This window comes from Thioclava sp. F28-4, assembly GCF_002020045.1.
In the GTDB taxonomy this organism is placed as follows: Bacteria; Pseudomonadota; Alphaproteobacteria; order Rhodobacterales; family Rhodobacteraceae; genus Thioclava; species Thioclava sediminum.
Genome location: NZ_MPZQ01000007.1, coordinates 166,219 through 221,163, shown reverse-complemented (window position 1 = coordinate 221,163; position 54,945 = coordinate 166,219). Strand labels below are relative to the sequence as shown.

The 54,945-nt window shown below is 64.3% G+C and carries 57 protein-coding genes and 1 tRNA gene (2 of these 58 cut by a window edge); 17 read left to right on the top strand and 41 right to left on the bottom strand.

The genetic code is table 11. The features are described 5' to 3' along the window. A protein-coding gene (locus tag BMI87_RS16025) for a HugZ family protein (protein ID WP_078522618.1) crosses the window boundary here: on the top strand, positions 1–440 show its 3' portion. The gene continues 58 nt to the left of window position 1, outside the view; only the last 440 of its 498 coding nucleotides appear in the window; the start codon falls outside the window, past its left edge; it ends in the stop codon at positions 438–440. Positions 441–521: 81 nt separating this feature from the next. Here BMI87_RS16025 and BMI87_RS16020 read toward each other — a convergent pair whose 3' ends face one another. Continuing rightward, positions 522–2,813, bottom strand: a complete 2,292-nt coding sequence (locus BMI87_RS16020; RefSeq protein WP_078522617.1) for a glycosyl hydrolase family 28-related protein — start codon at positions 2,811–2,813, stop codon at positions 522–524. A 253-nt stretch (positions 2,814–3,066) separates the two neighbouring features. On the opposite strand from BMI87_RS16020, the gene BMI87_RS16015 reads away from it, so the two are divergent. Continuing rightward, on the top strand, positions 3,067–3,921 hold the full coding sequence (locus BMI87_RS16015) for a CHAD domain-containing protein (protein WP_078522616.1): 855 nt from the start codon (positions 3,067–3,069) through the stop codon (positions 3,919–3,921). Here BMI87_RS16015 and BMI87_RS16010 read toward each other — a convergent pair. After that, positions 3,918–5,564 (bottom strand): lysine--tRNA ligase, encoded by a 1,647-nt coding sequence (locus BMI87_RS16010; protein WP_078522615.1) that lies wholly within the window; start codon positions 5,562–5,564, stop codon positions 3,918–3,920. The two genes, BMI87_RS16015 and BMI87_RS16010, sit on opposite strands and share 4 nt — an antisense overlap. 105 nt (positions 5,565–5,669) lie before the next feature. On the opposite strand from BMI87_RS16010, the gene BMI87_RS16005 reads away from it, so the two are divergent. Beyond that, a complete protein-coding gene (locus BMI87_RS16005; protein WP_078522614.1) occupies positions 5,670–6,092 on the top strand; it encodes a tellurite resistance TerB family protein in 423 nt (140 codons plus the stop codon). 64 nt (positions 6,093–6,156) lie between these two features. On the opposite strand, the gene dacB is transcribed toward BMI87_RS16005, so the two are convergent. Genes dacB through BMI87_RS15970 form a run of 7 tightly spaced genes read right to left on the bottom strand, consistent with a single transcriptional unit; the run spans position 6,157 to position 12,991 of the window. Further along, positions 6,157–7,584: a D-alanyl-D-alanine carboxypeptidase/D-alanyl-D-alanine-endopeptidase gene (gene dacB, locus BMI87_RS16000; RefSeq protein WP_078522613.1), complete on the bottom strand. Its 1,428-nt coding sequence runs from the start codon at positions 7,582–7,584 to the stop codon at positions 6,157–6,159. A gap of 51 nt (positions 7,585–7,635) precedes the next feature. Next, entirely contained in the window at positions 7,636–8,253 is a 618-nt protein-coding gene (locus tag BMI87_RS15995) for a nicotinate-nucleotide adenylyltransferase (protein ID WP_078522612.1), read from the bottom strand. Positions 8,254–8,303: 50 nt separating this feature from the next. After that, positions 8,304–9,506 (bottom strand): diguanylate cyclase, encoded by a 1,203-nt coding sequence (locus BMI87_RS15990; protein ID WP_078522611.1) that lies wholly within the window; start codon positions 9,504–9,506, stop codon positions 8,304–8,306. Next, positions 9,506–10,117, bottom strand: coding sequence for a heme NO-binding domain-containing protein (locus BMI87_RS15985; protein ID WP_078522610.1), 612 nt, complete (start codon positions 10,115–10,117; stop codon positions 9,506–9,508). The genes BMI87_RS15990 and BMI87_RS15985 overlap by 1 nt, the downstream gene beginning before the upstream one ends. A 60-nt stretch (positions 10,118–10,177) precedes the next feature. Then, positions 10,178–11,911: a DUF4153 domain-containing protein gene (locus tag BMI87_RS15980; RefSeq protein ID WP_078522609.1), complete on the bottom strand. Its 1,734-nt coding sequence runs from the start codon at positions 11,909–11,911 to the stop codon at positions 10,178–10,180. A 51-nt stretch (positions 11,912–11,962) separates the two neighbouring features. Further along, the gene (locus BMI87_RS15975; RefSeq protein ID WP_078522608.1) at positions 11,963–12,667 is read right to left on the bottom strand and encodes an HAD family hydrolase; all 705 of its coding nucleotides are present in this window, start codon (positions 12,665–12,667) and stop codon (positions 11,963–11,965) included. Between the two features lie 45 nt (positions 12,668–12,712). Further along, positions 12,713–12,991 carry a DUF3572 domain-containing protein gene (locus BMI87_RS15970; protein ID WP_078522607.1) on the bottom strand — a complete coding sequence of 93 codons (279 nt, stop codon included), beginning with the start codon at positions 12,989–12,991 and terminating at the stop codon, positions 12,713–12,715. Positions 12,992–13,134: 143 nt separating this feature from the next. On the opposite strand from BMI87_RS15970, the gene BMI87_RS15965 reads away from it, so the two are divergent. After that, positions 13,135–14,529 carry a diguanylate cyclase gene (locus tag BMI87_RS15965; RefSeq protein WP_078522606.1) on the top strand — a complete coding sequence of 465 codons (1,395 nt, stop codon included), beginning with the start codon at positions 13,135–13,137 and terminating at the stop codon, positions 14,527–14,529. 110 nt (positions 14,530–14,639) lie between these two features. Here BMI87_RS15965 and BMI87_RS15960 read toward each other — a convergent pair whose 3' ends face one another. The 4 genes from BMI87_RS15960 to BMI87_RS15945 all read right to left on the bottom strand — a co-directional run bounded on the left by BMI87_RS15960 (position 14,640) and on the right by BMI87_RS15945 (position 17,100). Next, positions 14,640–15,146, bottom strand: coding sequence for a periplasmic heavy metal sensor (locus BMI87_RS15960; protein WP_078522605.1), 507 nt, complete (start codon positions 15,144–15,146; stop codon positions 14,640–14,642). Beyond that, on the bottom strand, positions 15,146–15,568 hold the full coding sequence (locus BMI87_RS15955) for a dihydroorotate dehydrogenase (RefSeq protein ID WP_146681630.1): 423 nt from the start codon (positions 15,566–15,568) through the stop codon (positions 15,146–15,148). Before BMI87_RS15955 ends, BMI87_RS15960 begins: the two co-directional genes overlap by 1 nt. After that, positions 15,561–16,145, bottom strand: coding sequence for an RNA polymerase sigma factor (locus BMI87_RS15950; RefSeq protein ID WP_078522603.1), 585 nt, complete (start codon positions 16,143–16,145; stop codon positions 15,561–15,563). Before BMI87_RS15950 ends, BMI87_RS15955 begins: the two co-directional genes overlap by 8 nt. Positions 16,146–16,239: 94 nt before the next feature. Beyond that, positions 16,240–17,100 (bottom strand): EF-hand domain-containing protein, encoded by an 861-nt coding sequence (locus BMI87_RS15945; RefSeq protein WP_078522602.1) that lies wholly within the window; start codon positions 17,098–17,100, stop codon positions 16,240–16,242. Between the two features lie 188 nt (positions 17,101–17,288). On the opposite strand from BMI87_RS15945, the gene BMI87_RS15940 reads away from it, so the two are divergent. Both BMI87_RS15940 and BMI87_RS15935 read left to right on the top strand, forming a co-directional pair. Further along, positions 17,289–17,690, top strand: coding sequence for a DUF983 domain-containing protein (locus BMI87_RS15940; protein WP_078522601.1), 402 nt, complete (start codon positions 17,289–17,291; stop codon positions 17,688–17,690). Further along, positions 17,683–18,390 (top strand): NUDIX hydrolase, encoded by a 708-nt coding sequence (locus BMI87_RS15935; protein ID WP_078522600.1) that lies wholly within the window; start codon positions 17,683–17,685, stop codon positions 18,388–18,390. The genes BMI87_RS15940 and BMI87_RS15935 overlap by 8 nt, the downstream gene beginning before the upstream one ends. Here BMI87_RS15935 and BMI87_RS15930 read toward each other — a convergent pair. From BMI87_RS15930 to msrB, 5 genes are all read right to left on the bottom strand, one after another. After that, a complete protein-coding gene (locus BMI87_RS15930) occupies positions 18,387–19,289 on the bottom strand; it encodes a DMT family transporter (protein ID WP_246832719.1) in 903 nt (300 codons plus the stop codon). The two genes, BMI87_RS15935 and BMI87_RS15930, sit on opposite strands and share 4 nt — an antisense overlap. After that, positions 19,286–19,801, bottom strand: a complete 516-nt coding sequence (locus BMI87_RS15925; protein ID WP_146681629.1) for a lipocalin family protein — start codon at positions 19,799–19,801, stop codon at positions 19,286–19,288. Before BMI87_RS15925 ends, BMI87_RS15930 begins: the two co-directional genes overlap by 4 nt. Then, positions 19,789–20,139, bottom strand: coding sequence for a hypothetical protein (locus BMI87_RS15920; RefSeq protein ID WP_078522598.1), 351 nt, complete (start codon positions 20,137–20,139; stop codon positions 19,789–19,791). Before BMI87_RS15920 ends, BMI87_RS15925 begins: the two co-directional genes overlap by 13 nt. Then, positions 20,139–21,185, bottom strand: a complete 1,047-nt coding sequence (locus tag BMI87_RS15915) for an aldo/keto reductase (RefSeq protein WP_078522597.1) — start codon at positions 21,183–21,185, stop codon at positions 20,139–20,141. Before BMI87_RS15915 ends, BMI87_RS15920 begins: the two co-directional genes overlap by 1 nt. 83 nt (positions 21,186–21,268) lie before the next feature. Next, positions 21,269–21,709, bottom strand: coding sequence for a peptide-methionine (R)-S-oxide reductase MsrB (msrB, locus tag BMI87_RS15910; protein WP_078522596.1), 441 nt, complete (start codon positions 21,707–21,709; stop codon positions 21,269–21,271). 120 nt (positions 21,710–21,829) lie between these two features. On the opposite strand from msrB, the gene BMI87_RS15905 reads away from it, so the two are divergent. Together BMI87_RS15905 and BMI87_RS15900 are read left to right on the top strand one after the other, a co-directional pair. After that, entirely contained in the window at positions 21,830–23,452 is a 1,623-nt protein-coding gene (locus tag BMI87_RS15905; RefSeq protein WP_078522595.1) for an acyl-CoA dehydrogenase family protein, read from the top strand. Positions 23,453–23,505: 53 nt separating this feature from the next. Further along, a complete protein-coding gene (locus BMI87_RS15900; protein ID WP_078522594.1) occupies positions 23,506–23,994 on the top strand; it encodes a cupin domain-containing protein in 489 nt (162 codons plus the stop codon). 16 nt (positions 23,995–24,010) lie between these two features. Here the strand turns inward: BMI87_RS15900 and ychF are convergent, their stop codons facing one another. Further along, positions 24,011–25,108 carry a redox-regulated ATPase YchF gene (gene ychF / locus BMI87_RS15895; RefSeq protein ID WP_078522593.1) on the bottom strand — a complete coding sequence of 366 codons (1,098 nt, stop codon included), beginning with the start codon at positions 25,106–25,108 and terminating at the stop codon, positions 24,011–24,013. A gap of 115 nt (positions 25,109–25,223) precedes the next feature. Between ychF and BMI87_RS15890 the strand changes: the two genes are divergently transcribed. Beyond that, on the top strand, positions 25,224–25,640 hold the full coding sequence (locus BMI87_RS15890) for a VOC family protein (protein ID WP_078522592.1): 417 nt from the start codon (positions 25,224–25,226) through the stop codon (positions 25,638–25,640). 104 nt (positions 25,641–25,744) lie between these two features. Beyond that, the gene (gene trpA, locus BMI87_RS15885) at positions 25,745–26,536 is read left to right on the top strand and encodes a tryptophan synthase subunit alpha (RefSeq protein ID WP_078522591.1); all 792 of its coding nucleotides are present in this window, start codon (positions 25,745–25,747) and stop codon (positions 26,534–26,536) included. Between the two features lie 26 nt (positions 26,537–26,562). On the opposite strand, the gene BMI87_RS15880 is transcribed toward trpA, so the two are convergent. After that, complete coding sequence (locus BMI87_RS15880) at positions 26,563–27,357, bottom strand: ABC transporter permease (protein WP_078522590.1); 795 nt, start codon at positions 27,355–27,357, stop codon at positions 26,563–26,565. A gap of 220 nt (positions 27,358–27,577) precedes the next feature. Between BMI87_RS15880 and BMI87_RS15875 the strand changes: the two genes are divergently transcribed. Continuing rightward, a complete protein-coding gene (locus tag BMI87_RS15875; RefSeq protein ID WP_078522589.1) occupies positions 27,578–28,180 on the top strand; it encodes a GcrA family cell cycle regulator in 603 nt (200 codons plus the stop codon). 70 nt (positions 28,181–28,250) lie between these two features. Here the strand turns inward: BMI87_RS15875 and BMI87_RS15870 are convergent, their stop codons facing one another. After that, positions 28,251–29,516 (bottom strand): OmpP1/FadL family transporter, encoded by a 1,266-nt coding sequence (locus BMI87_RS15870; protein WP_078522588.1) that lies wholly within the window; start codon positions 29,514–29,516, stop codon positions 28,251–28,253. 235 nt (positions 29,517–29,751) lie between these two features. On the opposite strand from BMI87_RS15870, the gene rimO reads away from it, so the two are divergent. Both rimO and BMI87_RS15860 read left to right on the top strand, forming a co-directional pair. After that, a complete protein-coding gene (gene rimO / locus BMI87_RS15865) occupies positions 29,752–31,137 on the top strand; it encodes a 30S ribosomal protein S12 methylthiotransferase RimO (RefSeq protein ID WP_078522587.1) in 1,386 nt (461 codons plus the stop codon). After that, positions 31,134–31,604: a CAP domain-containing protein gene (locus BMI87_RS15860; protein WP_078522586.1), complete on the top strand. Its 471-nt coding sequence runs from the start codon at positions 31,134–31,136 to the stop codon at positions 31,602–31,604. Before rimO ends, BMI87_RS15860 begins: the two co-directional genes overlap by 4 nt. Before the next feature lie 3 nt (positions 31,605–31,607). On the opposite strand, the gene BMI87_RS15855 is transcribed toward BMI87_RS15860, so the two are convergent. The 3 genes from BMI87_RS15855 to BMI87_RS15845 all read right to left on the bottom strand — a co-directional run bounded on the left by BMI87_RS15855 (position 31,608) and on the right by BMI87_RS15845 (position 33,643). Further along, positions 31,608–32,369, bottom strand: coding sequence for an ion channel (locus BMI87_RS15855; RefSeq protein ID WP_078522585.1), 762 nt, complete (start codon positions 32,367–32,369; stop codon positions 31,608–31,610). Positions 32,370–32,481: 112 nt separating this feature from the next. Then, a complete protein-coding gene (locus tag BMI87_RS15850; protein WP_078522584.1) occupies positions 32,482–33,033 on the bottom strand; it encodes a hypothetical protein in 552 nt (183 codons plus the stop codon). A gap of 277 nt (positions 33,034–33,310) precedes the next feature. Then, a complete protein-coding gene (locus BMI87_RS15845) occupies positions 33,311–33,643 on the bottom strand; it encodes a hypothetical protein (RefSeq protein ID WP_078522583.1) in 333 nt (110 codons plus the stop codon). Positions 33,644–33,925: 282 nt separating this feature from the next. Here BMI87_RS15845 and ettA point away from each other — a divergent pair, with 282 nt between their 5' ends. Continuing rightward, positions 33,926–35,581 carry an energy-dependent translational throttle protein EttA gene (ettA, locus tag BMI87_RS15840; protein ID WP_078522582.1) on the top strand — a complete coding sequence of 552 codons (1,656 nt, stop codon included), beginning with the start codon at positions 33,926–33,928 and terminating at the stop codon, positions 35,579–35,581. Here ettA and BMI87_RS15835 read toward each other — a convergent pair whose 3' ends face one another. Then, positions 35,582–36,388 (bottom strand): putative phage abortive infection protein, encoded by an 807-nt coding sequence (locus tag BMI87_RS15835; protein WP_078522581.1) that lies wholly within the window; start codon positions 36,386–36,388, stop codon positions 35,582–35,584. A 190-nt stretch (positions 36,389–36,578) separates the two neighbouring features. Between BMI87_RS15835 and BMI87_RS15830 the strand changes: the two genes are divergently transcribed. Next, positions 36,579–37,388, top strand: a complete 810-nt coding sequence (locus tag BMI87_RS15830) for a division plane positioning ATPase MipZ (RefSeq protein WP_078522580.1) — start codon at positions 36,579–36,581, stop codon at positions 37,386–37,388. A 370-nt stretch (positions 37,389–37,758) separates the two neighbouring features. On the opposite strand, the gene BMI87_RS15825 is transcribed toward BMI87_RS15830, so the two are convergent. The 15 genes from BMI87_RS15825 to BMI87_RS15755 all read right to left on the bottom strand — a co-directional run bounded on the left by BMI87_RS15825 (position 37,759) and on the right by BMI87_RS15755 (position 52,689). Next, positions 37,759–38,505, bottom strand: a complete 747-nt coding sequence (locus tag BMI87_RS15825) for a VPLPA-CTERM sorting domain-containing protein (protein ID WP_078522579.1) — start codon at positions 38,503–38,505, stop codon at positions 37,759–37,761. 193 nt (positions 38,506–38,698) lie between these two features. After that, positions 38,699–40,588: an acyl-CoA synthetase gene (locus tag BMI87_RS15820; protein ID WP_078522578.1), complete on the bottom strand. Its 1,890-nt coding sequence runs from the start codon at positions 40,586–40,588 to the stop codon at positions 38,699–38,701. Positions 40,589–40,758: 170 nt separating this feature from the next. Beyond that, complete coding sequence (locus BMI87_RS15815; protein ID WP_078522577.1) at positions 40,759–42,540, bottom strand: ABC transporter transmembrane domain-containing protein; 1,782 nt, start codon at positions 42,538–42,540, stop codon at positions 40,759–40,761. Between the two features lie 128 nt (positions 42,541–42,668). Continuing rightward, positions 42,669–42,750 (bottom strand) — tRNA-Leu (locus BMI87_RS15810). A 51-nt stretch (positions 42,751–42,801) separates the two neighbouring features. Beyond that, positions 42,802–43,578: an enoyl-CoA hydratase-related protein gene (locus BMI87_RS15805; protein ID WP_078522576.1), complete on the bottom strand. Its 777-nt coding sequence runs from the start codon at positions 43,576–43,578 to the stop codon at positions 42,802–42,804. Between the two features lie 102 nt (positions 43,579–43,680). Continuing rightward, complete coding sequence (locus BMI87_RS15800; protein ID WP_078522575.1) at positions 43,681–44,856, bottom strand: acetyl-CoA C-acyltransferase; 1,176 nt, start codon at positions 44,854–44,856, stop codon at positions 43,681–43,683. An 8-nt stretch (positions 44,857–44,864) separates the two neighbouring features. Continuing rightward, entirely contained in the window at positions 44,865–46,157 is a 1,293-nt protein-coding gene (locus BMI87_RS15795) for an ArgE/DapE family deacylase (RefSeq protein WP_078522574.1), read from the bottom strand. Between the two features lie 8 nt (positions 46,158–46,165). After that, complete coding sequence (locus BMI87_RS15790; protein WP_246832718.1) at positions 46,166–46,819, bottom strand: 3-oxoacid CoA-transferase subunit B; 654 nt, start codon at positions 46,817–46,819, stop codon at positions 46,166–46,168. Further along, positions 46,806–47,498 carry a CoA transferase subunit A gene (locus BMI87_RS15785; protein WP_078522572.1) on the bottom strand — a complete coding sequence of 231 codons (693 nt, stop codon included), beginning with the start codon at positions 47,496–47,498 and terminating at the stop codon, positions 46,806–46,808. The genes BMI87_RS15790 and BMI87_RS15785 overlap by 14 nt, the downstream gene beginning before the upstream one ends. Beyond that, positions 47,495–48,853: an aspartate aminotransferase family protein gene (locus BMI87_RS15780; RefSeq protein ID WP_078522571.1), complete on the bottom strand. Its 1,359-nt coding sequence runs from the start codon at positions 48,851–48,853 to the stop codon at positions 47,495–47,497. Before BMI87_RS15780 ends, BMI87_RS15785 begins: the two co-directional genes overlap by 4 nt. Further along, a complete protein-coding gene (locus BMI87_RS15775; protein WP_078522570.1) occupies positions 48,850–49,620 on the bottom strand; it encodes an amino acid ABC transporter ATP-binding protein in 771 nt (256 codons plus the stop codon). Before BMI87_RS15775 ends, BMI87_RS15780 begins: the two co-directional genes overlap by 4 nt. Before the next feature lie 16 nt (positions 49,621–49,636). Beyond that, positions 49,637–50,293 (bottom strand): amino acid ABC transporter permease, encoded by a 657-nt coding sequence (locus BMI87_RS15770; RefSeq protein ID WP_078522569.1) that lies wholly within the window; start codon positions 50,291–50,293, stop codon positions 49,637–49,639. Positions 50,294–50,358: 65 nt separating this feature from the next. After that, positions 50,359–51,006 carry an amino acid ABC transporter permease gene (locus tag BMI87_RS15765; RefSeq protein WP_078522568.1) on the bottom strand — a complete coding sequence of 216 codons (648 nt, stop codon included), beginning with the start codon at positions 51,004–51,006 and terminating at the stop codon, positions 50,359–50,361. A 10-nt stretch (positions 51,007–51,016) separates the two neighbouring features. After that, positions 51,017–51,808, bottom strand: a complete 792-nt coding sequence (locus BMI87_RS15760; protein WP_168175225.1) for a creatininase family protein — start codon at positions 51,806–51,808, stop codon at positions 51,017–51,019. Positions 51,809–51,903: 95 nt separating this feature from the next. Further along, entirely contained in the window at positions 51,904–52,689 is a 786-nt protein-coding gene (locus BMI87_RS15755; RefSeq protein WP_078522566.1) for an ABC transporter substrate-binding protein, read from the bottom strand. A gap of 155 nt (positions 52,690–52,844) precedes the next feature. On the opposite strand from BMI87_RS15755, the gene BMI87_RS15750 reads away from it, so the two are divergent. Further along, the gene (locus BMI87_RS15750; protein WP_078522565.1) at positions 52,845–53,801 is read left to right on the top strand and encodes a LysR family transcriptional regulator; all 957 of its coding nucleotides are present in this window, start codon (positions 52,845–52,847) and stop codon (positions 53,799–53,801) included. A gap of 9 nt (positions 53,802–53,810) precedes the next feature. Here BMI87_RS15750 and BMI87_RS15745 read toward each other — a convergent pair whose 3' ends face one another. Then, a complete protein-coding gene (locus BMI87_RS15745; protein WP_078522564.1) occupies positions 53,811–54,395 on the bottom strand; it encodes a cupin domain-containing protein in 585 nt (194 codons plus the stop codon). A gap of 158 nt (positions 54,396–54,553) precedes the next feature. Between BMI87_RS15745 and BMI87_RS15740 the strand changes: the two genes are divergently transcribed. After that, a protein-coding gene (locus BMI87_RS15740; RefSeq protein WP_078522563.1) for a 4-aminobutyrate--2-oxoglutarate transaminase crosses the window boundary here: on the top strand, positions 54,554–54,945 show its beginning. The gene runs 883 nt beyond the window's last position; the window shows 392 of its 1,275 coding nt (coding positions 1–392); the start codon lies at positions 54,554–54,556; the stop codon falls past the right edge of the window.

The following is a 54,945-nucleotide window of genomic DNA, read 5'->3' as shown; positions in this document are numbered from 1 at the left end:
CCTTGGCGCAAACCCTGATCCGCGAAGCCCGGTTCGGCGCGCTTGGCACGCTCGACCCGGATACGGGCGCGCCGGCCGTAACCCGCGTCGCCCTCGGCCCCGGCCCTAAGGGAGAGCTGTTAACCTTCGTTTCCAGCCTCGCGGCGCATACGACAGCCCTGCTCCGGGACCGCCGGGCCGGGTTGCTGCTTGGCGAGCCCGGCGCGAAAGGCGATCCGCTCACCCATCCCCGCCTCTCGTTGCAGGTCGAGGCGCATGCCATTCACCGCGACGATCCCGCCTTCCCGGCGATGCGCGACCGCTGGCTCTCCGATCATCCGAAATCGAAGCTCTATATCGACCTGCCCGATTTCTTTTTCTTCGATCTCCGCGCGACCTCGGCCAGCCTCAATGGCGGCTTCGGGCGCGCCTTTCGCCTGACATCTGCCGACCTGACATAGAAACGGCGCGCGAGACCTTCGTCCCACGCGCCGTCCCGCCAATCCGTCCGCCCCGGCCCGGACCGGCTCCGCTCACATCGTTCAGATCGGGTTATCCATCCGCAGCGTGACCTGCAGCCGACCCTTCGCCGCCTCCGGCCAGTTCACCGTGATCTGGTTCTTGGCCGCGCCCTGCTCCACCGCGACATAGGGCATCGCGTCGATCCGCGCCCCCGAGCCGTCGCGAACCATGCCCTCGGCGATCAGGCTCTGCACGTTGCGCGCCCAGCCCCCGAAGGGCAGGTATTCGCTCGCATCCACCGTCCAGACCGATTGCGCCGTGGACTGGTTCGCCTCGACCATCACCGGGTTCTGCGAGATGTCATTGATCGCGTTGAACATATTCGCCTCGAACACCACGTTGCGCACCCGCGAGCGGTCGATATCCGCGAAGCTCGTGTCGATCTTCTCGATCCGGTCGACACTGCCGTTGAGCGATTTGAACACGTTATTCGTCACGCTCAGACCCTGAATGAAATGCCCCGGCCCATAGGGCTTGATCGACAGCCACGTGAACCACGGCGCGACATTGATGCATACGCAGGTATTGCCCGTCACCGTCAGCCCGCCAAAGCTGTATTCACTCGCGAAATCCGGCTCGGCGTCATGCTCGTTGGTCCATTCGATCATCGAGTTGTCGATGTAATTTCCGGTCACCGCCGACTGGACATTGGTCTGAGTGAAGACCAGTCCCGCCACGCGCACGCCATTGCTTTCCTCGTCGCCCTGAAACCAGTGATTGCCGACGATCAGGTGCCCCGAGCCATTCAACACGAAACTCGTCCCGAAACGCACGAAGCGCGAGTCGCGGATCTTGCTGTCATTGGCATTGACGTTGAGCACCATCGACTTGCGATCCTGCGCGGGCACCAGCATCTCGTCCGACAGGAACTGACAGCCGTCGATCAGAAGATCCTGACACCCCCGCCCGATCGAGGTGATCGCGCGATCCTTGGGCCGCACCACATAGCTGTCGCGGATCTGGAACATCTGCCCGTCGGGCGCCAGCATCACGCAGCTCGCCGCCCCATTACAGAGAAACTCCACATTGGCGATGTTGAACCGGTCGAGCTTCTCCATCCCGGAAAAATCCAGCACATATTGATGGCGCGTGAACGTGTAGGTGCGCGTACCCGATCCACCGTAAAGCGGCTGCGAAAGATACAGCGTCTGCGCGCCGACATTCTTCGACTTCACATAGACCTCGCGCCCGACCCCGGTGCCGGTGATCCGCGCGCCAACGGGGATGTTGGCGATATTGGCGACCGAGGTCAGCTGCATCGACTGGCTCACCGAATAGCTCGCCTGCGACGTCACCACCTCATCGTCCCAGGCAGAGCCCGCGATCACGTTGATCTGCCCGTTCTGCAGAACCCGGCGGTTGGAAAAGCTCGTAAGGTCCGGCGCGATCTCCTCGATGCGGATCGGTTCGGTCACCTCGACGCGGCGCCCTTTCAGGTCGAGCACGTTGTGATCGGTATAGCCGAACAGCGCCTGCAGCGCCTTCTTGAAGCCCGCCAGCTCATCGCCGAAAGCCGCCGCATAGGTCGGAAAGTCGAAGGACGACATCAGCGCCAGTTTCGCTGCGACCGGCATCACCAGCGTGCCCACGAATTCGACCGGCGACGAGATCGAAATCGTGCTGCCCAGGTAATAAACGCCCTCCGAGACGAAAACCTTGCGCCCGTTCGCCGCCTGATCGGCCGCGTTGAACGCCGCGACATTGTCGGTCGTCCCGTCGCCCACCGCGCCGTAATCGCGCACATCCACCCAGCCCATCAGGTCACGCAGGAAAGCCTCGGTCACATCCTCGATCTCGATATCGTCGATGCGCACCACGCCGCCATTCGCGCCGGTCAGGTCCAGCCCGAAATACCCGTAGACCGCATCCAGCCCCCACGGCATATCGACACCGTCGCGCGAGCCGGTCCCGACGATCGCCGAAACCTCGACCACCGCGCCATAGCTTTGCAACGCGACCGTTGGCCCGACCTCGACCACGCCGCTCACATGGGCACCCGCCCCCGTCACCGCATAGCCCGCGACGCGCACCTCCGGCAGGTTGCCGCTGACCGCCTTCACCCGCGCCCGGATGCGCAGATAGGTGCCCGGCAGGATCGGTGTGTCGCCCATGTAGCGCAGTTTCTGCACCGTCTGCGTCTTGAGCATCTCCAGACAACCGCCGAAATCCGCATCCGCCGGAACCAGCACGGCATTGCCCGCGCTCTCATAGGTCGTAGAGCCCGGCGTGCCATCCTCGCTCGACCATTGATCCAACCCTTCGGCGAATTCGGGCGGGGTCAGCACCAGCCCTTTGGTAATCGCGACGTTCATCTGCAATCCTCTTGTCCATTTTCCCACCCGCGCGCCCCTTGCCGTGCCAATTGCGCGCCGCGACCGACCGAAAGCGCCCGCGCTTCGGCCCGAACAGAGCTAGAAGGAAAGGTTAAAGAAGACCTGAGAGGGCCGTTCGCAGCCTCCGGTCACGGCCTGCGCTCCCGCTGCCCCTCCCGCTTCGCAGGTGACAGCGTCATGCGCCTGACATATCCTCGCGCCACATCGGGTGTGCAGCCAAGAGGAGCCGCAGATGGTTTACGCCATATCCCCCGACGACAAGACCCCGACGAAAGCCCTGCGCCGCATCGCGCGCAGCGAGCTCGGAACGGCCGTTAAACTGGCCGACAAGCCCGACCCTTCGGTCCATGCGCTGCGCAAAGCGATCAAGAAGACCCGCGGCCTGATCCGCCTCTTCGCACCGCATTTCTCCGATTTTCACAAGGAGAACGACGCCTTGGCCGAAGCCGCCCGCGGCATTTCCAGCCTGCGCGACGACGAGGTGATGCGCGCCTCGCTTATCCGGCTCGGGCGCGAAGGGCCTGATCTCGACGGTGCGTCTGCCGCTCGCGCCATGCTCGACGCGCTGCCCGCGACCCCGCCCCCAAAGGAAGGCGACATCTCGACATTCGCGAAACGCGTCACGGAAATCCGCAAACGCGCGAAGGATTGGGACGTCACCGAAAAGGGCTGGCCCGCCTATGAGGCCGGATTGTACGAGACGCTAAAAGACTGCCGCAAGCGCTTGAAAACCGCTCAGGAATCACGCGCAGGCTTAGACCTGCACCATTGGCGGACGCGGGTGAAGCAGCATTGGTATCACACCCGCCTGCTCGCCCCGATCTGGCCCGAGATGCTGCATCCGCGCGAAGACGCGCTCGACACTTTGGGGGAGTTGATCGGCGACCATCACGACCTGCATGTGCTCGAGATGAAAGTGCCAGAGCATCTCGACCCCGAAAGGGCCGAGGCTTTGCTTGCACTGATCCGCACCGAATCCGCCCGACTGGAGGCCGAAGCCTTCACCCTCGGCGCCAGGATATTCGCCGAGCCCCCCGAGCCGCTTTGCGACCGCTGGGGGGCTTGGTTCGATCTCTGGAAAGCTTAGTCGACCAGTTCGCCCGCCAGCGCCCGCTCGATCAGCGCGACGGTCTCATCGACACCGTAAAGCGCGATGAACCCGCCGAAGCGCGGTCCTTGGCTCTGGCCCAACAGCACCTCGTAGAGCGCCTTGAACCAATCGCGCAGGTTCGCGAATTCGTGGTTCTTGCCGACCGCGAAAACGACCGTCTGCAGGAACTCGTCGCTATGGAAATCGGCCTCCGGCAGCGGCTCTTCGTTGCCTGCCGCCGCGTTCTTGCGCGCGATCTGATCGAGCGCCGCCTCTTCCGATTTCAGCGCCTTGGCAAGATCTTCCAGCGCGGCACGTTCGGAGGCGTCGGGCGCACGGAAGACCAGCGTCGGCTTCACGAAATCCTCGAAATACTTCAGCGCGAAGCCTGCCGCCTGATCGAGATCGGGATTGCCTTCCGGGCTCGCCTCGGGCGCGTAGCGCTTGATGAAGCCCCACAGCCCTTCCTTCTCGGTCGCGCCCGCGACGCTCGCGAGGTTCAACAGCATCGCGAAAGGCACCACCATCCGGCTCTCGGGCGGGTTGCCGCCGTGGATGTGCCAGACCGGGTTGTTCACCTGCTGCTCGATCGGCTGATCGGGATAGGCGCGCAGCTGCTGGTGATATTCGTCCACCGCCTTCGGGATCACGTCGAAATGCATCCGCTTCGCGGTCTTCGGCTTGAGATACATGAAGTAGCTCAAGGATTCCGTCGCCGCATAGGTCAGCCACTCGTCGATCGACAGGCCATTGCCCTTCGACTTCGAGATCTTCTCACCATTCGCATCGAGGAACAGCTCGTAGGTGAAGTGCTCCGGCGCACGCCCACCCAGCACGCGGCAGATGCCGTCATAGATCGGCGTGTTGGTCGAGTGGTCCTTGCCATACATCTCGAAATCGACGCCGAGCGCGGCCCAACGCATCCCGAAATCGGGTTTCCACTGCAGCTTCACATTGCCGCCGGTGACCGGCAGCGTCCATTCGCGCCCATCCTCGTCGTCGAAGGTCACGGTGCCGTCGCGCGCATTGACCTCCTTCATCGGAACGTAGAGCACGCGGCCCGTCTCGGGATGGATCGGCAGGAAGCACGAATAGGTCTGCTGACGCTCTTCGCGCAGCGACTTCAGCATGATTTCCATGATCTGATCGTATTCGTAAGCCGATTTGATCAGCATTTCGTCGAACCGGCCCGACGTGTAGTAATCGGTCGCGCTCGCGAATTCATACTCGAACCCGAACGTGTCGAGGAAACGGCGCAGCATCGCGTTGTTGTGGTTGCCGAAGCTGTCGAACTCGCCGAACGGATCGGGGACCGAGGTCAGCGGCTTCTGCTCATGCAGACGCAGCATGTCCTGATTGGGCACGTTGCTCGGCACCTTCCGCATCCCGTCCATATCGTCCGAGAAGCACAGAAGCTTCGTCGGGATATCCGAGATCACCTCGAAAGCGCGGCGGATCATCGTGGTGCGCGCAACTTCGCCAAACGTGCCGATATGCGGCAGACCCGAGGGACCGTAGCCCGTCTCGAACAGGACGTAACCCTTTTCCGGGTCCCGTTTCTCGTAACGCTTGAGCACCCGGCGGGCTTCCTCGAAGGGCCAGGCCTTGGATTTCATCGCAGCGTCACGCAAGCTCGTCATTGCATACCTCATGAAGGCGCCCCGTGCGCCCAGTCGCGCCTGACCTATTGAAGCGGACGGGGACAGTCAATAATTAGCACTCGAACACTATCAAGGAGCTCCCACGTGCCCGACGTTCTCGCCTCGCTTTCGCCCCAAGACGCGCTCGTCGCCGTGATGGTCGCGATTTCCGCCGCCGATGAGGACGTGCCGACCTCCGAACTCGTCGCAATCGAGCGGATAGTGAACCACATGCCGATCTTCGCGGGCTACGATTTCGACCGCGTCTCGCGGGTCTCCCGCTCTGTCTTCACGCTGTTCGAAGAAGAAGATGGGCTCGAGGCGCTGTTCGGCCTGATCCGCGACGCGCTGCCCGAACATATTTTCGAAACCGCGTATGCGCTGGCCTGCGATGTGGCCGCCGCAGATGGCACGATCCGTCAAACCGAACTACGTCTTCTCGAAGAAATTCGCGGTGAGTTGGCGATCGACCGACTGCACGCCGTCGCCATCGAATGGGGTGCGAAAGTGCGCCACGTCACGCTCTGATCGGACGATAGAGTCCCGGCGAGAAAACCTGACGACCGCCCCGCCGTCCGGGCGGAGCGACCCCTCAGCCGTAAATCTCGGCCCAACGCTCCAACAGCTGGCTCTGAAGGATTTTCGACGCCCGCACCCATTGGACCTGCCCCGGCGGGCGCGGCGCCGAGCCCGCACGACGACGCCGGTTTAGATCGGCGGTGAAGATCGCGAAGACCAGTTCGGTGCCATCCGGCGCCGTCATGTAGCCCGCCAAAGTCGACACGAAATTCAGCGTCCCGGTCTTGGCATCGACGCGGAACGGCTGGGCCGGCATGTTCTTGCCCGTCGCATCGCGCAGCTTGAATGGCTTCATCAAACTGCGCAGCCCCATCGGCGCACCGAGATTGCGCAGTGCCGCCACCATGTCCTGCGGCGAAAGCTCGGCATCGGCCCGCAGCCCGGAATGGTCGGTGAACCGGGCCGAGCGCGCGCCCGTGCGTTGCTGCAGCCACTGGGTCATCGTCTGTCCCGACTGCTTCAGGGAGTTCCCCGCGCCCAGCCGCTTGCTGACCGTCATACCCACCGCTTCCGCGGTGATATTGGTCGAATATTTCATCATCTCGCGCAGAACCGGCACAAGCGGATCGCTGCCATGGCTCACCAGAACCGTGCCGCCGGGCAGGTTGCGCACCTCTTCCGGCGCGGGCAGCGGTGTGCCCTGTGCGCGGGCCAATGTCTGAAACACGTCGCCCGCATAGGCCGCCGGATGGCGCACCGGCAACCACCGGCTCCCACCACGCCCCAAGGCCGCCGATGCGACCGTCCAATGCTCGACCCCGCCGCGGTCGGAATAGGTGAAGGTGGGCGACGAGCGTTTCGCAATCGACGCCTTCGCGGTATAGGCCTGCGGCTGCACGTCGCGCCCGCGCGCATCCATGCTCAGCGCCCAGCCCCCACCGGAGCGGCGCCATTGGAAATGCACGCGGTTGAAGTTCAGCATCAGCCCAGAGATCGACGGGTTGTAGCCCGCGAAAATCGGCTGATCGTTTGCAATCTCGTTCTTGTAGGGCAGCGCCCCGGCCCAGGTCAGGAAACGCCCCGTGACGCCCTGCACGCCTTTCGCCGCCAGCTGCTTCGCCATCGCGTTCAAATCGTCGGTCGTTAGCGTCGGATCGCCCCCACCCGCGAGGATCAGATCGCCCTGAATGCGCCCGCCCGAGATCGGGCCGGTCGCGATCAACTGCGTGCCAAAACGGAAATCGCCGCCCAGTTGCTCCATCGCATAGAGCGAGGTGATCGACTTGAGCGCGGAGGCGGGCGGCATCGCTTGGCCTGCATTGCGCTGTTCGAGGATCTGGCCGCTCTTCAGGTCCGCGACGACATAGCCCACATCGCCGCTGAGCCCGGCCATCCGGACCAATTCGGCTGCCGCGACCGTCTGGCCGAAGCCCGTTTTCGGAGTGGCGAAAAGCGCGGCGCAACCCAGCAGTGCGAAGCGGCGCGATATCGATAGCGGCATGGCGATTCCTCCCTCGGCGTCAATCCGAGCGTAGCGCGCCCCGCACTGTCTTCAAGCGGGTGTCGATGCCCGCCAGCCGCCTTTCTCGCGAATTTCCGTGGAGGAAAGAGACGACATCGGAATGTTGACGAAGCACCAGCGCGGCGCCGGTCCGTCGAGGAGGCGCTGCGAGGCGACCGCGGGCAGTTCGGCCCCCGCATAAATGCGCGCCGCGCGCGCCCAGCGCCCCGGCATCCGCCAGCCCGGACGCGCCAGCACGCCGACCGGCACGCTCTCCATGATCGTGCGCCAATGATCCCAGCGATCGAACTGCACGAGGTTATCGGCCCCCATCAGCCACGCGAAATCCACGCCGGGATAGAGCGCACGCAGCCGCGTTATCGTGTCGGCCGTGTAACGCGTGCCGAGCCGCGCTTCGAGGTCGGTCACCACGACGCGCGGATCGCCCCCAAGGCTCGCCCGCGCACTCGCGATCCGCTGATCGAGCGGCGCGGGTCCATGCGCCTTGAGCGGGTTGCCGGGGCTCACGATCCACCAAACCCGATCAAGATTGAAGCGGCGCAGCGCCTCACGCGTGATCAGGACGTGACCTTCATGCGCCGGATCGAACGACCCGCCCAGAAGACCGATGCGCTGTCCGGCGCGGGCATAGGGAAATCCTTGTCTCATGCGCTGCCCTTACCCGAAGGCGACCGGTCAGGAAAAGAGCGTTTGTGCGCCTAAGGCGCAGCGCCGGGTGACGTCGTCGGCCCATCCTCGACGTTTTCGACAGGCCCGGACCCGAAACGAAGGCAGCCGCGCCCTGCAGTCTTCGCGGCATAGGTCGCCCTGTCGACATCGTTGTGCAGCGCCTCGATCTCGAGGCTCTCGTAGTCGCGCGACGACACAGCACCGAGCGATCCGGACACCAGACATTCCTGCCCCCGATACCATTTCGGCGCTTCGAGCTGTTCGATGATGCGTGCCGCGAGCGCACCAATCTCCGCGCGGCTCGGATTACCGCGCAAGAGAACGAGGAACTCATCGCCACCCATCCGCGCGACCAGATCACCTCCGCGCACGCTTTCGCACAGGTTGCGGGCCACCAGTTGCAACACGAAATCCCCCGCCGCATGGCCTTGCGTGTCATTGATCGTCTTGAAGTGATCGAGGTCGACCTGCAGCAAAGCGAAATTCGCCAGGCCGTTCGTCGCATGATCGACGGCCCTTGCGAGCGCCTGTGCCATTGCCCGGCGGTTGGCGAGTTTCGTCAGCGGATCGCTCAGCGCCTGTTCTTCCGCCGCTTTGCGCGCCTGATCAAGCCGCCCGGTCAGAGCCCGCAACTCCTCCAGCACGAGCGATTTCGCTTCCTGCAGATACAGCATTTCCATCGCGAGATCGGCGGCGGAAAAGTCATGTTCGGTCAGGTCGAATTCCGCCACAAGTTCGCGCAGGTGAATACCGAAGCTGAAATTGAGGAGCATATCGCCCCCCGCCAGCGTCAGCGCCCCCCCCTGAACTGGCGGACCCGCGTGGCTCACCAGCGCGCCGCGCAGGCTTACCTGTGGGCGCATGCGAAGGGTGACATGCAGCATCTCCTCCGCCGTCATGGCCCCGAGGGAGCGCCCGCAGCGCCCGATCTGGCGATCGCAATCAACAGCACCGCAACTTGAGCGCAGTTCTTTCGGGCACATCCGTACCGCCCCGCCGCGCCGCGCGACCGAGAAAAACCGCGAGAACGGCGCGCCGACGATCTGGGCTTCCGGCACCCCCAGAACCTTGCGCAACGTGCGCCCGACCCCGAGGATGCAGGCCTGCTCGTCGAGCCAGAGAAACATCGGCAAAAGCCCGGTCAACAGCGCCAGCCAATAGGCTTGCGCGCCCCGATCAGGTGGAGGCTGGGCGGCCAGTCTCGTGACAGTGTTCTCGCCCGGCACGCTCATCACACCTCACCAATCATGCGCGCGAGGGCAAATTGGCGCGCCTCGGCATGGGTGGCGTCGAGCAGTTGGATCGTCACGGTTTCCCCCATCGGGTCGGGGTCGCGCAGATCGCCCCCGGCGAAACGCGGCGGCACCTCGATCAGCGCGAGGCTGCCATAGTCATCCGCCATCGCGCGCAGAATCCCCGCCAGCACCGCCCCCCAGCCCGGCAGATCCGCGGCGACACGCAGACGGAACTGACCCGGCTGGGTTGCGACCAGATGCAAGTTCGGCAGCTTGAGATCGGGCAGCGCCATGCGCGCGCGATCGTTCAACTCGTTGAGCGAGTTCAGAAAACCGCGATAATCGCAGCCACCGTAACGCAACAGGCGGCGCACCGCTTCACGGCTGCACAGATGCGCCCCAAGGTCTTCCAAAAACTCGGATCGCGCCCGCCCCAACTCGTCACAAGCGGCATCGATCAGCCGCAAGGTCTGCGCATCGTCATATTGCAGCAGAGGCTCATAGCTCTCGCCCGGCAAATCCGCGCGCCGCCGCACACGCGCGCAGAGCGCCGCCCCGTGGGTGTCGGTCAGAAACGTCTCGATAGAGCGGTTGATCAAGCCGAGCATGTGCCCTCCTGACCGCCACGCTAGCGGTCAGAAGTTAACAAAGCTCCAAATTCGCCCGGCTCAGCGCGACAGCGGCAAGAGACGCAGCCCACCGGCCTCAAGCGCCATGATCCCGCTCGGGGCCAGCTGCACCTCACCACGTTTGATCGCGGCGATGACAGGGGCCAGATCGACGCGGAAACGTGGCTCGCCCTGCGCATCGACGACGCTGCCCCAACCGATCGAATCCCACGCGCCGTTCGACTGCCGCAGCACGTAGATCGCATCGCGGTCGGGCAGATGCAGGAGCACCATCGCCTCGTCACCGGGCACATCCGAAAGGAAATCAGCCTCGATCAAGGCGCAATTCGCCGCTGCCCCCTCGGCCGAGGCGCAAAGCCCCGCCGCAACCTCCGGCGCGCGCGCGCGGATCGCATCGAGCAGCGCATCCTCGGGCGCTTTCGCACCGGGCGGCAGCACGAGATCCCGGCGCAGTTGGGCGCGCGCGGCGCTGGCCCCCTCCGCCCCATCCGCAGACGGGCTCAGACGGGCCAAGGCCGTTGCGAGCGCGCGGTCATCACCGGCTTGCGCCTCCAACTCCGCAAAGGCCGCCTGCCCGGCAAGCCCCCAGTGGTTCTTCAAAGCGTAGAGCGGCAAAGCGCCTGCCGTGATGCGCCCCTCGCGATACAGCGCCAGTTGCGAGCGCGCAGCCACCCCGTTCGCATCCAGCACCGGCGTCAGCCACGCCAGCGCGGCAAGAAGCAGGACTCCCGCCATGGCGATATTGATCCGCCGCAGCCGCGCCATCCAGCCGCGCCCCAGTAGCACCGACCCGGCATATCCCAGCGCATACCCCGCCAGAAGCACGATCAGCACCGCCTGCGCCACGCGTCCCGGGGTCCAGCCCTGCGCGGTGACGCTTTGCCATCCAGTCCAGGCCGCCGCCCCGACCAGCACGGGCAGCACCAGCGCCAAGCCTTGAGCCGACAGCCGCAAGACCCGCGCCCGGACGGCACTTTCATCGTCGCGCTCAATGCCGATCGAGATCAGCGTCACCGCCGCCGCGGCCATCGCAAGCAGCGTCTCGATCTGCGAGAACCCGATCAGCGAGACCTCCCCGCGGCGCGCAATGAACCCGGCCACGAAGATCACCGCGACCAGAAGCACAGGCGGCAGCAACAGCCTCAAAAGCCGCAGGATCAGGGTCGGAGAGATCATCTCCTCCAGCTCGGTCACCACTGCCAGCCCGAGCCCGAGAATGCCGCCCGAGACTGTAAAGGCGAACAGCTTCTCCCGCAGAAGCTGGCGCAGGAAATCGAGGTCCACACTCTCGAGCAGGCGCGCCGAAAGGTACAGCACGAGCCAGACCATCCCGAGGAAAATAAACGCAGCCGCATAGCGCACCACGATATTCCAGGCATGCAGGAACAGCGCCGGATAGTCGTTCCAGGCGCGCGTCCCGCCCTGCGCCACGGCCATCGCGAAGGGCATCGGCAGCATCGCCAGAACCGAGAGCGCGAGCAGCTCGTAAGGCATGTATCCCGCCAGCGACTCGCTCGCAGCATAGCCAAGCGACGCCCACCATCCGAGCAGCGCAACCGGAACCGCAATCAGCGCCGCCGCGCCGAATGCCCTGCGCCAGCCGATCTCACCCAGCATCGCAAGCGCGGTCGCGAAGAACGCCGTGCCCAGAACCGACACGCCGAATTGTCCGTGCGCGTCAATCGGAAGCCGTTGCTGCAACTGGTTATCGAGCGCCCAGAAGAACATGCCCGCCAACAGCCCAAGCAGAATATGTTGCAAACGTAGTTGCATGCGTCCCTCTCCTGTCTTGCGCGAGGCTCCCGCGCGTCTGACGCGCCTTTGCTAGCCCGCGCGCTGAGCGAGCCAGTCGGGAAGCCCCCCGATATGATCGAGCACCGCATCAGCGAGCGGGGCCAGATCGGCCCGCTCTGCCGGCCCGCTCAACACGCCGATCGCAATCATGCCCGCCGCGCGCGCCGCGTGCAGGTCATGCTGGCTGTCGCCGACCATCACGACCTCGGCCGGGTCCAGCCCCAGCGAATCCGCGAAGGCCAGCAGCGGGCGCGCCGTGGGTTTCGCCCCATGCCCGCTGTCATAGCCGATAATCCGGTCGAAAAGATCGGTGATGCCCGCCTGCGCAGCATGCGCCCGCGCAGAGGACTCGGCATCGTTCGTGCAAATGCCCAGCTGCAATCCGCGTCCCCGCAGATCGGACAGAAGCGCTGCAAGCGGCACCGGTTCCACCAGAGGCACGTCATGCGCCGCCTGCTCCAGTTCGAGCACCAGATCATCGAGCGACCGTCCCGGAAGATGCGGCAACAGCAATTCCGCCGCCTCCCGAACCGTGCCCGCGATCACCGGCGAATGCGGCTCGAATTCTACCCGCTCGAGGTCGAATCCGATCGCCGCGGCAAGCCTACCAGCCTGCTGGGGATCATTTGCCAACGCCTCGATTTGCAGCTTCGCCCACGCGCCCCATGTCGCGTCGAAGTCGAAAAGCGTACCGTCCTTGTCGAACAGCACCGCCCGTATCTTGCCGCCTGCCATCTGCGATCCGCCTCCCTTTGCGGGCAGATTGCCCAAAGCTGCGCGTCAGGTCCAGTGGCGCAGATCGCCGCGCCCGAGAACCGCGCGCGCCTGCATCAGCGCCTCGGGCTGCACACCAAGATCCTGCGCGCAATCCAGCACCACCTGATCGTCCTGCAGGACATGGTCGAGAACTCCTGCGAGGAAGTCCGGATCGCTCGCCTGCGTCCGCAAATCGTCCACGCTGGCCCCGGAATTGGCGAGGAACGCGCCGATCAGATCTTCGCGACCGGCAAGCCAGCCGAGGGTCTGCAACGCGAGCGTATGAGCGTTTTCTTGCCGCATGACGGGTCCTTCTCTGTCGGGGAGAAACGCTTTGTTAACCTATCGACCGCTAAGGTCAAGAAAAGGCGCGGTGAGAAGCTGGCGCAGTCGGGAACCGCCCGATGCAAGCCGCACCGCGCCGGAGGTTGAAGGAGTAGCGTTATATGCCGGGATCGATCCTCATCGTGGATGATGTGGCGACCAATCGCATTGTGCTTAAGGCGAAGCTGACCGGCGCGCGCTACAACACACTGCAAGCCGCAAGCGCGGCGGAGGCGCTCGCCCTCGCGGCCGCGCAACGGCCCGGGCTGATCCTGCTCGACGTCACCTTGCCCGACATGACCGGAGAGGGCCTCATCGCCCGGCTGCGGGTGAACCCGCGGACCCGGCGCATCCCGATCATCGCGATGACGGGGCGCGACACGCCGGAGCTGCGCGTGACGCTGCTGCAGGCCGGGGCGAACGAGGTGCTGGCCAAACCCTTCGACGAACTGGTGCTACTCGCCCGGCTGCGCAGCCTGATCCGCGCCCATGTCGGCGACGAGGATTCGGCGCTGCGCGAGCAGACCTGCCGGGAACTCGGCTTCGCAGAGGCGGCGAGCGACTTCGTCCCTCTCGCGCGGATCGCTCTGATCGCGCCCAACCCGGCCGAGGGGCTGCGCTGGAAATCCGCGCTCGCGCCCCTGCTGACGACAAATCGGATCCTGCTGACCAGTTACGATCAGCCCTGCGGCGACGACCCCACGCGTCGCGCCCCCGATCTATTCGTGATCGGCGCAGACCTCGCGCATCGCGGCGACGGGCTGCGGCTGATGTCGGAATTGCGCTCGCATCCCGAAACGCGCCATGCGGCGATCCTGATCGCCAGCCAGCCTGATGCACGCGAAACGCAAGCCAGCGCGCTCGATCTGGGTGCGGATGACCTGCTGCCCGCCGAGATGTCGACACCGCTCGCAGCAAAGGAAGCCGCACTCCGGATCGGCGCGCAGCTCCGCCGCAAGCGCCTGTCCGATCAACTGCGTCTCTCAGTCGATGAAGGTCTGCGTCTTGCGCTGGTCGACCCGCTGACCGGGCTGCACAATCGTCGCTACGTGAACGCGCATCTGTCGCGCATGTCCGAGCGCGCGCGCCGCACGGGCCATGGCTATGCGGTGATGCTGCTCGACCTCGACCGTTTCAAATCAGTGAACGACACCTATGGCCACGGCGCGGGTGACGAGGTGCTGGCGAGTATCGCCCGCCATCTGCGCCAAAGCCTGCGCGACGTCGATCTCATCGGTCGCATCGGCGGCGAGGAGTTTCTCGTGGCGCTGCCCGACAGCTCTCTGGTCGAGGGTTGCCGGATCTCCGAACGGCTCCGACGCGAAATCGCGCAGAGCAAGATCACGTTGCCCGACGGGCGCGCGATGCAGGTCACCATTTCGATCGGCCTCGCTTTCGGCGGTACGCGCCACGACGATCCTCAGCATCTTATCGACGAGGCCGATGCGGCGCTTCTCTGCGCCAAGGGAAGCGGTCGAAACCAAGTCTCCCTCGCCCAGCACACAAACGCGGCCTGACCCGAAATAGAAGGGTCACGCCGCGCGTGGGCAGGCGATGACACTGAGGGTTGGCGAATTTCCAAACGGCGAATGGCCGCGCCCCCTTGGGGGCGCCCGTCCGCCTGATCTCACGGCTTGGGCTTTGGGGTGTCCTCACGGTCTTTCTTGCGCTTGTCGAACCGCGCCGCGCCCTCGCGCAGACGCTCGGCAAAGCTGTGCCGCGACTCGGCGCTCATCGCGTCGAGCCGGTCGAGGATCAGTTGCTCGCCGATATCGACCCGCTGCACCGTCCGCGCCTTGTGCCGCTCTAGCAGCTCGGCCACCTGCGCACGATCCCAGGGCTCCGCGTCGATCGCAGCGATCAGCGCCGTCATGTCGCTGCGCGCTTGCCGCCGCATATCGCGGAACTCCGAGCCGCGCGCCTGCGCCGCCTTGCGCAGCGCATCACGATCTTCCGGGCTCAGCGCCCCGGTGAACGCGCCGAGGCTGACATCGCCCACGACCGGGCGCGGCGGATGCCGCTCATGCGCGATCCAGCCGCCGATGAAGAACCCCAGCAAAAGCAGGTTCAGCACCGCCGACCCTATCAGCGCCCAGCGCAATCCCCGGCCATTTCGCGTCTCGGCAGCCGCCATCAGAACCCTCCTTCATCGGCGAAGGCGAAGGTGTCGCCCTCGGGTAGCAGGTTGACCGTGCCGAGGCTTTCGGTCGTGCTGCTGGCGTAAAACGGGCTGAGCGCGCCGATCTCGTCGGCCCCCACGAAGCCGATCCAGACCCCGGCCAGAGCGGCCGTGACCAGACCGCCCATCGGAGCCCAGCCGCCGAACGCGCCGCGAAGCGCGTCCCAGATACCGGCCAAGACGTCTGGCTTGTCGGGCGCTGCAGCGGGGCCGGGACGCGCAAAGCCAGCTTGCTCCGCTTCCGCATCGGCCAGAACCCGGGCGAGGAACCCCGCCCCGGGCTCGGGCCCGCCCGCCGCGCGCGCCTCGCTGAACAGCTGCTCCAGCGCCGCGTCGTCGAACACGTCCGTCTCGCGATCCATACGTTTGTCAGTCATCGCCAAACCCCAATTTCTCTCGCTGCCCCCGAAGCAGCTTGCTCAAAGCGCGCTTTCCACGCGCTGTCAGACTTTCTACGGCCTCGACGCCAGTTTCCATCGCGGCAGCGATCTCGGGATTGGACAAACCGTCGATATGTCGCAGTGTCACCGCAATCCGCTGCCGTTCCGGCAATTGATCCAGCGCCGCTTCCAGCGCGGCCAAACGGTCGCGCGCGATCAACTCGTCCAGCGCGCTCGCGCGGTCATCGGCCACCTCTGGCGCCTCGTCCAACCCCACGCCGCGGCGCTTGCGCAGCCGGTCCGTCGCGAGGTTGGCCACCACCCGGTAAAGCCAAGTCGAGACCTTCGCCTCGCCGGCGCGCCACTCCGGCGCGATCTTCCAGAGCCGCAAGAGCCCCTCTTGCGCGACGTCCTCGGCCTCGGCCGCATCGCGCAGATAGCGATAGGCGAGCCGGTAGGCCAACGGCCCGAAGCGCAGCGTCAACGCCCGCGCCGCCGCCGGGTCGCCCTGCGCGTAAAGCTCCAGCAGAGCCTCGTCCGAAGCCTCGTTCATCGCATCCAGTGCCATCGTCATTCCGTCAAAGGCCTAGCCTGCTTTCTCTGCGCATGCAATTTGACATGCAGCCGGGGCGCTTTGCCGCGCCCCGGCTTTTTTCACTGCTCGAAACTCAGTTCGTGGATCGGCCCGAGCCATCCGCCGGACCGTTGCCCGGACCTTGACCTTGGCCAGCCCCGGCGCCCGGCTGCATCGGCGGCGTGCCCTGCGGGCCTTGGCCGTTCGGCCCCTGCCCCATAGGACCCTGACCCATCGGGCCATCGCCTTGCATCATCCGCCCGTAGCCGTCGCGGTCGCCGTTCCACCCCATACGGTCATGGCCATGGCGATCCCCTTTGCCCATGCGGTCATGGCCGTGGTAATCGCCCTTGCCCATCCGGCCATGGTCGCGGCGGTCGCTCATCCGCTGCATGAACCGTTTGGCCATCTGCATCTCGTCGGCACTGATCGCCCCGTCATTGTTGCGGTCCATCCGGTCGAACATGCGCGTCGGCATCGGATGCGCCATCAGTTCGGCGGCCGACAGCTCGCCATCGCCATTGCTGTCCTGCGCGGCGAAGCGCGCTTTCACGCGGGCTTCGATGCGGGCTTTCACCTTGGCCATCTCGGAATTGACGAGCTCCTCCTGCGAAATCATCCCATCGCCATTGGCGTCGAGCGCCTCGGCGTCGGCGGCCCGCTTGGCCTGAATTTCCTCCATCGTCACCTGACCGTCGCCATCGGTGTCGAAACGACTGATGTCGAAGCCGAAGCCGCGCCCGTCCTGATCGCCCATCGCGCCGGGCTGCATGTTCTGCCCCATGCCATTGGCGGGGCCATTACCAGCTCCGTTGCCCGGCCCATTCCCGGGCATGACCTGCTGTCCCTGCATCTGGCCGCCGTTCTGGTTTTGCGCCACCACCGGCATCGCGAGGGTGATCGCGCTGCCCGCGAGGATTGCCGCGACGAGGGTCTGCCTGTTCATGACTTTCATTCGAAACTCCTGTTCTCGCTCCCACGGCACATCTCGCGCCGTCGATGTCTAACCAAACGAGGCGCCCGCAGCATTCCGTCGCCAAACTCACGCATCCGTGATAGACCCGCCGGACTTTCCATCCGCCCCGGCTGCCGCCATACTGCCCTGCGAACGGGCGGAGAGAGACCGCCACAAGGGAGAGCGCAATGCAGTCGCATGACGAGTATCACGATGACCGCCCGCTGGGCCGCTCGATCGGGCGGGGCCTGCGCTGCCGCTGCCCGGCCTGCGGCAAGGGGCGGATTTTGCACAGTTATCTCAAGGTGCGTGATACCTGCCCGGCCTGCGGCGAGGACCTCTCGCATCAGCGCGCCGATGACGGCCCCGCCTATCTGACGATCCTGATCGTCGGCCATCTCGCGATTCCGATGATGGCGGCCTATTTCATCGCCTTCCGCCCCGGACCGTGGGAGATGATCTGGATTTTCGGCATCGGCTCGATGGTGCTCTCGGCGGTGCTTTTGCCGCTGATGAAGGGGATGCTGGTGGGCATCCAATGGTCGCGCCGGATGCATGGTTTCGGCGAAGGCGAAATCGTCCATGACTGACACGCGCCCCCCGGTCGACAAAACCGCGCTACGCGACGCGGCCAGCGTGATCGTCCTGCGCCGTGACGCGAATGCGACGCCGAGCGTGTTGATGGGCCAGCGTGGCGCTGGAGCCGCCTTCATGCCGTCGAAATACGTCTTTCCGGGCGGCGCGCTCGACGCCACGGATTGGGAGGTGCCCTTCGCCTCTCCCCTGCCCGCGCCCGATCACGCGCGGCTCGAGGCCGATGCGCCCGCAGGGATCGGCGGGGCGCTGGCCGCCGCCGCTCTGCGTGAGCTGTGGGAAGAGACCGGGCTGGTGCTGGGCGAGAGAACCAGTTGGCCCGGCGCGGTGCCGACCGATTGGCAGGGCTTTGCCGATCTGGGCTTTCTGCCCTCGGCGGCCAATCTGCATTTCGTGTTCCGCGCGATCACGCCGCCCGGCCGCCCGCGCCGCTTCGATGCGCGGTTCTTCCTGATCGATGCGGGTGCGATCCAGGGCGATCTCGACGATTTCTCGCGCGCCTGCGACGAGCTTTCGCACCTGCATTGGGTGCCCCTGCCCGAGGCGCGAGCGCTCAACCTGCCTTTCATCACCGAAGTGGTGCTGGCCGAAATCGCCGCCCTCATCACCACCAAACACGCGCTTGGCACGCCGCATTCGGTGCCGTTCTTCGACAATCGCGGGCCGCGTTCGGAGTTCCGGCGGATCGGGCTTTAACGTCCCGCCAGCACGATCACGATCAGCGACACCACGACGAGCGCGATGCCCACCCCTTCGCGCTTGTGCAGCCGCTCGTGGAAGACCAGCGCCGAGGCGAGCAGCGTGAACACGATCTCCACTTGGCCCAGCGCGCGCACGAAGGCCGCGTTTTGCAGCGAAAACGCGGTGAACCAGCCTGCCGAGCCCAGAACGCCGGTGATCCCCACCAGCACCGTGCGCCGCCACGCGCCGAACACGCGGGTCAATTCGCCTGGCTCGCGCAGTCGCAGATAAAGCCCCATGCCGAGCGATTGGGTGAAAGTAGCACAAGCCAGCGCGACGATAGCGCGGGCGAAGAAGTCGAGCGGCTCCAGCTCCAGCGTCGCGCCGCGATAGAAGATCGAGGACAGGCCGAACAGCGCCCCCGCCCCGACGCCGTAAAGCGCCGCACGCGGGTTGAAGCCGCCTTCGGGCGGTTTGGTCAGGAACAGCACCCCCGCCAGTCCGATCGCGATCCCGATCCAGCCGATGGGGCCCACGAATTCGCCAAGGATGATCGCGGAGAACAGCGCGACCTGCACCGTCTCGGTCTTAGTGAAGGCCACGCCCACCGCGAAATTGCGCAAGCCGAACAGCGCCACCGTCAGGAAGGTCGCAGCCACCTGCGCCGCCCCGCCCGCAATGACGAAACCCCAGAAGGGGCCGCTCAGACGCGGCCATGGCGTGTCCGTCGCGGCCAGAAAGCCCAGCGCCGTTACAGCCGCGAGCGGGAAGCCGAACAGAAAGCGTGAAAACGTCGCGCCGCCCACCGAGAGCTGCGCCCCCGCCAGCAGCTTTTGCAGCATGAAGCGAATGGTCTGAACGGCCGCGGCGAACAGCGTCACCCAGACCCAGAGATGCACCGGCGCGTCGGTCACTTACCGACCTGCGTCATGTCATAGCCGTTGAAATCCATGACATCGCGCGCCGCCTTGATCAGATCGGGCCGTGGCGAGGCCTGCCGCGACAGGATCATCCCCCAGCGGCCCGAAGGTGTGCCAAGCACCGCAACCCGATAATCGAAATCGACCCAGAGCACCCAGATCGGCTCGCCGCCGAACGCGTCCTTCGCCAGCAGTCGCCCGCCCGGCCCGGTCAGCGTCACGGTCTCGTCGACGGCGTCGGGCGTGATCGCGCAATTCGTGCCGCGCAGCCGGTAAGCGCTCTTGCCGTCCCACGCCCAGTTCTGCGTGCCCGAACACCCCGGAATGCCGCTCTCGACGACATGCCATTCGCCACCGAAGCGCTGCGGATCGAACAGCGACGCCGAAGAGATCAGCGCGCCCGGTTTGCGCAGCGACGCGGTCTCCGGCTGGGGCGCGCAGCCCGCGAGGGTCATCGCGAGCATCCCGCCCAGCGCAGCGATCTTCGCCCAGCTCATTGCACGCATAGTTGCATCGGGTAGCCCGCCTCGCTCATCACCTCATTGCACCCCAGAAGCGGGGTCACCGGCGCGCAGGTTTTCGAGCGTGCGAGGCATTCACCCTCGCACTCGCTGCCCGCCTGACAGCTCTTGCCGCTATCGGAGGTCATCTTAACGCAGATGAACGCCCCGTCGCGCGCGAGCCATTTTCCGCCGCGCGCGACGCATTCGAATTTCCCGGCATCGATCTTCTCTTGGCCGACCAGCGGCAATTGCTCTGCCGTGTCGCCCTCGTCCGAGGGGCCGAAGGGATTGCAGCCCGCCAAGGCGAGCGCTGCACACAGAAGGATCGACGCCCCGCGCATCAGTAGGGCATCGGGTAATGCTTGTGGAGCTCGGCGATCTTGTCGAGCAGCTCCTTCGGCAGTTCCACCCCTTCGGCGTCGAGGTTCGGCTTGAGCTGGTCAACCGAGGTCGCGCCAACGATCGGGATCACCGGGAAGGGACGGCTCATCACCCAGGCAATCGCCATCGTCACCGGGTGAAGATCGAACTCCTTCGCAAGCGCGACATACCGGTCAGCGATCTCGAAAGCGCGCGGATTGGCGCGCCCACCGAGATTGTTGACCAGCGACCGGCGGGTGTTGTCGGGGATCACGTCGCCCGAATATTTGCCCGTCAGGATACCGGCGGCGAGCGGCGAATAGGCCAGCAGCGTCACTTTCTCCTGTTGCCCCAACTCCCCCAGATCGAGGTCGTAGTAGCGGCACATCAGCGAGTATTCGTTCTGGATCGACTCGACGCGCGGCCCTTTGCCCGCCTCGGCCAGTGCCAGCCATTGCGCGGTGCCCCAGGCGCTCTCGTTCGACAGGCCGAATTCGCGGATTTTGCCTTCCTGGCGCAGCGCCTCGAGCGTCTCGAGACAGGCGCTCATATCGTCGAGCACTTCCTGCTTCGAAGGCTGCTTCGACGGATCGAAGCGCCACGTCTTGCGGAAGTGATAGGAGCCGCGATTGGGCCAGTGGAACTGGTAGAGGTCGATGTAATCCGTCTGAAGACGGGTCAGCGAATCCGTGACCGCCTGCCGGATCCGGGTCGGGCTGATCTCGGGGCCGCCCTCGATCGCGTTCGAGCCCTCGCCGGTGATCTTGGTGGCCACCACCAGATCGTCGCGCTTGCCGCGCTTGGCCAGATAAGTGCCCACGATCTGCTCGGTCCGGCCCATCGTCTCGGCCTTCACCGGGTTCACCGGATACATCTCGGCCGTGTCGAGGAAATTGATCCCCCGGTCGAGCGCGAAATCGATCTGGTCATGGCCCTCGGCCTCGGTGTTCTGGCTGCCCCAGGTCATCGTCCCGAGACAAATCTCGGACACCATGATCCCGCTTTGACCAAGTTCCAGCTTGCGCATGCCCGCGCCCCCTTTGTCATATGATGTTGCGCGGACCCTGCCACCGGGCCGCGGGAAGGTAAAGGCCTCTGACCCGGTCGGGTTTACTCGACCCGGTCCATGTAGTCGCCGTAGCCCTCGGCCTCCATCTCCTCGTAAGGCACGAAGCGCAGCGAGGCGGAGTTGATGCAATAGCGCAGACCGCCCTGATCGCGCGGGCCGTCGGGGAAGACATGGCCCAGATGGCTGTCGCCGTTTTTCGAGCGCACTTCGACGCGGGTCATGCCGTGGCTGGTGTCGGTCAGTTCCACGACATGATCGTCGATCAGCGGCTTGGTGAAGGACGGCCAGCCGCAACCCGCATTGTATTTAGTCGAGGAGGCGAAAAGCGGCTCGCCCGAGACCACGTCGACATAGATGCCCTTGGCGGAGTGGTCGTCATATTCGCCCGTGAAGGGGCGTTCGGTGCCGTTCTGCTGGGTGACGCGATATTGCTCGGGGGTGAGCTTTGCGATCGCGTCGTCGGATTTTTGCCAGTTGCTCATGATGGGTCTCCCTTTCGCGCCTGATCTAGGCGGCGGAGGCTGCGAGAAAAGCCCTGCCGCCGCGTTTCGCTCGCATGTTCTACGGCGCAAGCTTACCATCCGGATCAGGAGGAGCCGACCATGACCACACCCGATCCCCGCGCCGATCTGCCCACCCACCGCGTCGAGAACCAGCCGCCCGCGCGCGGTGACGTCGATCTCTACGCCACGGATGCACCGCTGCGCGAGGCCGTGGCGCGGGCGGGCGGTCAGGCGGAGGGGCTGTCAGATTATGGCCAGACGCTCGGCACCACAGAGATGCGCGAGGCGGGCCGCGACGCGAACCGATACCTGCCGGAGCTGCGGCTCTTCGATATGGGCGGGCGGCGGCTCGACGAGGTGCGCTTTCATCCTGCCTATCATCGTTTCATGGAGGCCGGGATCGGCGCGGGCTATGCCGCGCTGCCGTGGGAGGGCGCGAAGGGCGCTCATGCCACCCATGCCGCGATGGTCTATCTCGCAAGCCAGATCGAACCCGGCAGTTGCTGCCCGATGACGATGACCTATGCCGCCGTGCCCGCGCTCGAAGCCACGCCCGAGATCGCCGCACTCTGGCGTCCGAAACTCACCGCGCGCAGCTACGATCCGCGCGTGCTGCCGGTGGGCGAGAAGACCGGCGCGACGCTGGGGATGGCGATGACCGAGAAGCAGGGCGGCTCGGACGTGCGCGCGAACACCACACGGGCCGAGCGCGCCGACGGGCATTGGAGGCTGACCGGGCATAAGTGGTTCTGCTCTGCGCCGATGTCGGACGGCTTCCTGACGCTGGCGCAGACCGAAAAGGGGCTCAGTTGCTTCCTCGTACCGCGCTGGCTGGAAGGCGAGCGCAACGCGATCCGCATCCAGCGGCTGAAGGACAAGCTGGGCAATCGCTCCAACGCGTCTTCCGAGATCGAATATGAGGGCGCGGTGGCCCATCTTCTGGGCGAGGAAGGCCGGGGCGTCGCGACGATCATCGAGATGGTGCACCACACCCGGCTCGACACCGCGCTCGCGCCTGCGGGGCTGATGCGCGCCGCGATCTCCGAGGCACATCACTGGGCGACGCATCGCTCCGCCTTCCAGCGGCGCCTGATCGATCAGCCGCTGATGCGTGCGGTGCTGGCCGATCTGACGCTGGATTGGGAAGGCGCGCTGACGCTGGGGATGCGGGTGGCGGAGGCCTTCGACAGCGCCCACCCCGAGGATCGTGCCTTCGCCCGGATCGGCGTGGCGCTGGCGAAATATTACGGCAACAAGCGGTGCCCCGTCGTGACCTATGAGGCGATGGAGGTGCTGGGCGGCATCGGCTACGTCGAGGACACGCCGATGCCGATGCTCTATCGAGAAGCGCCGCTGAACGGCATCTGGGAGGGCTCGGGCAATGTGATCTGTCTCGACATACTGCGCACGCTGGCGAAAGAACCACTGGCGGCGGAGATGCTGCGCGCGGAGCTGGACGCGGCGCGCGGCACCGATCCGCGCTACGACGCGGCGCTGGCCGATCACCTCGCCCGCTGGCCAGTGCTCCCAACCGAGGCCGAAGCGCGCTGGTTCGCGGAACGGCTGGCACTGCTCCTGACCGCGTCGCTGCTGATCCGAAATGCACCTGCGGCGGTGAGCGACGCCTTCGTCGCGACGCGGCTTGCGGGCGAGGCGGGCCGGACCACCGGGGCGATGGCGGGCAGCGATGTCTCTGCTATCCTGGGCCGGATCGCTGGCTGAGACTGCGGAAGCCTCCGGCGGGGATATTTGGATCAATGAGAAGGAGAGGCGCGATGAGCGAAGACCGGTATCTGATCCGGGCCGATGAGATCGCGGCAATGGAAGGGCTGGCGAAGAAGCATTTCCTCAACCCGAATGCGCGGCGGATCAACAAGAGCCTTGGCGACGCGACGGGGCTGACGGGGATCGGGGTGCATATCATCGAGGTGGAGCCCGGCTGCGAGACCACCGAGTTTCACCGCCACCACCATGAGGACGAGGCGATCTTTGTGCTGAGTGGCGAGGCGACCGCGCGGATCGGCGAAGAGCGTCACGCGATCGGGCCGGGCGATTTCATCGGCTACCGCGCGGGCGGCGCGGCCCATACGATCGAGAATACCGGATCGGAGATGTTGCGGCTGCTCGTGGTCGGGCAGCGTTTGGCCCATGACGTCGGCGACTATCCCGACCTCGGCAAACGGCTCTACCGCAATGCGGGAATGGCCTGGCAGATGGTGGATGCCGACGCGATCACGGAGGTCAAGGCGGGGGCCAAGAAGTGACGCCCCCAGCCGAGGTTCACGCGTTGAACAGGAAGTGCAGCACGTCGCCGTCTTTCACTTCGTAGGTCTTGCCCTCGACGCGGAACTTGCCCGCCTCTTTCGCGCCCGCTTCGCCCTTGTTGGCGACGTAATCATCGTAGGAGACGGTCTCGGCACGGATGAAGCCGCGTTCGAAATCGCCGTGGATGACGCCTGCCGCCGCCGGGGCCAGCGTGCCCTTGCGGATCGTCCACGCGCGAGCCTCTTTCGGGCCGACGGTGAAATAGGTCTGCAGGCCCAGCAGGTCGTAGCCCGCGCGGATCAGGCGGTCGAGACCCGCCTCTTCCAGACCCATCTCTTCGAGGAACATCTCCGCTTCCTCGGCGTCGAGCTGCGAGATTTCTTCTTCGATCTTGGCCGAGATAACCACGGTGCCCGCGCCCTGCTCGGCGGCCATCTTGGCGACCGCTTCGGATTTCGAGTTGCCGGTCGCGGCGGAGCCTTCCTCGACATTGCAGACATAGAGAACCGGCTTGGCGGTCAGCAGCTGTAGCATGTTCCACGCTTTGCGGTCGTCCTCCGACACCTCGACGGTGCGCGCGGGGCGACCGGCTTCCAGAGCCTCTTTCGCCTGTTCCAGAAGGCGCATTGCCTCTTTCGCTTCCTTGTCGCCGGATTTCACCTTGCGAGCGAGGTTCGCGATACGCTTCTCGAGGCTTTCGAGATCGGCGATCATCAGCTCGGTCTCGATGGTCTCGGCATCGGCCACCGGATCGACGCGCCCCTCCACATGGGTCACATCGCCATCTTCAAAGCAGCGCAGCACATGGGCAATCGCATCGACTTCGCGGATATTGGCGAGGAACTGGTTGCCGAGGCCCTCCCCTTTCGAGGCGCCTTTCACGAGGCCTGCGATATCGACGAAGGTCATGCGGGTCGGGAGGACCTCTTTCGAGCCTGCGATCTGGGCCAGCGTGTCGATCCGCTCATCGGGAACGGCAACTTCGCCGACATTCGGTTCGATCGTGCAGAAGGGGAAATTCGCCGCCTGCGCGGCCGCCGTTTTGGTCAGCGCGTTGAAGAGGGTGGATTTGCCCACGTTCGGCAGACCCACGATACCCATCTTGAAACCCATTTCGCCCTCCTGTTTGTGGCTGCGCGCTTCTTATTCATTGGCCGCCCCCGGTGCAAGCGCGCGCGAGGGCCGGAATCGTGATAGGCTGGCCTTCTTGTTCAGGGAGGTGACCGCGATGAGTTTCGAACCCTACATCCACTTTCAGGGAAACTGCGAAGAGGCGATGCGTTTCTATGCCGACCTCTTCGGCACCGAGCCACCCTTCATCATGCGCTATGGCGATATGCCCGAGGCCAGCGAAGGCATGAGCGAGGCAGGCAAGGCGCGGATCATGCATGCGCTGATCAAGCTCGGCGATGGCGCGCTGATGGCCTCGGATTGGCCCGAGGGGCGCGACAGGCCGCAAAGTTCGGTCTCGATCTCGCATGTCTCGGGGAGCCGGGAGGCCGCGAAGGCGATCTTCGAGCGGCTGATGGATGGGGCCGAGGAGGTCATGATGCCCTTCGACGACACGTTCTGGGCCGACGGTTTCGGAATGCTGCGCGACCGCTTCGGCACGGCTTGGATGATCAACGGCCCGGCAAAGATGTAGGCGCAGGCCGTCTGGGACGTCACTACAACACTACACCACGCGCGAGGCATTGATTTTCCCGCCCTCTTCGCGCAAACCGCTTCGGGACCAGCCGGAGGGACGCCATGACTCGTATCGACGCCAAATTCGCCAGCCTCAAGGAAGAGGGCAAGAAAGCCTTCGTCTCCTACATCATGGCGGGCGACCCGGATCTGGAGACCTCGCTCGAGGTGATGAAGGGTCTGCCGGCGGCAGGCGTCGACATCATCGAGCTGGGCGTGCCCTTCACCGATCCGATGGCCGACGGTCCGACGATCCAGCTGGCGGGCCAGCGCGCGCTCGACGGTGGGCAGACGCTGCAGAAGACGCTCGATATGGCGGCGGAGTTCCGCAAGACCGACGACACCACGCCGATCGTGCTGATGGGCTATTACAACCCGATCTATTCGCGCGGCGTGGATCGCTTCCTCGAAGACGCGAAGGCTGCCGGGATCGACGGGCTGATCGTGGTCGACCTGCCGCCCGAGGAAGATGTCGAGCTTTGCATCCCCGCGCAGGCTGCCGGGATCAACTTCATCCGCCTCGCGACGCCGACGACCGATGACAAGCGTCTGCCGAAGGTTCTGCAGAACACTTCGGGCTTCGTCTATTACGTCTCGGTGACGGGGATTACCGGCTCTCAGGCCGCGCAGGCGACCGAGGTCGGCCCGGAAGTCGCCCGGATCAAGGCGAAGACCGATCTGCCGGTGATCGTGGGCTTCGGCATCACGACCCCCGAAGCCGCGAAGACCATCGCGGGCGTGGCCGATGGCTGCGTCGTGGGCTCGGCCATCGTGAAAGAGATCGCCGAGGGCAAGCCGGTGGCGGAAGTTCTGGACTTCGTGAAGGGCCTCGCAGGCGGCGCGCATTCGGCCTGAACGGCCACGCGCCGCTTAAGCGCGGCTCAGGGCTTCATGCGATAGCCGATGCGCAGCCAGTACCAGCCAAGCCCCAGAACCAGGACCAGCGCGGCGCAGATCACGGCCAACCCGTGCCACGGCGAGGCGTCCGATACGCCCAGGAAGCCGAAGCGGGCCATGTCGATCAGGTAGAAGACCGGGTTGTAATGGGTCAGGATCTGGAAGGCCGGCGGCAGCGCCTTGGCCGAGTAGAAGGTGCCCGACAGGAACGACAGCGGCGTGATGATGAAGTTGGTGATCGCCGCCATCTGGTCGAACTTGTCGGCGAAGACGGCCGCCAGAATGCCCAGACCGCCAAGGAAGGCCGCGCCGAGCACGACCGCCGCAATTGCCCAGAACGGATGCGCGATCCCCTGCCCCAGCACCGCGAACAGCCCGAGCCAGATCACCACGGCCACGATCAGCGCCCGCGCCACCGCGCCGGTCAGATAACCCACGAGGATTTCCCACGGCGCAAGCGGCGGCATCAGCGTGTCGACGATATTGCCCTGCACCTTCGCGATCACGATCGAGCTAGATGTGTTGGCAAAAGCGTTCTGGATCACCGTCATCATCAGGATGCCCGGCGCGATGAAATGCAGGAAATCGACACCCAGAACGTCGGCGCGGTTGCGCCCGAAGGCCAGCGCGAAGACGGTCAGGAACAGACCGGCGGTGATCAGCGGCGCCAGCACCGTCTGCTGCCAGACCGCGAGAAAGCGGCGAATCTCGCGCCACCCCAGCATCCGCAGGCCCATCCAGTTCACCGCGCCAAAACGGCGCACGCCGATCTCGTACATCCTGATACTCCCGTTGTTGCCCGCTCCCTACACGCTCGCGGCCCGCAGCTCAACGTAGCCCGCGCACAGCTGGTTTCCCGCTTGCGCACTGCTCTGGACGTCCTCGCGGGCCTTGAAAAGCGGGCCTCGCGATTGTATCTCTGCGCTCTCCCGCTAAAATAGGGATTGAAACTGGAATGGCCTGCGAGACGGACTTGCAGGAAACCAAGGAAGGATGCCCATGTCCTGGACCGATGAACGCGTCGAATTGCTCAAGAAGATGTGGACCGAAGGCCAGTCGGCCAGCCAGATCGCGAAAGAGCTGGGCGGTGTGACGCGCAACGCGGTGATCGGCAAGGTGCATCGCCTCGGCCTGTCGAACCGCACCGGCGGCGCAGCAGAGCCCGCAAAACCCGAGCCGAAAGCCAAGCCCGAGAAGGTCGAGGCGAAGGCCGAGAAGCCCGCCGCGCAGCCCGCAGCCGAGGCGCCCGAGCCCAAGCCCGCCGCGAAACCGGCAAGCCCCGCGCCCGCACAGGCTGCAACGCCTGCTGTCTCGCCTGCGCGCAAGGCGATCATCCCCGCCGGTCAGCCGCTGCCGCCGCAGCCCTCCGCCAACGAGATCGACCCGGCCGCGCTGGCCAAGGTCGGTGAGGTCGAGAAACACGCCAAGAAGCTTGGCCTGATGGAGCTGACCGAGCGCACCTGCAAATGGCCGATCGGCGACCCCGCGACCGAGGAATTCTGGTTCTGCGGCCTGCCGAGCCAATCCGGCAAACCCTATTGCGAGGCCCATGTCGGCGTCGCCTTCCAGCCGATGAGCTCGCGCCGCGACCGTCGCCGCTGAGACAACCGCGATTGAATGACGAAGGGCGCCCCGCGAGGCGCCCTTTTTCTTTGGTCGGTTGGTCGGAGGGTCAGAACCGCCGGGTCCAGCCCACCGAGGCCGAGAACTGGTGCATGTCCAATTCGACATCGCCGCCGAACATGCCCGGCCCTTTGACCTTATGCGGCGCAACGTAGTTGATCGCGAAATCGAACGTGTCGCGCTCGTTGAGCTTCTTCGCCCCGCCGAAGCTGAAATGATGCTCGACCACACCGGGGGCGAGCACGCCCAGCATCACGTCCTCCTTGCCGATCGGGTTCGTCGCGTAGGCATAGCCCGCGCGCCACGTCATGTCCGGCGTCTGCTGCCATTCCGCGCCGATCCGAACGACATCCACATCGTCCCAACCGAAGCCCGCGCCGCCCTTGGCCCCGAAAAGCCCGTTGGTATTGGAATTCCCAACCGCAGCAATATTGCTGTAGAAGATCCGCTGGTAGTCCAGCATCAGCGCCAGATCGCTGCGCGGCTTGAAGGTGACGCCCGCGCTGATCGAGGCGGGAATGTCGAAACTGCCGCCATCCTCGAAAAGCCCGGCATATTTGTCGAATTTCGTCATCTTGAAGCGGGTCTGCCCCGCGACGCCTACCGTGACCTGCGGCGAGATCTCGTATTTCAGACCCGCGCGCAGGCCGAACCCGGTGGAGATGTCGTAGCCTCTGCCACTGAAATTGCTGGCATCCGTCGTCATCGGCCCGAACAACGCAGGATTCAGACCGCGCGCCGCGAACCGTTGTGCGGCGAATGTCGGCGCGATGCCCCAGCTGAAATTCCCGTCCTTGCGCCCGTAGCCAACCGAGACGAACATCTGCATCAGATCGACGCCCGCCTTCCCGTCGCAGAAAATCCCGGAATCGCCCGGCGCGGCCGCGCAGTTCGGGTTCGCGACATCGGGATAGCTCGTATTCATGCCGCCATTGCCATAGACCATGACGTTCAACGCGCCGCCGCCTTCCAGCGGGCGGTTATAGCCGAAATTCGGGATCGCGAACCATTCATGCCCCGAATCCGCCCCGCCATCGGGCAAGGGGAAGGCCCCGTTTGCGTCAAATCCCCGCCGCGGCGAGAACGCCTCGAGCCCGAAGGTCATCGCGTGGCCGATATCGGCGATATTCGCGGGGTTGATCGCCGCTGACATCGGGTCGACCGAATAGGCCACCCCTGCCCCGCCGACACCGCGCTGCGCGGGTCCGTAAGCAAGGGCGAAGTAGCCCTCGGTCGCGCTTGCGACGCCCGGAACGCCCAACGCCAGGCACAGCGAAACCGCCCCCGCAAAACGGGGTAATTCAAACTTCTTCATTAGTTTCCTCCCTCTGAGCCGGTTTGTCGCGCAGGCAGGCTCTCCCTTCCCCCCTGCGCCTCGGCTGTGCCGTTCGAAAAACAGCTTCAAATATTCAACTTTAAATATACCTGATCTGGCAAGTGTTTTCTCGTTTGGCGCGAGTGGGGCCGAAATCCGCCTCTCATGCCACGGGAATACCCCCCGTCACGCGGGGGGCTTTTCGGAACGCTCTGCAAGGGCTATATCGCGCGCCATGAGCACAAACCCTCCGAACCTGCGTCCAGATCTCGCGCCCCGCGCGCGCATCACGGATGCCCCCCGCCCCGGTCAACCGCTGATCGGGATGGTCTCGCTTGGCTGCCCCAAGGCACTGGTCGACAGCGAACGCATCCTGACGCGGCTTCGCGCCGAGGGCTACGCGATCTCGCCCGATTACGCGGGCGCGGATGCGGTGATCGTGAATACCTGCGGGTTTCTCGACAGCGCCAAGGCGGAAAGCCTTGAAGCGATCGGCGAGGCGCTGAATGAAAACGGCCGGGTCATCGTGACGGGCTGTCTGGGCGCGGAGCCCGAATATATCACCGGCACGCATCCTTCCGTGCTCGCCGTGACCGGCCCGCATCAATACGAGCAGGTGCTGGACGCGGTCCATGCCGCCGTGCCGCCCGATCCCGATCCCTTCGTCGATCTTCTGCCCGCGGCAGGCGTGAAGCTGACGCCGCGCCATTACAGCTATCTGAAGATTTCCGAAGGCTGTAACCACAAGTGCAAGTTCTGCATCATCCCCGACATGCGCGGCCGCCTCGTCAGCCGCCCGGCCCATGCGATCGTGCGCGAGGCCGAGAAACTGGTCAGCGCGGGCGTGCGCGAATTGCTGGTGATCTCGCAGGACACGTCCGCTTACGGCGTCGATATCAAACACGCCGAGGAGCGGGGCCACCGCGCACACATCACCGATCTCGCCCGTGATCTGGGCTCGCTCGGCGCTTGGGTGCGGCTGCATTACGTCTACCCCTACCCGCATGTGCGTAACCTGATCCCGCTGATGGCGGAGGCACAGGAAAACGGCGGCGGCGTGCTGCCCTATCTCGACATTCCGTTCCAACATGCGCACCCGGATGTGCTCAAGCGGATGGCGCGGCCTGCGGCCTCGGCCAAGACGCTCGACGAGATCGCGGCGTGGCGCGCGGCCTGCCCGGATATCACGCTGCGCTCGACCTTCATCGTGGGCTATCCCGGCGAGACCGAGGACGAGTTCCAATATCTGCTCGACTGGATGGACGAGGCGCAGCTCGACCGCGTCGGCTGCTTCCAATATGAAAACGTCGAGGGCGCGCGCTCCAACACCCTGCCCGATCACGTGCCTGACGAGGTGAAACAGGATCGTTGGAACCGCTTCATGGAGAAGGCGCAGGCGATTTCCGAGGCGAAGCTGCAAGCCAAGGTCGGCTCGGTGCAACAGGTCATCGTCGATGCGGTCGATGCCGAAGGCGCCACCTGCCGCACCAAGGCAGACGCGCCCGAGATCGACGGCAACCTGTTCATCGATGAGGATTTCGAGAATCTCAGCCCCGGTGATATCGTGACGGTCGAGGTCGATGAGGCCTCGGAATACGATCTCTGGGGAAGGCTCGTTTGATCCGCACACTCGCGCTGCTCGCATTGCTTCTCGGCCTGCTGCCCCTCGCGGCGCAAGCTGGCGAATGCGCCATCGATGCCACTCAGGGTCGCGAGATTGCGCAGGCGACTTCGCAACAACGGCAAGTCCAGGGGCTGAACGCGCTCGCGATGGACCCGCAATTGACGCAGGCCGCAGCAACGCAAGGCTGCGACATGGCCCGGCGCGGCTTCTTCGATCACAAGGGCTCGGACGGATCGACCCCGCTCAGGCGGGCGGCGAAGGCTGGCTTCCGCGCCTGCCTGATCGCCGAGAATGTCGCGATGGGCCAGCGCGATCAGGGTGAGGTGTTCGACGCCTGGATGCATTCGCCCAGCCATCGCCGCAACATCCTGCTGCGCGGCGTGACCAGGATCGGCGTGGCGGTCGTGCCCCGGCGCGATGGCAAGGGGCCGTGGTACGTGATGGTGCTCGCGAAGCCCTGCTGAAGCTCAGGTCAGCCCTTCGGTGTCGATGTGGATGACCTCGCCGCAATGTTTGCAGTGGATCGCATCGGCATCGTGCAGGCTCAGCCCGCAGGTCGGGCATTCATGGCGCACCTTCGTGGGCCGGAACAGCACCTGCGCGAGCCGCAAGAACAGCGTGACGCCGAATATCATGATGGCGACCGAGATCATCCGCCCCCATTCGCCTTTGGGTGTAATATCCCCGAACCCCGTCGTCGTCAGCGTGGTCACGGTGAAATAGAGCGCGTCGGCATAGTTGGAAATCTGCGGATTGATCCGCACCTGCGTGGCATAGATCAGCCCCGTCATCACGAAGAGGAACACGCCCAGATTGATCGCGGCGACGATGATTTCCTGATGATGGCGGAAGAATTTGAAGTCGTGCCGCAGTCGCGCCATGAGCTGATAGGTGTGCAGCAAGCGCAACGTCCGCAGGATTCGCAGGAAGCCCAGCCCCTCCCCTGCGATCGGCGCTAGGAACGACCCGATCGCAATGATGTCGGCCCATGTCGCCGCACGGGTCCAAAAGCGGACCTTCTCGCCTGAGATCGCGTAGCGGGCGAGGAAATCCGCCACGATCACGACGCCGATCACCGCATCGATGACTTCGATCGTGACCGTGTGCGGGAAGAAGGAGGTGACGATGACGAAGAGGATCGTGGCAAGATCGAAGGCCAGAAGCGCGTAGCGAAACGCATGGGCGCGACGAGAATCTTCCTCGTAGTAATGGTGTAGCGTCTTGAGCATCGTCTCTCCCATCGTCTTCGCTCAGGGATACAGGCTTTGAACGCCCTGTCAAAGCGCATGAAAAAGGCGGCCCCGGAGGACCGCCCTTTTCGTGGAGACAGCTCATATCAGCTCATTGGGCGCTGGGCGCGAACAGCATCATCGCGGGTTGCGACGAGGCGCCTTGGGTCACGATGTAATTGGCGTCGCCGTAACGTCCGCGCTGCACGTCGTGCTGGATGCGCTGGAGCTGGGCCACGGTGTAATCATCGGGGTTGAGCCCGAGCTGCTCGGCCATCTGGGTTTTGCCCGGCGTGGTCTCACCAAGGCCGGGACCGCCCAACTGCCGGTCCGCGTGGCTGCGGTAATAGGCGAGCTTGGCGACATCGCCGTTACGGGCCGCGTGCAACATCTTCTGCAACTCACCCACCGAATATTGCGTGGGATCGACATTGTTCAGACCGGCGAAGGTTTGCAGCTGCGCCGCGATCTGGGTCTTGCCCTGATTGGTGGCGTTGACGACCATCGACGACGCTTGGGATTGCGGCGTCATCGAAGGGGCGATGACACCCAGATCCGTACCATTGTCGGCCCCGACTTGGGTCGTGGCGGCCGAGGCGATCCCGGCGGAGCCAGCGGTCAGTGCGAGGGCTGCGATAGCGGTGGTCAGAAGATTGCGGGTCATGATGAAATCCTTTCATCAGCAGGTTGATTTCCAGCGGCACCCTGTGGCGCCGATGACCCCGACATATGAGCCCAATCATCGCACAAAAGGCCGTTTTGGCCCCGCCCCGTGTTCACTCAAACACATATACACAGGGAACTCTCATCCAGTCCGGATTCCGTGAAGTGACTGGAATACAAAAGGAAACCGTATTTCTCGAAAGAATCCGGCACGATAGGCCGGATATAGAAACGGCCCCTGCGAGGGGGCCGTTTTCGGTCAGAAGACTGTGTCGATCTTACGCGTCACGGCCCATCACGGGCTGCGGCGCCACGTCAACCGGCTGACGGTTGGTGTGGTTGATGACGTATTTCGCCTCTTCGCGGTTACCGTTACGCAGCGCGTTCTGGATGCGGAACAGTTCGGCGGTGGTGTATTCAGCCGGGTTCAGGCCGAGCTGGGCTGCGATCTGCGCTTTGCCGGGGGTCACTTCACCAACAGCCGAGCCTTTGCTGGCCGAGGAGCTTTGCGACATCGACGGTGCGATGGAGCCGTAGCCGTCACCGCCAGCAGCGGCCAGCGAGGTGCTCAGGGCGAGGGCGAGGACCGAAGTCGTGATCAGCGTTTTCATTGTTACTCTCCTATACGAATACGCGTGTTGTGCTTCTCACCGAGAGCGAAGCGACAGGGGGAAGCGTCTGTGCCCTCGGCGATGACGCTGATCTAGGTCCGTTCGTATCCGCATGAAACTGGCGTTTTCAAACACGGTTCTGCGCATTTACGCACCTTGAAAAATGACAGTTAAACGACAGAAGCGGCAGGCTCGCCCGTAGGCCCCCGCCACGCCCCCTTTCCCTATGCCGGCTTTCCGCATAGAAGGCGCCCAAACCCCTTATTCCAAACGAGGTCGACCATGGCGTCCTATCAATATGTCTATCACATGGATGGTGTCTCGAAGACCTATCCGGGTGGCAAGAAATGCTTCGAAAACATCCGCCTGAATTTCCTTCCCGGCGTGAAGATCGGCGTCGTCGGCGTCAACGGCGCGGGTAAATCCACGCTGCTTCGCATCATGGCGGGCCTCGACAAGGACTTCTCGGGCGAGGCCTGGGCCGCGAAAGGCGCGAAAGTCGGCTATCTCCCGCAGGAGCCCGATCTGGACCCGGCGCTGAACGTGCGCGGCAACGTCATGGAAGGCGTGGCCGCCAAGAAGGCCAAGCTGGAGCGTTTCAACGAGCTGGCGATGAACTACTCGGACGAGACCGCCGAGGAGATGGCCCAGCTGCAGGACGAGATCGACTCGGAAAACCTGTGGGATCTGGACAGCCAGGTCGACGTCGCGATGGAAGCCCTGCGCTGCCCGCCCGACGAGGCCGATGTCGAAACCCTTTCGGGCGGTGAGCGCCGCCGGGTCGCGCTGTGCAAGCTGCTGCTCGAAGCGCCCGACATGCTTCTGCTCGACGAACCGACCAACCACCTCGACGCGGAAACCATCGCCTGGCTGCAAAAGCACCTGATCGAGTACAAGGGCACGATCCTCTGCGTCACGCACGACCGCTACTTCCTCGACGACATCACCTCGTGGATCCTCGAACTCGAGCGCGGCCGCGGCATCCCCTACGAGGGCAACTACTCCGCATGGCTGGAACAGAAGGCCAAGCGCCTCGAGCAGGAAGCCCGCGAGGACAAGGCCAAGCAGAAGGTCCTCGAGAAGGAACTTCAGTGGATCCGGGCCGGTGCCAAGGCGCGTCAGGCTAAGTCCAAAGCGCGTATCTCGGCCTATGAGAAGATGGCGGACCAGTCCGAGCGCGAGCGCGTCGGCAAGGCCCAGATCATCATCCCGAACGGCCCGCGTCTGGGCGGCAAGGTGATCGAGGTCGAGGGCATCTCGAAACATTACGGCGACAAGCAACTGATCGAGGACCTGTCCTTCTCGATCCCGCCGGGCGCCATCGTCGGCGTGATCGGCCCGAACGGCGCGGGTAAATCCACGCTGTTCCGCATGATCACCGGTCAGGACAAGCCCGACACCGGCGAGATCACCGTCGGCGACACGGTCAAGCTTGCCTATGTCGACCAGTCGCGCGACGCGCTGGATGCGAACAAGACCGTCTGGGAGGAAATCTCCGGCGGGGCCGAGCTGATCGAACTGGGCGACGCGCAGGTGAACAGCCGTGCCTATTGCGGTGCGTTCAACTTCAAGGGCGGCGACCAGCAGAAGAAAGTCGGTCTGCTCTCGGGTGGTGAGCGCAACCGCGTCCACATGGCCAAGCTGCTGAAAGAGGGCGGCAACGTGCTGCTGCTCGACGAACCGACCAACGATCTGGACGTCGAAACCCTGCAGGCGCTGGAAGCCGCGATCGAAGACTTCGCCGGCAACGCGATCATCATCTCGCACGACCGCTTCTTCCTCGACCGCCTCTGCACCCACATCCTCGCCTTCGAGGGCGACGCCCATGTGGAATTCTTCGAGGGCAACTTCGAGGATTACGAGGAAGACAAGATCCGTCGTCTCGGCCCCGATGCCGTCGAGCCGAAGCGGGTGAAGTATAAGAAGTTCAGCCGGTGATTAATCAAATGCTGAGGGGGCGTATTCAGTGCGCCCCTTCGCCCTAATTACGATCCGATCCTCAAGGTCCACATTCTTCAAAACCGAATATTTTTCTAAAAGAGGTTTGAACTTAGAACCTCTGGGGGAGAGACCATTGATAAACAACATAAGCGCCTCGTCATCCGAAAGTTGCGCGCGAATTAGGTTTGTATAAAGTCTTTTGTCCTCTACTTCGCTAGAATCCACAAATTTGTAGAGATTATAAAGCGTTCGGAAATAGTGCCCGAGCTCGGACTTATATTGCCCATAGAACTTTTCGTAGGCCTCTTCCGCTTCCCCAGGCCCCTTGTCCGTAGATGGGTACATCCCGGCCGTCTTAAGTGGGTCTTGGCTGCGAAGGCGCTTCAAGAACACCGGAAAAACATCGCGACCTGTTACGTCTGGCAATTCTTTTGACTTAAGATCCATCGACTGCACTATCTCGGAGAAAACATTAAGCAGGTTGAAGAAGGTGCTTTCGAATATCTGCTTTGATTGCGCAGAAACCTGAAGTTGAGCTAAATTTTGCTGCTCCTCCAATATACCTTTCGTACGATCCAGTTCATCTCGCACCAATGAAATCTCCACTCGCTGCAACAAGATCGCATATATTACCGCTGCGAATGCTAGGCCTGTGAATAATGCATTTACAGCACCAAACTGGTCGCCGAAAACCCCCGGCTCATTGGTGCTACTAGCTACAATCCAGTTCCCCCCCCAAAACAACAGCACCAAGAAAGCTAAAAGGATTGCTGTTTTCATATCGGGCGTTTTCTTTTCCGCCATCTCTGACCCTTAAATGATGAACAAACTCTACCAACTATAGATCCAGGCCGCGCGTACAGTCACCCCCAACCAAAACCACACACCCCAGCCTCATCTCACCTCGCCCCTTGCGCGCCACCTTCCCCAGTTCCCCATTGCCATCTATAGTGTCTGGTAAGGGACAAGACACAAGACAAAGCGGGGATGGGACTTGGCGCATATCATCGTGATGGGCAACGAAAAGGGTGGGTCGGGGAAGTCCACCACCTCGATGCATGTGGCGACCGCCTTGGCGCGGATGGGATGGAAAGTGGGGGCGCTCGATCTCGATCTGCGGCAGCGCAGTTTCGGGCGCTATGTCGAGAACCGGCTGGCCTATATGGATCGCGAGGGGCTCGACCTGCCCTGCCCCGATTATCGCGAACTACCCGAGGTCGATGCCTCGACGCTGGGTCCGGGCGAGAACCCCTACGACCACCGTCTGTCGACCGCCGTGGCCGAGATGGAGCCGTCCTGCGACTTCATCCTGATCGACTGCCCCGGCTCGCATACGCGGCTGTCTCAGGTCGCGCATTCGCTGGCCGATACGCTGGTCACGCCGCTCAATGACAGTTTCATCGATTTCGACCTGCTGGCGCGGATCGATCCGGTGACGTCGAAGGTGATCGGCCCCTCGATCTATTCCGAGATGGTCTGGTCGGCGCGGCAGCTGCGCGCGAAGGCCGGGCTGAAGCCGATCGACTGGATCGTGCTACGCAACCGCGTGGGCGCCCAGCAGATGCATAACAAGCGCAAGGTCGGCGCGGCGCTGGAGCAGCTCTCGAAGCGCATCGGCTTCCGCGTCTCGCCCGGCTTCTCCGAGCGGGTGATCTTCCGCGAGCTGTTCCCGCGCGGGCTGACGCTTCTGGACCTCAAGGACCTCGGCGTCGAGAGCCTCAACATCTCCAACGTGGCGGCCCGTCAGGAAGTGCGCGACCTGATGAAGGAGCTGGACCTGCCCGGCGTCGCGGTCGACTTCTGAGGCCTATCACACGGCGCGACAGGCCCCTTGAGACAAACAAACGCCCGCTGGGAGTGACCCTCGGGCGTTTCGTACTGGTACGGGTGGTTGACTAGGGCGCGCGCTTTTACTGAGGTTTCGGCATCTCGGCGAAAGGCGATACGCGTCTGCGGCACGGTGCGGGCATCGAGCCGAGTTCTTTCATCCGCAGGTCAATCCGATCCTCGCGGCGCTTGAAGAGGCGAAAAAGGGCAGCCAGACAGCGCATTTCGTGTCTCCTTTGTATCGACGCCGTTTTGGCGTCACCCTTCGAGATTTCCGGCCAATTGAGGCGCTTACGTGGCGGGCTGGGGATATGTCAGTGGCGTTGTCGGGACGCTTTCACGGCCTCTTACGCCGCGACAGGACCGTCGCAGTTTGCGATATCCACGCCATTACGGGCTTTGCGCGACCAGCCAAGCGCCGCGAAAAGCCCCAGCCCCGCCAGCATCATCCAGACCGAGGCGGGAAGCGGCACGGTGGCGGGCGTCTCGACCATCATCGCAATGTCGTCGAGCGAGGCGTTCATATAGTAATAGCTCGTCTCGACATCGAACTGGATGCCCAGTGTCGATCCCACACCCGCCTGCAGATAACTGGTCAGATCGTAGCTCAGCGGCGTCGCGCCCTGGACCGCCGCGTCGCCCGGCTGGGTCGAGAAAATCTGCGAGATCACCGCGCCCGCATCGTCGATCAGGCTCACGCGGAACTGCTGATTGGGATCGTCGAAGCCCGACGCGTAGTGGTTCACGAGCTGATAGGTGAAGTTGAAACTTGCGCTGATCACCCGATCGGGCACCGTGAAGAACTGCGTCAGGGTCGAAATCCCGTAGCCGGTTTGCTCGTTCATCACGTCGTAACTGCCCGAGATCGGATCCACGCGGCGCGTCGGCCCGCGCGGATTGAACCGCCCGTTATTGATCTGGAAGTCCTCTGCATAGGAAGAGCTGGTCGAATTCCAGCCCGACAGATCGCCGGTCTCGAAATCACCGTTGGTGATCAGATCGACCGTCACCGCCTGCGCGGCAGAGGCATAAAGGACGCTCGCCACCACAAGGGCGAGACAGCGTTTCGCAAAACTGGCAATCGGTAACAACATGACACGCTCGATCTCGATGGCGTCGCCCCGTTCTTGATGCGGAGACGACTTCGTTACCCTTCATTAACCATCGGAATCGGGACGCACTGGGGCTCCACCGGGGCAATTTCACGATGGGCCGCCATGATGTTTCCACAATCGAAACGCCGCCCCGGAGGGCGGCGCGATTGTTGCTAGCGATGCGAGAGGCAGGTTACCGGGCCCAATCCCACGGCACGGTGAACTCGCCCAGCTTATGGGCCAGCGCATCCTGATCGCAGTCTCCCGTGGTCGCCAGATGCGCCACCAGACCGCGCTTCTTGTCCTCGGTGACCGAGATGACATGCGCCTTGATGCCCGCCGTCTCCAGCTCGGCATTGAGCACCCGGATGATCGCCTTCTTGCGCAGGTCGGGCTTGAAGATCTTGCCCACCGCCGTCTTCGGCAACTCGTCCATCACCTCGAGATATTTCGGAACCGCGGCGCGCTCGTGGATATTGGCGCGCGCATGCTCCATCAGCTCTTCGTTGGTCACCTCGGCATCGGCAACCAGCTCGACATAGGCGCAGGGCAGCTCGCCCGCGAAGCTGTCAGGCTGGCCGATCGCCCCCGCGAAGGCCACCGCCGGGTGGCTCAGCAGCGCGTCCTCGATCTCCGCCGGGTCGAGATTGTGCCCGCCGCGGATGATCAGGTCCTTCGCGCGGCCGGTGATCCAGAGATAGCCATCTTCGTCGATACGGCCCAGATCGCCGGTGCGCAGGAACCGCTCCTCGGCGAACAGATCGTGGTTCTTGTCCGGCTCGGTATAGGTCGAGCCCTCGAAGACGCCCGGATTGGCGACGCAGATCTCGCCGATCTCATCGCGCGCGCATTCGTCGTAGGTGCCGTTGCGCTTCTTGAGAATGCGCACATGGGTATAGGGCATCGGGATACCGACCGAGCCCACTTTCTTCATGCCGTCCACCGGGTTGACCGACACCAGACAGGTCGCCTCGGTCAGGCCGTAGCCCTCCGCGATCTCGACCCCGGTCGCGGCCTTGAAGCGGTTGTAAAGCTCGATCGGCAGCGGCGCCGAGCCCGAGAGCGCGATCCGCAGCGAGGAGATATCGGCATCGACCTTGCGCTGCACCATCGCGGACACAGCGGTCGGCACGGTGATCAGGAAGGTCACCTGCCAGCGCTCGATCAGCTTCCAGAAATTGTCGAACACGCCCTCCCCGCGATAGCCCGCAGGGGTCGGGAAGATGACATGCGCACCGCTCGCGATGGCCGACATCAGGATCGGATAGGCCGCGAAGACGTGGAACAGCGGCAGTGGGCACATCATCACGTCGTCTTGCTTGAACAAGAGCCGCCCGCCGAGCCAGCCATTGTAGATCATGCCGGAATATTTGTGCTGCGCGACCTTGGGCATGCCCGTCGTGCCGCCGGTGTGGAAATAGGCCGCGACGCGATCCTCGTTGGGATCGTCGAACATCAGCCGGTCGCCGGGCATCTTGCTGGCTTCGCCGTTGAAGCTCATCACCTTCGCGTTGTGCTTCACCTCGGTCTTGGGGCGAATGAAGGGCACGATCCAGCTTTTCGGCGGCGAGAGGTAGCGATTGAGATCGACCTCCAGCACGGCCTCGACATTGGGCGCAAGGCGCACGGCTTCAGCCGCCTTCTGCGCCACGTCGGTCTTCGGGAACGCCTTCAGCGTCACCAGAACCTTCGCCTTGGTCTCACGCAGAATGGCGCCGATCTGCTCGGCATCCAGAAGCGGGTTGATCGGGTTCACGATCCCGGCCGTCGCGCCCGCCAGTAGCACCGTCGCGGTCTCGAGCGAGTTCGGCAGCAGGTAGGCCACCGTATCGGTCGGCCCCACGCCCAGATGGCGCAGCAGGTTCGCGGCCTGCGTGACCTTGCCGTGCAGCTGCGACCAGCTCAGCGTCTCCGCCTTGTCGGTCGGGCCGGACATGATCTGGAATGACAGGGCCGGACGATCGCCATGGGCCTTGGCGGTCTCGCTCAGAAAGCCGTAAAGCGTTTCGGGGCGGTTGCGCGCCTCCCAGGGTTTCTCGGCCTCGACCGCATCACGGTCGGCAACTGTCGCGAATTTCTGCATTAGTCTCCTCCAGCGGCCGCCGCGTTCCTCCACTGACGGGCCATGCGCAGGATGCGGCAAAAGCGCCCGCCACGGCAAGAGTTACGCCGCCGCCAAAACGTCACGTCACGCAAATTCTGACGTGGGGAAACAAGCGTCCGGGTTCAAGGTGAAAAGGCGCGAACGCCCCGTCACGCCCCTTCGGTGAATTGCAGCCTCGCGAGTTCGGCATAAAGACCGTCTTCGGAGACGAGGCTGTCATGCGTGCCTTGCGCGACGATCTTGCCGTCCTCGAAGACGACGATCCGGTCGGCCTTCTTCACGGTGGCCAGACGGTGCGCCACGATCACCGTGGTGCGGGTCTTGGCGAGCTGATCGACGGCCGCCTGCACCTCGCGTTCAGAGGCTGCGTCGAGTGCCGAGGTCGCCTCGTCCAGAAGCAGGATCGGCGCGTCGCGCAGGATCGCGCGCGCAATCGCGATCCGCTGCTTCTGACCGCCCGACAGCATCACGCCGCGCTCGCCGACATAGGTGTCGAACCCTTCGGGTAGCGCTTCGAGGAAGTCATAGGCATGGGCCGCGCGCGCGGCTTCTTCGACTTCGCGATCGCTCGCATCGGGGCGACCGAAACGGATGTTTTCGCGCGCCGAGGCTGCGAAGACGACCGGATCCTGCGGCACCAGCGCGATCGCCTGACGGAAATCGTGCCGCGCCATGTCGCGCAGGTCGTAGCCATCGATTGTCACCTTGCCGGTCTCGGGGTCCCAGAACCGCTGGATCAGCTGCACGACGGTCGTCTTGCCCGCGCCCGACGGGCCGACCAGCGCCACCGTTTCGCCCGGCGCGATGTCGAGATCGACATGATCGAGCGCCGAGGCCTGCGGCCGCGACGGGTAATGGAAGCTCACATCCTCGAAGCGGATCGCGCCGGTTGCGGGCATCGGCAGCGGCACCGGATGCGCGGGGTCCTTCACCGAATCCTCGCTTTGCAGCAGTTCCACCAGACGCTCGGTCGCGCCTGCGGCCCGCTGCAATTCGGACCAGATTTCCGACAGCGCGCCGACAGAGCCCGCCACCATCACCGCGTAGATCACGAACTGCACCAATTCGCCCACGCTCATCTCGCCGCCGCGCACGTCGCGCGCGCCGATCCACAGGACGCCCACGACGCCTGCGAAGACGAGGAAGATCACGATCACAGTCATCACCGCGCGCGTACCGATCCGCTTCTTGGCGGACTGGTAAGCTTTCTCGGTGACGTCGGAGAATTTCTCGCGGGTGATCGCCTCATGGGTGAAGGCCTGCACGGTCTGCGCGGCCAGAAGCGACTCCGAGGCCGAGCCCGACGAATTCGCGATCCAGTCCTGGTTCTCTCGGCCCAGCACCCGCAGGCGACGGCCCAGAACCACGATCGGAACAACGACCACCGGCACGACCAGCAGCACCAGCCCGGTCAGCTTGGCCGAGGTGAACATCAACATGATCAACCCGCCGATCAGGATCAGCACATTACGCAGCGCCACCGAGACCGACGAGCCAATCACCGACAGGATCAGCGTCGTGTCGGTGGTGATGCGCGAGATGATTTCGCCCGTCAGGATCCGTTCGAAGAAGGCCGGGCTCATCGAGATCACCCGGTCGAACACCGCCTTGCGGATATCGGCCACGACCCGTTCGCCGAAGCGCGTGACGAGGTAGTAACGCAGGCCCGTCCCGAGCGCGAGCAGCCCGGCGATGACCAGAGCCGCGAAGAAATACTGATCGAGCAGCGCCGCGCCTTTCTGGAACCCGTCCACCACGCGGCGCACCGCGAGCGGCAGGATCAGCGAGATCGAAGCGGTGGCGATCAGCGCCAGCAACGCCCCGAAGGCAAGTCCCTTGTAAGGTGCGATGAAGGGGCCGAGCCCCTTGAGCGCGCCGATCTTCTTCGTCTTCGGCCGGTCATCGGCCGGTCCCGTCGGTCTGCGAGCCATGAAATCTCCCTTGCTTGGTTCAAGGGTTTAGGGGGCGGGAGGTCAGCGGGCAAGCCTCGATTGGCCAAGCCCGCGGCACGCCCATGCCCGGACGGCCTCACGATAGCTCACATTTTCGCCGAAAAGGCTACGGGCGGCCGGACTCGAACCGGCACGGGCAATGCCCAAGGGATTTTAAGTCCCGTGCGTCTACCATTTCGCCACGCCCGCAGCGCGCTCTGGCTAGCGCGGGCGCGGCGGCTTGGCAAGGCCGCGAGGCGCTCAGCGCCCCTCGAATTTCGGCGCGCGCTTCTCGAGGAACGCGGTCACGCCTTCGCGGAAATCGTGGCTCTGGCCGAGGTTGCCCTGCAGCTCCGCCTCCAGCTCCAGCTGGGTCGACAGATCATTGCTGTAGCCCTCGCGCAGCGACCGCTTCACCGCGCGATAGGCCGCCGTCGGGCCATTGGCCAGATGCGCCGCACGGGCGCGCCAGTGATGGTCGAAATCGACCTCGGCGATCGCCTCCCAGATCATGCCCCAATCGGCCGCCTGCCGGGCCGAGATCTTGTCGGCGAACAGCGCCATGCCCATCGCGCGGGCAAAGCCCACCTGACGCGGCAGCCAATAGGTGCCGCCCGCATCCGGCATCAGCCCAATCCGCGTGAAGGCCTGAATGAAGCTCGCCGTTTCCGAGGCAATCACCACGTCGGCGGCCAGCGCGAGGTTCGCCCCCGCCCCTGCCGCAGGCCCGTTCACCGCGGAGACCACCGGCAGCGGGCTCTCATAGATCGCCTTGAGCATCGGCTCGTATTCGTCGCGCAGCACCCGCTCCAGATCGAGCCCGGCCGCCGCGACCCCGTCGCCCAGATCCTGCCCCGAACAGAAAGCGCGCCCCGCGCCGGTCAGCACGATCACCCGTGCCTCATCCTCGGCGCGTTTCACCGCCTCGAGGATTTCCGCGCGCATCTGCGCGTTGAGCGCGTTCATCACATCGGGCCGGTTGAGCGTGATCACCGCGACCTGCTCTTCGACCTCGTACCGGATAACCTTGAACACCATCTGGAAAACGCGCCTCCCTCTTTGTCGCGCGCCCACGATAACGCGGGTCACGCGAAGGGAAAGCGGAACGGGGCGTCACGAAGGACGCCCGCCTCGTTTTCTTCAGAAGATCTCGAACAGGCCCGCAGCCCCCTGCCCGCCGCCGATGCACATCGACACGACGCCATAGCGCGCGCCGCGGCGCTTGCCTTCCAGCAGGATATGGCCCGCCATGCGCGCACCCGACATGCCATAGGGGTGGCCGATCGAGATCGCGCCGCCATTGACGTTGAGCTTGTCGTCGGGAATGCCCAGCCGGTCGCGGCAATAGAGAAGCTGCGAGGCGAAGGCCTCGTTGATCTCCCACAGATCGATATCCTCGATGGAGAGCCCCGCGCGCTCCAACAGGCGCGGGATCGCGAAGACCGGGCCGATGCCCATCTCGTCGGGCGCACAGCCCGCAACCGCCATGCCCCGGAACGCACCCAGAGGCTCCAGCCCGCGCCGCGCGGCTTCCTCGGCAGACATTACCACGCAGGCGGACGCGCCGTCGGAGAGCTGGCTCGCATTGCCTGCGGTCACGCATTTATCGGGGCCCAGCACCGGCTTGAGCCCTTGAAGCCCCTCCAGCGTGGTCTGCGGACGGTTACACTCGTCGCGCTCCAGCCGCACCGACTGCTCCGAGACCTCGCCCGTGGCCTTGTCCTTCACCAGCTTCACCGCCTCGACCGGCACGATCTCGGCGTCAAAACGCCCCGCCTCCTGCGCGGCGGCGGTGCGCATCTGGCTTTGCAACGCGTAGCTGTCCTGCGCTTCGCGGGTCACGCCATAGCGCTCGGCCACGACCTCCGCCGTCTCGATCATCGACATGTAATAGGCGTCGGGCACACCGGGGCTGCGATAGCGATAGCCGTTCCAATGCTCGTTCTGCACCAGCGAGATCGAGTCGAGCCCGCCCGCAAGCGCCACGTCCATCTCGCCCGTCATCACGCCATGGGCCGCCGCCGCGATGGCGTTGAGCCCCGAGGCGCATTGCCGGTCCAGCGTGACGCCCGCCACGCTATCGGGCAGACCCGAAGCCTGCGCGAGATGGCGCGCGACATTGACGCCGGTGGAGCCCTGCGTGAGGGCCGAGCCGAAGATCGCATCGGCGATCTCGCCGCCCTCAAGCCCGGCACGGGAGACGGCCGCGCGCACGGCATGGGCGGCCAGCGCCGGGCCTTCGAGATTGTTGAACGCCCCGCGATAGGCCTTGCCGATGGGCGTGCGGGCGGTTGAGACGATGACAGCGTCGCGCATGGGATTCCTCAGATGGTTTCGAGCCCGCACCAGTCCGCGATGAACAGGGCGGTGCTCTGGGTGATGCGACGGATGCTTTCCAGCTCGACGCGCTCGTTGAAGCCGTGGATCGCCTCGGCGCGCGGCCCGTAGACCAGCGCGGGCGTGTCGGCATAGAGCCCGAAGAAGCGGGCATCGGTGGTCGCGGTGATCGCCACGCGGTCGAGATCGCTCTCGTTGACGCTGCGATGCGCCCCTTCGAGGGCTCCGATCGCGGCCTTCGCGGTGGCGGAGTGGTCGTCGGAAAGCGCGTAGCCCTCGGCCATGAAGCCGTGCCAGACGATCTCGGGCAGCGAGTTCTTCAGGAAAGCGTTGGAGCGCGCGGCATCCATGATGGTCTCGGTGATCTCGGCACGTGCGGCGGCGATGTCCTGACCCGGATAAATCGCGATGCGCATGTCGAAGATGCACCAGGCGGGAACGGAGGACGCCCAGTCGCCCCCCTGAATCTTGCCGATATTGAGGTTGATCGGGTGATGGACATGACCGAAGTCGGAATGCCGGCAGCCCGGCGCGTTCCAGCGTTCTTCCAGCCCGTGCAGCGCCTCGATCAGCGGGATCGCGGCCTCGATGGCGTTCGCGCCAGTGCCAGCATAGGCCACATGCGTGGGCAGGCCTTTCAGGTGCACCTGCGCCCAAACCACGCCGAGCTGTGCGCCCACCAGTTTTTCCTCGAACGGTTCGGGGATCAGCGCGGCGTCGGCGCGGTAGCCGCGCTCAAGGCAGGCCAGCGCGCCGTTGCCGGTGCATTCCTCTTCAACGACGGATTGGAAGAACACATCCGCGCCGGGGGCGAAGCCCGCCTTGCGCAGCGCATCGAGCGCGAAGAGGTTCGACACCAGCCCCGCCTTCATGTCGCCCGCACCGCGCCCATAAAGCCAGCCATCGGCGACATGCGGCTCGAAGGGCGGCGCGTCCCACATGTCCAGAGGACCTGCAGGCACCACGTCGATGTGACCGTTGAGGATGAGCGAGCGGCCCTTTTGCGATTGGCTGCGATGGGTGCCCACCACGTTCACCGCGTCCTCGTAATCGCCCATCACCGGCGAGAAGCCCGGCATGTCGCGGATTTTGTCGACGTCGATCTGCCAGCGATCCACCTCGTAGCCGCGCTCATCGAGAGCGGCGGCCATGAAGTCCTGCGCGCTCTGCTCCTGCCCACGGGTGGACGGGTGCGAGGTCAGCTCGGAGAGAAACGCGGTCTCGTCGTCGAATGCGGCGTCGACCGCCGAGAGGATGCGGGTTTTCAGCTCGGTATCCATGTGGTGCCTCAGAATCTGGGAATGTCGCCTTGCGGCAGCGCAAGGGGCGCGCCGGTCGCCTCGCGGATCTCCGCCTCGGAAATGCCCTCGGCCAGTTCGACCAGCGCGAAGCCCTGCGCGGTCACGTCCACGACCGCCATGTCGGTATAGATCCGCGCCACCCGCCCCTTTGCGGTCAGCGGCAGCGAGCAGGTCTCGAGCAGTTTCGGGTTGCCCTTGCGGTCGCAATGGGTGGTCATCACGACGACGCGGCGCGCCTTCTGCGCCAGTTCGATCGCGCCGCCCGCGCCGGGCGAGAACTTGCCCGGGATCTTCCAGTTCGCCAGATCGCCGTTCTGCGCGACCTCGAAGGCGCCCAGCAGCGTCAGGTCGAGCCGCCCCGAGCGCACCAGCGCGAAGCTTACCGCGCTGTCGAAAAAGGCCGAGCCGGGGATCGTCGAGACATAGGCCCCGCCCGCGTCGATCAGGTTGCGGTCGGCGCGCTCGGGCGGCAGCGTCGGCCCGATCCCGGTCAGCCCGTTTTCCGAATGCAAGCAGACGGGGAAGTCGGCGGGCAGATGGTTGACCACCTTTGTGGGCAGGCCGATGCCCAGGTTCACGACCATGCCGGGCGCGATTTCGCGCGCGGCACGGGCCACCATGCGGGATCTAGCGTCTGACAATGCCATACTCCTCGGAAATCTCGTCGAGCTTCACGACGTGGTCGATGAAGGCACCGGGGCTCTCGGCCGCGTCCGGATCGAGCCCGCCCAGCGGCAGAAGCTCTTCGGTCTCGGCGATCACGCGGGTCGCGGCCATCGCCATGAGCGGGTTGAAATTGCGCGCGGTGGCGGCATAGGCGAGGTTGCCGAAGCAATCGGCGCGCGCGGCATGGACCAGCGCCACGTCGCCGCGCAGAGCCGGTTCGACCAGCATCGGGCGGCCATTCATCTCGACCACCTGCTTGCCCTGCGCCAATTCGGTGTCGATGCCGATATCGGTGAGGATCGCGCCCAGCCCCGCGCCCCCGGCACGGATACGCTCGGCGAGGATGCCCTGCGCGCAGAACTCGACCTCCATACGGCCCTCGTTCATCGCCGCGATGGCGTTGGCGTTGAGCCCGAGATGGGTGACGATCAGCTTGCGCACCTGACCGCCAGCGATCAGGTGGTCGATGCCCATGCCCGCCTCGTTGGCGTCGTTCTTGACCAGCACGAGGTCGCGCTGCCCCTGACGGGCCAACTCGCGCAGCAGCGCGAAGGGGGTGCCGGGCACGCCGAAGCCGCCCACCAGCACCGTGGCGCCGTCGGGGATCTGCGCCACTACCTCTTCCATCGCGATGGATTTGTCGGGCAGCTTCATGCGCTGACCTCCTCGACCACCGGCAGGTCGTGATTGGCGGCGAAGGTATCGAGCGCGTCGGTGAGGATCGCCATGATCTCGTCGATCTGCGCCTCGGTCACGATCAGCGGCGGGCAGACGAGGAAATGGTCGCCCTCGTAGCCGCCCCGCGTGCGACGCGAATAGATGATGAGACCGCGCTCATAGGCCAGTTCGACCAGCTCGGTATGGGCGTTCCACTCTTTCGGCAGAACCTCCATCGTGTCGCGGTCCGAGACCAGCTCGAAGGCCAGCAGCAGGCCTTTGCCGCGCACGTCGCCGATGAAGGGATAGCGGTCCATCAGACCGGTCAGCCGAGCCTTGAGAACATCGCCCATCCGCGCGGCATTGCCGATCAGGTCCTGCTCTTCCATCTCGTCGAGCACTGCGAGACCGGCCGCGCAGGCCAGCGGGTTGCCCGCATAGGTGAAGCCGTGCAGGAAGCCGCCCGCGTCGAGCAGCGCCTCGACCATGTCGTTGCGCGCGACCACCGCGCCAAGCGGCGCGTAGCCCGCCCCGAACCCTTTCGAGAGCGCGACGATGTCGGGGGTGATCCCCCAATGCTCGGCGGCGAGGAACTTGCCGGTGCGCCCGGACCCGGTCATCACCTCGTCATAGATCAGCAGGATGCCGTATTCTTGGCAGATCTCGGCCACGCGGGTGTAATAGCTGTCAGGCGCCACGAGCGCGCCGGTCGAGGCCCCGCCCACCGGCTCCATCAGGAAGGCGAGCACCGTCTCGGGGCCCTCCGCCTCGATCTTCTCGCGCAGCATCTCGGCATATTTGATGCCGCGTTCTTCCTCGGTGAGGTTGTCGCGGTCGAGGTAGCAGGTCGGCGCCGGTATCTTCGGCATCTCCGTGAACATCGGCGCGAATTTCCCGGTGAAGAGCGGGCTGCCGGTCACGCTCAGCGAACCCATCGTCGCGCCGTGATAAGAGGGCAGCCGCGAGATCACCTTGTAACGGCTCTCCTCGCCTTGCGTGACCGCATATTGCCGCGCGAGCTTGATCGCGGTCTCGACCGCCTCGGAACCGCCGGAAACGAAGAACACCTTGTCGAGACCTTCGGGCATCCGCGCAGCGACCCGTGCGGCGAGATCCTCGGAGGGGTGCGTGCGGAAATGCAGCCGGTAGCCGAAGGTCGAACGGTCCATCTGCGCCTTCATCTTCTCCAGCACGCGCGGATTGGAATGGCCGATATTCGAGACCATCGCCCCCGATGAACCGTCGATGTAGCGTTTCCCGTTCTCGTCGTAGTGGTAGATTCCCTCGGAGCGTTCGAGGAAAGGCCGCGGCTGGCGCGACTGGTAGAACAGGTGAGACTTTTCAGTCGTCATTTTGCACCTTCGAGATGTTTGCGCAGGAAATTCCGGGTCCGTTCCTGGGTCGGGTTCTTGAAGACCTGCTCGGGCGGGCCCTCCTCGACCACGACGCCCTTGTCCATGAACAGCACGCGATCGCAGACCGAGGCGGCGAAATCCATCTCGTGGGTGACGATGATCATGGTCATGTGCTCTTGCGCGAGCTTCTTCATGACCAGGTTCACCTCTTCGACCAGCTCGGGATCGAGCGCCGAGGTGGCTTCGTCGAACAGCATCAGCTTCGGCTTCATCGCGAGCGCGCGGGCAATGGCCACACGCTGCTTCTGACCGCCCGAAAGCTGCGCCGGGTAATAGTCGATCCGCTCCAGCATGCCGACGTGATCGAGCTGCTCCTCGGCGAGCTTGTTGGCCTCCTTGTCGGAGATCTTCTTCAGCAGCTTCGGCGCCATCGTCACGTTGTCCCGAACGCTGAGATGCGGGAACAGATTGAAGTGCTGGAACACCATGCCGATGTCCTGACGCATCTGGTTGATGTGCTTCTCATACTGATTGTGCGGCAGGTTCTTGTTGACCTGCACCCCGTCGAGCCAGACCTCGCCGCCGGTGAGCGGATCGAGATCGTTGATGGCGCGCAGCAGCGTGGATTTGCCCGAGCCAGAGGGCCCGATGATCGCGACGATCTGGCCACGCTCCACGTTGAGCGAGATGTCCTTGAGCACTTCCAGCGTGCCGTAGGATTTCTGGGCGTGACGGATTTCGACGAAGGATTTTGTCTCTGTCATGTCGATATCTCCCGGATCAGCGATAGAGGCGGTTGCGGTTCTCGAACCAGCGGATCACCGCCTCCATGCCGAGATTGATGATGTAGTAGAGGACGGCAGCTGCCGCGTAGAACTCGAAGGCGCGGTAGGTCTGGCCGATGGCGCGCTGCGCCGAGAGCGTCAGTTCCGACACCCCGATCACCGAGACCAGCGCCGAGTCTTTCAGCAGCGCGATCATGTTGTTGCCGATGGGCGGCAGCACGTCGCGCACCGCCTGCGGCACCACGACCTTGACGAGCGCCTGTCTGCGCGACAGGCCCAGCGTCCGTGCGGCCTCCATCTGACCTTTGTCCACCGCGAGCATCGCGGTCTGGATCAGCTCGGAGTTATAGACGGCGAAGTGGAAGCCGAGGCCGATCACACCTGCCACGAAGGCCGGAAGGTCGATGCCGATCTGCACCAGCCCGAAATAGATCAGGAAGAGTTGCAGCAGCAGCGGCGTGCCCATGAAGAGCCAGGCGATGAAGCGTACCGGCAGGCGGATGATGGCTGGCGCATAAAGCGCGATCACCGCGAGCAGGATACCCCCGAAGAAGCTCAGCAGGGCCGACGCGGCGGTGATGGCGATGGTCCACAGGACACCCAGCAAGAGCGTGCCGTAGAAAGGCGGGATGACGGAGAAATCGAGACCCATGGCTCACTCCTTCTCTTGCGGGCGGGAAAGGGAAAGGGAAAGGGAAAGGGGGGCGGATGCACGGCTCATTGGATGCGCACCTTGCGGTCGAGGAACGACACGCCCTTACCCACCGCGGTGATGATGATGAGGTAGAGAACCCCCGCGAGGAAAAACATCTCGAACGGCTTGTAGGTCGAACCGATGTAGCGTTGCGCGGTATAGGTCAGCTCCACCACCGAGATCGCGGAGACGAGCGCCGTGCCCTTGATCTGTGCGTTGATATTCACGCCGAGCGGGCGGATCATCAGCCGCAGCGCCTGCGGCAGCGTCACCTTTCGGAACGCCTGCGCCTTCGACAGACCCAGCGTCCGGGCGGCCTCGGTCTGGCCCCGGTCGACCGCGACGATAGCCCCGCGCATCGTCTCGGTCATGTAGGCCCCGATATTGACGCCCAGACCGATCACACCGGCCTGAAAGGCATCGAGCTGGATGCCGATCTGCGGGCCGCCGAAATAGAGCAGGAACAGCTGGATCAGCGCGGGCGTGCCACGAAAGAAGCTGACATAGGCCGCCCCGATGAAGCGCAGGATGGCAAAGCGCGAAAGCCGGGATGCTGCGCCAAGTGCCCCGCAGATGAGCCCCAGCACGATGGTCAGAACCGAAAGTTCGACCGTGATCACGGCAGCTTTCAGGAAGTACGGATAGACCTTGAGGATTAGTTCGATATCCACGGCATTCCCCTTAATGATGATCGCGGCGGGACAGGATGGGCAGCGCGCGTATCTCGCGCACGAGCGCTGTCGTCTCTTCGATTGCCGCTTCTAGGAACGCCCTGCCCGTCTCGGCATCGGCGACGGTTGGATCCCCCATCGTGCCGTCCGGCGAGACTGAGGACCACCAGCGCATCAGCATCGCCTTGCCACCACCGGCCGCCAAATCGAGATTGAAGAATTTGGTGTCGGGATCGTGCAGGTTCTGACACTCGGCCTTGTCGAGATCGACAAGCTCGGGGTGCAGATGCTTGTACATCGCAGCTTCGAATTCTCCGGCATGGGCAATGCCGCCCACTTCGGATTTGCGCAGGCCCTGAATTCGGTCGCTGCACAAGTTCCAATAGGACGCCGAAACACAGATGATGCCGGTGCGGATGACCGTCTTGCGCGCAGCGAGATCGAGGATCGGGTGGTTCGACCCGTGCGAGTTCAGCAGCAGGATCCGGCGGAAGCCGTGATGCGCGAGGGACTCCGTCACGTCGCAGACGAAATTGATCAGCGTCTCCGGCTGAATCCAGATGACCCCCGGAAAGTCCTTGTGATGCTCGTTGAAGCCATAGGGGATCGCGGGCATGACGAAAACTTCGTCGGGCGCGGCTTCGGCAACGCCATTAGCCACCGCCATTCCCAGAACCGTATCGGTATCGAGCGGCATATGCGGCCCGTGATCTTCCGTTGCAGAAACATTCAGGATCACCACACGATCCTTATCCGCGTCACGGACCTGCTCCCAAGTCAGCTTTCCATAGTCGGCGGTCATCCGTTCGGTGTCCTTTCGGGAATCCATCGAAGTTTGGGGTGTGGCGGGGCAGCCGTCAGACGACGGACTGCCCACCATTCCTTGGATCGCGCCGATCAGCGGATGTCAGCGCCGATCCACTTCATCGCGATTTTCTCATAGGTGCCGTCTTCCATCATGGAATCGAGCGCCTTCTGCATCGCGTCTTTCAGCTCGGGATTGCCCTTGCGGATGGCGATGCCCGCACCGATCGCGTCGGTCTTCAGATCGTCGAGAATGCGGTATTTGTAATCGTTCTTCTTCATCGCGAGGATCGCCGCGATCGAGTCGTTGATGATCGCGTCGACACGACCGTTCTGAAGCTCGAGGATCAGCTCGGGCAGACCTTTGTAGGTCTTCACGTCATAGCCTTGCTCACGCGCCCACTCTTCGTGCGTTTCGCCCAGCGTCACGCCGACGGTGACGTCCTTCAGATCGGCAACGGATTTGATCGGGCTGTCGGGCAGCACGAAGATCGCGCGCTTCGTCGTGTAATACGGACCGACGAAATCGACGACCTTCTCGCGCTCGGGCGTGATCGACATCGAGCCGACGATGGCGTCGTATTTGTTGGCCAGCAGACCGCCGATGATCCCGTCCCACGCGGTCGTCACGATCTCGGTCTTCAGCCCCATGCGCTTGGCGATCTCCTCGCCGATGGCCGGGTCGAAGCCCACGACCTCGTTCGAATCGTTGATGAAGTTGAAGGGCGGGTAGGCGCCCGACATGGCGATCCGGATCACGCCCTTGTCCTTGAGGCTCTCCAGCTCGTCAGCCGCGGCGAGGCTGGGCAGCGAAATGCCGGTCGCGGCGAGCGAGCCAGCCCCGAGGATGGTTTTGAGAACGGTTCTGCGGTTGGTCATGGATTTCTCCTGTTGGTCATGACTGCGGGCGGCCTTGTTTCCGGCGCGTCCCGCCACGGCGAGCGCCCCTTCCAGAGCCTCGTTGACGGAAACGCTTGCATGGCGACCGCCATTGCGCAAATAAATAATAGAAATCTTCAATATAGATCTAGGCTATGGTCAAGCCCTACGAACAACGTTTCCCCTGGCATCTCGACTGGAACCTTCTGCGCACCTTCATGGTGGTGGTGGAGCAGCGGGGCATCTCCCGGGCGGCCTATCTTCTGGGGCTCAAACAACCCACGATTTCGGCCGCGCTCAAGCGGCTGGAGGAACGCACCGGCCACGAGCTGATCATCCGAAAACCCAATGAATTCAAGGTCACTAGGGCGGGCAACCTGCTCTATCAGGAATGCGCCCAGATCTTCGGCGCGGTATCGCAGATCCCTTCCCTACTGGAGACTGGCGCGGAGGAGCTGCGTGGCCATATCGCGATCACGACGACCTCGCATGTGATCTCGGATCACTACGACGCGGTGCTGCATGATTTCGCCACCGAACATTCGAAGGTGACCTTCTCGATGACGGTGGCCGAGAGCGAGGAAGTGGTGAACCGGGTGCAACAGAATCGGGCGAGCCTGGGGATTTGCCTGCTTCACAAGACGCCCGAGAACCTCCGCGCGCAGGTGCTCTACCGCGAGTATTTCGGATTGTTCTGCGGCACGCGCCATCCCCTTTTCGACCGCGAGGACATCACCCTCGCCGAGATCGAAGGCGAGACCTCGGTGTCGTTCCAGACCGAGACCGAGGACGGCCCGCTTCACCCGGTTTCGCTGCTGCGTGCGCGGGCCAAGCTCGCCCCGAGCTGGCGCGGGGTGTCGTCGAACCTGCACGAGCTGCGCCGGATGATCGTGGCCGGCATCGGGATCGGGGCGCTGCCGCTGCACGTCGCGCATCGCGACGTCGAGTCGGGTCGGCTACGCCAGTTGCCGCCCTATGACGGGTTGCCGATGGTGAATATCTACCTGCTCACCAATCGGCAGCGAAAGCAGTCGAGCGCGGAAGCCGCCTTCCTCGCGGCCTGCGAAAAAATGATGGCCGAGAGCGACCTGAAAGAGCGGACCTATTACTGAGCGCGCGTCTCAGAAGGTCGGCGGGGTCGCCGCCGAGACCACCACGCAACGCGCCTTGGCCACGTTCCGGAACCGGTGCGGCAGGCGGCTGTCGAACAGGTAGGCATCGCCCGCGCGCAGAAGCTCGGTGGTCTCGCCCACCGTCAGCAGCAACTCGCCCTCGATGACGAAACCGCCCTCCTCGCCCTCATGGGCATAGGCCTCCGCCCCGGTATCGGCGCCGGGCTCATAGGTCTCGTAGAGCAGCAGAATGTTGGTCTGCCCCGACTTACCCGCCCGCTTGAGCGAGAGCGCATCGAGCGCCGCGCCGCCCGAGCGGTAGATCCGGCCCGGGTTGATCTCGGTGAGCTCGGAATGACGGAACACGAACTTGCCGGGCTCGGAGGGCGTATCGCTGTCGAAGAACTCCGCCAGCGTGGTCTCGAGGATTTCGAGGATCTTGCGCAGCGAGGTGATCGAGGGAGAGGTCTTGTTCCGCTCGATCAGCGAAACCAGCCCGTTGGTCACGCCCGACCGCTGCGCCAGCTCGCGCTGCGACAATCCCTTGTCCTCGCGGATCGCCCGAAGCCGTCCGCCCACGTCGAATTCGCTCACCGCAAGCCTCCTGTCCTGTGCCTGTTCTAGAGTGCGACCGGGCGGAATTCCAGCGCGCGCACCTTCGCCATGCGTTTAACAAACTAAACATTGCACAGCTATCCGTTAAACACTAGCGTCACATCATTCCGTGATTCTCCAGCCCCTGAGGAGTGCCCATGTCCAGCAATGCCGACCTCGAAACCCGCCGCGCCGCCGCCCTTGCCCGGGGCGTGGGTGTGCAGACCCAGAACTTCGCCGTCTCCGCCGAGAACGCCACCGTCACCGATGCCGATGGCCGCGAGCTGATCGATTTCGCCGCCGGGATCGCAGTGGTGAACACCGGCCACCGCCACCCGAAAGTCATCGAGGCGGTGAAAGCCCAACTCGATGCCTTCACCCATACCTGCCATCAGGTGATGCCCTACGAGCCCTATGTGCGCCTCGCCGAGCGGCTTAACGAAAAGGTGCCGGGCAATTTCGACAAGAAGTCGATCTTCGTCACCACCGGAGCTGAATCCGTCGAGAACGCGATCAAGATCGCCCGCGCCTACACGGGCCGCAACGCGGT

What these genes read in the sequence shown, in the direction of transcription:
- BMI87_RS15960 (WP_078522605.1), bottom strand. Translation starts at nt 15,146, where the DNA reads ATGGCGGCTGCCGAGACGCGAAATGGCCGGGGATTGCGCTGGGCGCTG.
- msrB (WP_078522596.1), bottom strand. Translation starts at nt 21,709, where the DNA reads ATGAGCAACTGGCAAAAATCCGACGACGCGATCGCAAAGCTCACCCCC.
- BMI87_RS15970 (WP_078522607.1), bottom strand. Translation starts at nt 12,991, where the DNA reads ATGCGGCAAGAAAACGCTCATACGCTCGCGTTGCAGACCCTCGGCTGG.
- BMI87_RS15945 (WP_078522602.1), bottom strand. Translation starts at nt 17,100, where the DNA reads ATGAAAGTCATGAACAGGCAGACCCTCGTCGCGGCAATCCTCGCGGGC.
- BMI87_RS15975 (WP_078522608.1), bottom strand. Translation starts at nt 12,667, where the DNA reads ATGGCAGGCGGCAAGATACGGGCGGTGCTGTTCGACAAGGACGGTACG.
- BMI87_RS16010 (WP_078522615.1), bottom strand. Translation starts at nt 5,564, where the DNA reads ATGACGAGCTTGCGTGACGCTGCGATGAAATCCAAGGCCTGGCCCTTC.
- BMI87_RS15955 (WP_146681630.1), bottom strand. Translation starts at nt 15,568, where the DNA reads ATGACTGACAAACGTATGGATCGCGAGACGGACGTGTTCGACGACGCG.
- BMI87_RS15995 (WP_078522612.1), bottom strand. Translation starts at nt 8,253, where the DNA reads ATGAGACAAGGATTTCCCTATGCCCGCGCCGGACAGCGCATCGGTCTT.
- BMI87_RS15935 (WP_078522600.1), top strand. Translation starts at nt 17,683, where the DNA reads ATGACTGACACGCGCCCCCCGGTCGACAAAACCGCGCTACGCGACGCG.
- BMI87_RS15775 (WP_078522570.1), bottom strand. Translation starts at nt 49,620, where the DNA reads ATGACAGAGACAAAATCCTTCGTCGAAATCCGTCACGCCCAGAAATCC.
- ettA (WP_078522582.1), top strand. Translation starts at nt 33,926, where the DNA reads ATGGCGTCCTATCAATATGTCTATCACATGGATGGTGTCTCGAAGACC.
- BMI87_RS15985 (WP_078522610.1), bottom strand. Translation starts at nt 10,117, where the DNA reads ATGCTCGGCTTGATCAACCGCTCTATCGAGACGTTTCTGACCGACACC.
- BMI87_RS16020 (WP_078522617.1), bottom strand. Translation starts at nt 2,813, where the DNA reads ATGAACGTCGCGATTACCAAAGGGCTGGTGCTGACCCCGCCCGAATTC.
- BMI87_RS15855 (WP_078522585.1), bottom strand. Translation starts at nt 32,369, where the DNA reads ATGCTCAAGACGCTACACCATTACTACGAGGAAGATTCTCGTCGCGCC.
- BMI87_RS15990 (WP_078522611.1), bottom strand. Translation starts at nt 9,506, where the DNA reads ATGAGCGTGCCGGGCGAGAACACTGTCACGAGACTGGCCGCCCAGCCT.
- BMI87_RS15850 (WP_078522584.1), bottom strand. Translation starts at nt 33,033, where the DNA reads ATGACCCGCAATCTTCTGACCACCGCTATCGCAGCCCTCGCACTGACC.
- ychF (WP_078522593.1), bottom strand. Translation starts at nt 25,108, where the DNA reads ATGGGTTTCAAGATGGGTATCGTGGGTCTGCCGAACGTGGGCAAATCC.
- BMI87_RS15915 (WP_078522597.1), bottom strand. Translation starts at nt 21,185, where the DNA reads ATGCGCAAGCTGGAACTTGGTCAAAGCGGGATCATGGTGTCCGAGATT.
- BMI87_RS15950 (WP_078522603.1), bottom strand. Translation starts at nt 16,145, where the DNA reads ATGACGATGGCACTGGATGCGATGAACGAGGCTTCGGACGAGGCTCTG.
- BMI87_RS15900 (WP_078522594.1), top strand. Translation starts at nt 23,506, where the DNA reads ATGAGCGAAGACCGGTATCTGATCCGGGCCGATGAGATCGCGGCAATG.
- BMI87_RS15925 (WP_146681629.1), bottom strand. Translation starts at nt 19,801, where the DNA reads ATGCGTGCAATGAGCTGGGCGAAGATCGCTGCGCTGGGCGGGATGCTC.
- BMI87_RS15750 (WP_078522565.1), top strand. Translation starts at nt 52,845, where the DNA reads ATGGTCAAGCCCTACGAACAACGTTTCCCCTGGCATCTCGACTGGAAC.
- BMI87_RS15845 (WP_078522583.1), bottom strand. Translation starts at nt 33,643, where the DNA reads ATGAAAACGCTGATCACGACTTCGGTCCTCGCCCTCGCCCTGAGCACC.
- trpA (WP_078522591.1), top strand. Translation starts at nt 25,745, where the DNA reads ATGACTCGTATCGACGCCAAATTCGCCAGCCTCAAGGAAGAGGGCAAG.
- BMI87_RS15980 (WP_078522609.1), bottom strand. Translation starts at nt 11,911, where the DNA reads ATGCAACTACGTTTGCAACATATTCTGCTTGGGCTGTTGGCGGGCATG.
- BMI87_RS16015 (WP_078522616.1), top strand. Translation starts at nt 3,067, where the DNA reads ATGGTTTACGCCATATCCCCCGACGACAAGACCCCGACGAAAGCCCTG.
- BMI87_RS15835 (WP_078522581.1), bottom strand. Translation starts at nt 36,388, where the DNA reads ATGGCGGAAAAGAAAACGCCCGATATGAAAACAGCAATCCTTTTAGCT.
- BMI87_RS15920 (WP_078522598.1), bottom strand. Translation starts at nt 20,139, where the DNA reads ATGCGCGGGGCGTCGATCCTTCTGTGTGCAGCGCTCGCCTTGGCGGGC.
- BMI87_RS15805 (WP_078522576.1), bottom strand. Translation starts at nt 43,578, where the DNA reads ATGGTGTTCAAGGTTATCCGGTACGAGGTCGAAGAGCAGGTCGCGGTG.
- dacB (WP_078522613.1), bottom strand. Translation starts at nt 7,584, where the DNA reads ATGCCGCTATCGATATCGCGCCGCTTCGCACTGCTGGGTTGCGCCGCG.
- BMI87_RS15940 (WP_078522601.1), top strand. Translation starts at nt 17,289, where the DNA reads ATGCAGTCGCATGACGAGTATCACGATGACCGCCCGCTGGGCCGCTCG.
- BMI87_RS15880 (WP_078522590.1), bottom strand. Translation starts at nt 27,357, where the DNA reads ATGTACGAGATCGGCGTGCGCCGTTTTGGCGCGGTGAACTGGATGGGC.
- BMI87_RS15785 (WP_078522572.1), bottom strand. Translation starts at nt 47,498, where the DNA reads ATGAAGCTGCCCGACAAATCCATCGCGATGGAAGAGGTAGTGGCGCAG.
- BMI87_RS15795 (WP_078522574.1), bottom strand. Translation starts at nt 46,157, where the DNA reads ATGGATACCGAGCTGAAAACCCGCATCCTCTCGGCGGTCGACGCCGCA.
- BMI87_RS15905 (WP_078522595.1), top strand. Translation starts at nt 21,830, where the DNA reads ATGACCACACCCGATCCCCGCGCCGATCTGCCCACCCACCGCGTCGAG.
- BMI87_RS15780 (WP_078522571.1), bottom strand. Translation starts at nt 48,853, where the DNA reads ATGACGACTGAAAAGTCTCACCTGTTCTACCAGTCGCGCCAGCCGCGG.
- BMI87_RS15870 (WP_078522588.1), bottom strand. Translation starts at nt 29,516, where the DNA reads ATGAAGAAGTTTGAATTACCCCGTTTTGCGGGGGCGGTTTCGCTGTGC.
- BMI87_RS15825 (WP_078522579.1), bottom strand. Translation starts at nt 38,505, where the DNA reads ATGTTGTTACCGATTGCCAGTTTTGCGAAACGCTGTCTCGCCCTTGTG.
- BMI87_RS15770 (WP_078522569.1), bottom strand. Translation starts at nt 50,293, where the DNA reads ATGGGTCTCGATTTCTCCGTCATCCCGCCTTTCTACGGCACGCTCTTG.
- BMI87_RS15755 (WP_078522566.1), bottom strand. Translation starts at nt 52,689, where the DNA reads ATGACCAACCGCAGAACCGTTCTCAAAACCATCCTCGGGGCTGGCTCG.
- BMI87_RS15890 (WP_078522592.1), top strand. Translation starts at nt 25,224, where the DNA reads ATGAGTTTCGAACCCTACATCCACTTTCAGGGAAACTGCGAAGAGGCG.
- rimO (WP_078522587.1), top strand. Translation starts at nt 29,752, where the DNA reads ATGAGCACAAACCCTCCGAACCTGCGTCCAGATCTCGCGCCCCGCGCG.
- BMI87_RS15815 (WP_078522577.1), bottom strand. Translation starts at nt 42,540, where the DNA reads ATGGCTCGCAGACCGACGGGACCGGCCGATGACCGGCCGAAGACGAAG.
- BMI87_RS15965 (WP_078522606.1), top strand. Translation starts at nt 13,135, where the DNA reads ATGCCGGGATCGATCCTCATCGTGGATGATGTGGCGACCAATCGCATT.
- BMI87_RS15760 (WP_168175225.1), bottom strand. Translation starts at nt 51,808, where the DNA reads ATGACCGCCGACTATGGAAAGCTGACTTGGGAGCAGGTCCGTGACGCG.
- BMI87_RS15875 (WP_078522589.1), top strand. Translation starts at nt 27,578, where the DNA reads ATGTCCTGGACCGATGAACGCGTCGAATTGCTCAAGAAGATGTGGACC.
- BMI87_RS15820 (WP_078522578.1), bottom strand. Translation starts at nt 40,588, where the DNA reads ATGCAGAAATTCGCGACAGTTGCCGACCGTGATGCGGTCGAGGCCGAG.
- BMI87_RS15800 (WP_078522575.1), bottom strand. Translation starts at nt 44,856, where the DNA reads ATGCGCGACGCTGTCATCGTCTCAACCGCCCGCACGCCCATCGGCAAG.